At 61.1% G+C, this 55,444-nt stretch carries 56 protein-coding genes and 2 tRNA genes (2 of these 58 running past the window's edge); 22 read left to right on the top strand and 36 right to left on the bottom strand.

The window, feature by feature from the left end; genetic code table 11:
• The 3 genes from HX830_RS09040 to tsaA all read left to right on the top strand — a co-directional run.
• On the top strand, positions 1–349 hold the 3' portion of the coding sequence (locus HX830_RS09040; protein WP_177100217.1) for a COG3650 family protein. It extends 323 nt beyond the left edge of the window; the window shows 349 of its 672 coding nt (coding positions 324–672); its start codon lies off the left edge, out of view; the stop codon is at positions 347–349.
• Positions 350–457: 108 nt separating this feature from the next.
• Positions 458–2,071 (top strand): NAD(P)/FAD-dependent oxidoreductase, encoded by a 1,614-nt coding sequence (locus HX830_RS09035; protein ID WP_177099841.1) that lies wholly within the window; start codon positions 458–460, stop codon positions 2,069–2,071.
• An 11-nt stretch (positions 2,072–2,082) separates the two neighbouring features.
• Entirely contained in the window at positions 2,083–2,778 is a 696-nt protein-coding gene (gene tsaA, locus HX830_RS09030; RefSeq protein WP_152737888.1) for a tRNA (N6-threonylcarbamoyladenosine(37)-N6)-methyltransferase TrmO, read from the top strand.
• 178 nt (positions 2,779–2,956) lie between these two features.
• Here tsaA and fpr read toward each other — a convergent pair whose 3' ends face one another.
• Entirely contained in the window at positions 2,957–3,736 is a 780-nt protein-coding gene (fpr, locus tag HX830_RS09025) for a ferredoxin-NADP reductase (RefSeq protein WP_047526369.1), read from the bottom strand.
• A 122-nt stretch (positions 3,737–3,858) separates the two neighbouring features.
• Here fpr and HX830_RS09020 point away from each other — a divergent pair, with 122 nt between their 5' ends.
• Complete coding sequence (locus HX830_RS09020) at positions 3,859–4,785, top strand: LysR family transcriptional regulator (protein WP_152737885.1); 927 nt, start codon at positions 3,859–3,861, stop codon at positions 4,783–4,785.
• Positions 4,786–4,797: 12 nt separating this feature from the next.
• Here HX830_RS09020 and HX830_RS09015 read toward each other — a convergent pair whose 3' ends face one another.
• From HX830_RS09015 to HX830_RS09005, 3 genes are all read right to left on the bottom strand, one after another.
• Positions 4,798–5,163, bottom strand: a complete 366-nt coding sequence (locus HX830_RS09015) for a diacylglycerol kinase (protein WP_103499721.1) — start codon at positions 5,161–5,163, stop codon at positions 4,798–4,800.
• Positions 5,164–5,237: 74 nt separating this feature from the next.
• Positions 5,238–5,888, bottom strand: coding sequence for a response regulator transcription factor ErdR (erdR, locus tag HX830_RS09010; RefSeq protein ID WP_100938685.1), 651 nt, complete (start codon positions 5,886–5,888; stop codon positions 5,238–5,240).
• Between the two features lie 54 nt (positions 5,889–5,942).
• Complete coding sequence (locus tag HX830_RS09005; protein ID WP_152737883.1) at positions 5,943–6,653, bottom strand: tRNA-uridine aminocarboxypropyltransferase; 711 nt, start codon at positions 6,651–6,653, stop codon at positions 5,943–5,945.
• Between the two features lie 228 nt (positions 6,654–6,881).
• Between HX830_RS09005 and HX830_RS09000 the strand changes: the two genes are divergently transcribed.
• On the top strand, positions 6,882–7,310 hold the full coding sequence (locus HX830_RS09000; protein WP_103499723.1) for a PA3611 family quorum-sensing-regulated virulence factor: 429 nt from the start codon (positions 6,882–6,884) through the stop codon (positions 7,308–7,310).
• 241 nt (positions 7,311–7,551) lie between these two features.
• The gene (locus HX830_RS08995; RefSeq protein ID WP_103499724.1) at positions 7,552–8,667 is read left to right on the top strand and encodes a TIGR00730 family Rossman fold protein; all 1,116 of its coding nucleotides are present in this window, start codon (positions 7,552–7,554) and stop codon (positions 8,665–8,667) included.
• A 13-nt stretch (positions 8,668–8,680) separates the two neighbouring features.
• On the opposite strand, the gene recX is transcribed toward HX830_RS08995, so the two are convergent.
• The 21 genes from recX to HX830_RS08885 form a co-directional block, all read right to left on the bottom strand.
• A complete protein-coding gene (gene recX, locus HX830_RS08990; RefSeq protein WP_177099839.1) occupies positions 8,681–9,148 on the bottom strand; it encodes a recombination regulator RecX in 468 nt (155 codons plus the stop codon).
• 8 nt (positions 9,149–9,156) lie between these two features.
• Positions 9,157–10,221 carry a recombinase RecA gene (gene recA, locus HX830_RS08985; protein WP_103499726.1) on the bottom strand — a complete coding sequence of 355 codons (1,065 nt, stop codon included), beginning with the start codon at positions 10,219–10,221 and terminating at the stop codon, positions 9,157–9,159.
• Positions 10,222–10,304: 83 nt separating this feature from the next.
• On the bottom strand, positions 10,305–10,805 hold the full coding sequence (locus HX830_RS08980; RefSeq protein WP_177099837.1) for a CinA family protein: 501 nt from the start codon (positions 10,803–10,805) through the stop codon (positions 10,305–10,307).
• A 222-nt stretch (positions 10,806–11,027) separates the two neighbouring features.
• Positions 11,028–11,564 (bottom strand): lysis system i-spanin subunit Rz, encoded by a 537-nt coding sequence (locus HX830_RS08975; protein WP_177099835.1) that lies wholly within the window; start codon positions 11,562–11,564, stop codon positions 11,028–11,030.
• The gene (locus HX830_RS08970) at positions 11,546–12,175 is read right to left on the bottom strand and encodes a glycoside hydrolase family 19 protein (protein ID WP_177099833.1); all 630 of its coding nucleotides are present in this window, start codon (positions 12,173–12,175) and stop codon (positions 11,546–11,548) included. Before HX830_RS08970 ends, HX830_RS08975 begins: the two co-directional genes overlap by 19 nt.
• Before the next feature lie 59 nt (positions 12,176–12,234).
• Complete coding sequence (locus HX830_RS08965; protein WP_152737868.1) at positions 12,235–12,744, bottom strand: tail fiber assembly protein; 510 nt, start codon at positions 12,742–12,744, stop codon at positions 12,235–12,237.
• Positions 12,745–12,752: 8 nt separating this feature from the next.
• Positions 12,753–13,925, bottom strand: a complete 1,173-nt coding sequence (locus tag HX830_RS08960) for a tail fiber protein (RefSeq protein ID WP_218171235.1) — start codon at positions 13,923–13,925, stop codon at positions 12,753–12,755.
• 11 nt (positions 13,926–13,936) lie between these two features.
• On the bottom strand, positions 13,937–14,536 hold the full coding sequence (locus HX830_RS08950) for a YmfQ family protein (RefSeq protein ID WP_177099832.1): 600 nt from the start codon (positions 14,534–14,536) through the stop codon (positions 13,937–13,939).
• Complete coding sequence (locus HX830_RS08945; RefSeq protein WP_177099830.1) at positions 14,524–15,564, bottom strand: baseplate J/gp47 family protein; 1,041 nt, start codon at positions 15,562–15,564, stop codon at positions 14,524–14,526. The genes HX830_RS08950 and HX830_RS08945 overlap by 13 nt, the downstream gene beginning before the upstream one ends.
• Complete coding sequence (locus HX830_RS08940; RefSeq protein ID WP_177092904.1) at positions 15,554–15,952, bottom strand: phage GP46 family protein; 399 nt, start codon at positions 15,950–15,952, stop codon at positions 15,554–15,556. The genes HX830_RS08945 and HX830_RS08940 overlap by 11 nt, the downstream gene beginning before the upstream one ends.
• Complete coding sequence (locus HX830_RS08935; protein ID WP_177099828.1) at positions 15,952–16,461, bottom strand: phage baseplate assembly protein V; 510 nt, start codon at positions 16,459–16,461, stop codon at positions 15,952–15,954. Before HX830_RS08935 ends, HX830_RS08940 begins: the two co-directional genes overlap by 1 nt.
• A 166-nt stretch (positions 16,462–16,627) precedes the next feature.
• The gene (locus tag HX830_RS08930; protein WP_177099826.1) at positions 16,628–17,674 is read right to left on the bottom strand and encodes a phage baseplate assembly protein; all 1,047 of its coding nucleotides are present in this window, start codon (positions 17,672–17,674) and stop codon (positions 16,628–16,630) included.
• Between the two features lie 3 nt (positions 17,675–17,677).
• Positions 17,678–18,964 carry a DNA circularization protein gene (locus HX830_RS08925; RefSeq protein ID WP_177099824.1) on the bottom strand — a complete coding sequence of 429 codons (1,287 nt, stop codon included), beginning with the start codon at positions 18,962–18,964 and terminating at the stop codon, positions 17,678–17,680.
• Complete coding sequence (locus HX830_RS08920) at positions 18,954–20,711, bottom strand: phage tail protein (protein ID WP_177099822.1); 1,758 nt, start codon at positions 20,709–20,711, stop codon at positions 18,954–18,956. The genes HX830_RS08925 and HX830_RS08920 overlap by 11 nt, the downstream gene beginning before the upstream one ends.
• 130 nt (positions 20,712–20,841) lie before the next feature.
• Positions 20,842–21,138: a phage tail assembly protein gene (locus tag HX830_RS08915; protein ID WP_177099820.1), complete on the bottom strand. Its 297-nt coding sequence runs from the start codon at positions 21,136–21,138 to the stop codon at positions 20,842–20,844.
• Positions 21,135–21,482 (bottom strand): phage tail tube protein, encoded by a 348-nt coding sequence (locus tag HX830_RS08910; RefSeq protein WP_100938665.1) that lies wholly within the window; start codon positions 21,480–21,482, stop codon positions 21,135–21,137. The genes HX830_RS08915 and HX830_RS08910 overlap by 4 nt, the downstream gene beginning before the upstream one ends.
• Positions 21,483–21,548: 66 nt before the next feature.
• Entirely contained in the window at positions 21,549–23,045 is a 1,497-nt protein-coding gene (locus HX830_RS08905; protein ID WP_177099818.1) for a phage tail sheath subtilisin-like domain-containing protein, read from the bottom strand.
• Positions 23,045–23,227 carry a DUF2635 domain-containing protein gene (locus HX830_RS08900; protein ID WP_103498942.1) on the bottom strand — a complete coding sequence of 61 codons (183 nt, stop codon included), beginning with the start codon at positions 23,225–23,227 and terminating at the stop codon, positions 23,045–23,047. Before HX830_RS08900 ends, HX830_RS08905 begins: the two co-directional genes overlap by 1 nt.
• Positions 23,224–23,808 carry a phage tail terminator protein gene (locus tag HX830_RS08895; protein ID WP_177099816.1) on the bottom strand — a complete coding sequence of 195 codons (585 nt, stop codon included), beginning with the start codon at positions 23,806–23,808 and terminating at the stop codon, positions 23,224–23,226. The genes HX830_RS08900 and HX830_RS08895 overlap by 4 nt, the downstream gene beginning before the upstream one ends.
• 170 nt (positions 23,809–23,978) lie before the next feature.
• Entirely contained in the window at positions 23,979–24,326 is a 348-nt protein-coding gene (locus HX830_RS08890; protein WP_177099814.1) for a phage holin family protein, read from the bottom strand.
• A 603-nt stretch (positions 24,327–24,929) separates the two neighbouring features.
• Positions 24,930–25,673, bottom strand: coding sequence for a LexA family transcriptional regulator (locus HX830_RS08885; RefSeq protein ID WP_177099812.1), 744 nt, complete (start codon positions 25,671–25,673; stop codon positions 24,930–24,932).
• A gap of 215 nt (positions 25,674–25,888) precedes the next feature.
• Between HX830_RS08885 and HX830_RS08880 the strand changes: the two genes are divergently transcribed.
• The 3 genes from HX830_RS08880 to fdxA all read left to right on the top strand — a co-directional run bounded on the left by HX830_RS08880 (position 25,889) and on the right by fdxA (position 29,896).
• Positions 25,889–26,623 carry a carbonic anhydrase gene (locus tag HX830_RS08880; protein WP_152740257.1) on the top strand — a complete coding sequence of 245 codons (735 nt, stop codon included), beginning with the start codon at positions 25,889–25,891 and terminating at the stop codon, positions 26,621–26,623.
• Positions 26,624–26,850: 227 nt separating this feature from the next.
• Positions 26,851–29,430, top strand: coding sequence for a DNA mismatch repair protein MutS (gene mutS, locus HX830_RS08875; protein ID WP_177099810.1), 2,580 nt, complete (start codon positions 26,851–26,853; stop codon positions 29,428–29,430).
• A 142-nt stretch (positions 29,431–29,572) separates the two neighbouring features.
• Entirely contained in the window at positions 29,573–29,896 is a 324-nt protein-coding gene (gene fdxA / locus HX830_RS08870) for a ferredoxin FdxA (protein WP_103498948.1), read from the top strand.
• Between the two features lie 517 nt (positions 29,897–30,413).
• On the opposite strand, the gene HX830_RS08865 is transcribed toward fdxA, so the two are convergent.
• The 8 genes from HX830_RS08865 to HX830_RS08830 form a co-directional block, all read right to left on the bottom strand.
• Entirely contained in the window at positions 30,414–30,638 is a 225-nt protein-coding gene (locus HX830_RS08865) for a hypothetical protein (RefSeq protein ID WP_152740254.1), read from the bottom strand.
• 176 nt (positions 30,639–30,814) lie between these two features.
• Positions 30,815–32,095 carry a sensor histidine kinase gene (locus HX830_RS08860; protein ID WP_152740253.1) on the bottom strand — a complete coding sequence of 427 codons (1,281 nt, stop codon included), beginning with the start codon at positions 32,093–32,095 and terminating at the stop codon, positions 30,815–30,817.
• On the bottom strand, positions 32,085–32,768 hold the full coding sequence (gene colR / locus HX830_RS08855) for a two-component system response regulator ColR (RefSeq protein WP_103498950.1): 684 nt from the start codon (positions 32,766–32,768) through the stop codon (positions 32,085–32,087). Before colR ends, HX830_RS08860 begins: the two co-directional genes overlap by 11 nt.
• A gap of 167 nt (positions 32,769–32,935) precedes the next feature.
• Positions 32,936–34,582, bottom strand: a complete 1,647-nt coding sequence (groL, locus tag HX830_RS08850; RefSeq protein WP_177099808.1) for a chaperonin GroEL — start codon at positions 34,580–34,582, stop codon at positions 32,936–32,938.
• Positions 34,583–34,631: 49 nt separating this feature from the next.
• Positions 34,632–34,925 (bottom strand): co-chaperone GroES, encoded by a 294-nt coding sequence (locus tag HX830_RS08845; protein ID WP_152740251.1) that lies wholly within the window; start codon positions 34,923–34,925, stop codon positions 34,632–34,634.
• Positions 34,926–35,175: 250 nt separating this feature from the next.
• Positions 35,176–35,649 (bottom strand): FxsA family protein, encoded by a 474-nt coding sequence (locus HX830_RS08840; RefSeq protein ID WP_103498953.1) that lies wholly within the window; start codon positions 35,647–35,649, stop codon positions 35,176–35,178.
• A gap of 65 nt (positions 35,650–35,714) precedes the next feature.
• On the bottom strand, positions 35,715–36,446 hold the full coding sequence (locus HX830_RS08835) for a HugZ family pyridoxamine 5'-phosphate oxidase (protein WP_103498954.1): 732 nt from the start codon (positions 36,444–36,446) through the stop codon (positions 35,715–35,717).
• A gap of 112 nt (positions 36,447–36,558) precedes the next feature.
• A complete protein-coding gene (locus HX830_RS08830; protein ID WP_177099806.1) occupies positions 36,559–37,566 on the bottom strand; it encodes a DUF481 domain-containing protein in 1,008 nt (335 codons plus the stop codon).
• A gap of 165 nt (positions 37,567–37,731) precedes the next feature.
• On the opposite strand from HX830_RS08830, the gene HX830_RS08825 reads away from it, so the two are divergent.
• The 4 genes from HX830_RS08825 to HX830_RS08810 all read left to right on the top strand — a co-directional run bounded on the left by HX830_RS08825 (position 37,732) and on the right by HX830_RS08810 (position 42,477).
• Positions 37,732–38,085, top strand: coding sequence for an MGMT family protein (locus HX830_RS08825; RefSeq protein ID WP_100938638.1), 354 nt, complete (start codon positions 37,732–37,734; stop codon positions 38,083–38,085).
• 43 nt (positions 38,086–38,128) lie between these two features.
• Positions 38,129–39,673: an AmpG family muropeptide MFS transporter gene (locus HX830_RS08820; protein WP_177099804.1), complete on the top strand. Its 1,545-nt coding sequence runs from the start codon at positions 38,129–38,131 to the stop codon at positions 39,671–39,673.
• A 117-nt stretch (positions 39,674–39,790) separates the two neighbouring features.
• Positions 39,791–41,506, top strand: a complete 1,716-nt coding sequence (locus HX830_RS08815) for a proline--tRNA ligase (RefSeq protein ID WP_103498957.1) — start codon at positions 39,791–39,793, stop codon at positions 41,504–41,506.
• A 17-nt stretch (positions 41,507–41,523) separates the two neighbouring features.
• Positions 41,524–42,477, top strand: a complete 954-nt coding sequence (locus HX830_RS08810) for a hypothetical protein (protein WP_177099802.1) — start codon at positions 41,524–41,526, stop codon at positions 42,475–42,477.
• A gap of 30 nt (positions 42,478–42,507) precedes the next feature.
• On the opposite strand, the gene dinB is transcribed toward HX830_RS08810, so the two are convergent.
• A complete protein-coding gene (dinB, locus tag HX830_RS08805; RefSeq protein WP_152740246.1) occupies positions 42,508–43,569 on the bottom strand; it encodes a DNA polymerase IV in 1,062 nt (353 codons plus the stop codon).
• 294 nt (positions 43,570–43,863) lie between these two features.
• Here dinB and HX830_RS08800 point away from each other — a divergent pair.
• The 4 genes from HX830_RS08800 (at position 43,864) to HX830_RS08785 (ending at position 48,414) form a co-directional block, all read left to right on the top strand.
• Positions 43,864–43,940, top strand: a tRNA-Met gene (locus HX830_RS08800).
• Between the two features lie 196 nt (positions 43,941–44,136).
• Positions 44,137–44,213, top strand: a tRNA-Met gene (locus HX830_RS08795).
• A gap of 278 nt (positions 44,214–44,491) precedes the next feature.
• On the top strand, positions 44,492–47,134 hold the full coding sequence (gene mprF, locus HX830_RS08790) for a bifunctional lysylphosphatidylglycerol flippase/synthetase MprF (protein ID WP_103496424.1): 2,643 nt from the start codon (positions 44,492–44,494) through the stop codon (positions 47,132–47,134).
• The gene (locus HX830_RS08785) at positions 47,134–48,414 is read left to right on the top strand and encodes a virulence factor family protein (protein WP_103496423.1); all 1,281 of its coding nucleotides are present in this window, start codon (positions 47,134–47,136) and stop codon (positions 48,412–48,414) included. Before mprF ends, HX830_RS08785 begins: the two co-directional genes overlap by 1 nt.
• Before the next feature lie 75 nt (positions 48,415–48,489).
• On the opposite strand, the gene HX830_RS08780 is transcribed toward HX830_RS08785, so the two are convergent.
• A complete protein-coding gene (locus HX830_RS08780) occupies positions 48,490–50,391 on the bottom strand; it encodes a potassium transporter Kup (protein ID WP_152740244.1) in 1,902 nt (633 codons plus the stop codon).
• A gap of 302 nt (positions 50,392–50,693) precedes the next feature.
• Between HX830_RS08780 and rimO the strand changes: the two genes are divergently transcribed.
• The 5 genes from rimO (at position 50,694) to HX830_RS08755 (ending at position 54,760) form a co-directional block, all read left to right on the top strand.
• Entirely contained in the window at positions 50,694–52,031 is a 1,338-nt protein-coding gene (gene rimO, locus HX830_RS08775) for a 30S ribosomal protein S12 methylthiotransferase RimO (protein WP_103496420.1), read from the top strand.
• 102 nt (positions 52,032–52,133) lie between these two features.
• Positions 52,134–52,583: a GNAT family N-acetyltransferase gene (locus tag HX830_RS08770; protein ID WP_152740243.1), complete on the top strand. Its 450-nt coding sequence runs from the start codon at positions 52,134–52,136 to the stop codon at positions 52,581–52,583.
• A 75-nt stretch (positions 52,584–52,658) separates the two neighbouring features.
• Positions 52,659–53,369 carry an rRNA pseudouridine synthase gene (locus tag HX830_RS08765; RefSeq protein WP_103496418.1) on the top strand — a complete coding sequence of 237 codons (711 nt, stop codon included), beginning with the start codon at positions 52,659–52,661 and terminating at the stop codon, positions 53,367–53,369.
• A 54-nt stretch (positions 53,370–53,423) separates the two neighbouring features.
• Entirely contained in the window at positions 53,424–53,885 is a 462-nt protein-coding gene (locus tag HX830_RS08760; protein WP_103496417.1) for a DUF1456 family protein, read from the top strand.
• Between the two features lie 104 nt (positions 53,886–53,989).
• Positions 53,990–54,760 carry an SDR family oxidoreductase gene (locus tag HX830_RS08755; RefSeq protein WP_177099800.1) on the top strand — a complete coding sequence of 257 codons (771 nt, stop codon included), beginning with the start codon at positions 53,990–53,992 and terminating at the stop codon, positions 54,758–54,760.
• 133 nt (positions 54,761–54,893) lie between these two features.
• Here HX830_RS08755 and HX830_RS08750 read toward each other — a convergent pair whose 3' ends face one another.
• A protein-coding gene (locus HX830_RS08750) for a PLP-dependent cysteine synthase family protein (protein ID WP_177100213.1) crosses the window boundary here: on the bottom strand, positions 54,894–55,444 show its 3' portion. 547 nt of this gene lie beyond the right edge of the window; the window shows 551 of its 1,098 coding nt (coding positions 548–1,098); its start codon lies beyond the right edge, outside the window; the stop codon is at positions 54,894–54,896.

Genomic DNA, 55,444 nt, shown 5'->3' with positions numbered 1-55,444 from the left:
CCGCCTGGAACGCGGCACCTCCAGTTGCGACGAGCCCAACTTCAAATTCCAGACCGTGATTGCCAGCGGCCACAGCCCGGAATGGAGCCTGAAGGTCGGCGGCAACGGCATGATACTCGAACGCGAAAACCAGCCGCCCCTGGCCCTGCCCTATCTGGAAGAACAACTGGGTGACGGACGCTTCAGCCTGAGCAGCGAAGCCAATGCCCAGCACATCGAGCTGTGGGTCGCGCCGCAGTCCTGCGTCGACAGCAGCACCGGCAGCGTGCGCCACCTGAGCGCCGAACTGCGGGTCAACGGCCAGGTCCAGCGTGGCTGCGGCTATTTCGGCGGCGCCCGTAACGACTGATTCGACGAGCTGCTGTTTTAGCCTCACGGAATCTGGCCGTTGGGGCTTATAATCACCGGTTTGATGTAAAGCCGGCGCGCCCGCGTGGCCCGCACACTGGACCCTGTCATGTTACGAATCACCGAACTCAAGCTGCCGATCGACCATCCCGACGAAGACCTGCGCCCGGCCATCGTCCAGCGCCTGGGCATCGCCAGCGATGACCTGCTCGATTTCACCTTGTTCAAGCGCAGCTACGACGCCCGCAAGAAATCCTCCGAGCTCTGCTTCATCTACACCATCGACCTGTCGGCCCGTGGCGAAGACGCGCTGCTGAAAAAGTTCGCCGAGGACCGCAATGTCAACCCGGCCCCGGACGTCAGCTACAAGGTGGTCGGCCAGGCGCCGGCCGATCTGCAGGAGCGTCCCGTGGTCGTCGGCTTCGGCCCCTGCGGGATCTTCGCCGGGCTACTGCTGGCGCAGATGGGCTTCAAGCCGATCATCCTCGAACGCGGCAAGGAAGTGCGCGAGCGGACCAAGGACACCTGGGGCCTGTGGCGTAAAAGCGTGCTCAACCCCGAGTCCAACGTGCAGTTCGGCGAAGGCGGCGCCGGGACCTTCTCCGACGGCAAGCTCTACAGCCAGATCAAGGACCCGAACCACCACGGCCGCAAGGTCCTGCACGAGTTCGTCAAGGCCGGCGCGCCGGAAGAAATCCTCTACGTCAGCAAACCGCATATCGGCACCTTCCGCCTCACCGGCGTGGTGGAAAACATGCGCCAGCAGATCAAAGCCCTGGGCGGCGAAGTGCGCTTCCAGCAGCGGGTCACCGATGTGCTGATCGACGACGGCCAACTGACCGGCGTGCAGCTCGACAGCGGCGAACAGATCCACTCCCGGCACGTGATCATGGCCCTGGGCCATAGCGCCCGCGACACCTTCCGCATGCTCCACGGTCGTGGCGTGTACATGGAAGCCAAGCCGTTCTCGGTGGGTTTCCGTATCGAACACCCGCAATCGCTGATCGACCGCGCGCGCCTGGGCAAATACGCCGGGCACCCGAAACTCGGTGCGGCCGACTACAAGCTGGTGCACCACGCCAAGAACGGCCGTTCGGTCTACAGCTTCTGCATGTGCCCGGGCGGCACCGTGGTGGCGGCAACCTCCGAGCCGAACCGGGTGGTCACCAACGGCATGAGCCAATACTCGCGCAACGAGCGCAATGCCAACTCCGGGATCGTCGTCGGCATCACCCCGGAAGTCGACTATCCGGGCGGCCCGCTGGCCGGTATCGAGCTGCAGGAGCGCCTGGAGTCCCACGCCTTTATCCTCGGTGGCAGCAACTACGAAGCCCCGGCGCAACTGGTCGGTGACTTTATCGCCGGCAAGCCTTCCACCGCCCTGGGCAGTGTGGAACCGTCCTACAAGCCAGGCGTGGCCCTCGGCGATCTGGCCCTGGCGCTGCCGGACTTCGCCATCGAAGCCATTCGCGAAGCCTTGCCGGCGTTCGAGCGGCAGATCAAGGGCTATTCCCTGCATGACGCGGTGCTGACCGGGATTGAAACCCGTACCTCCTCGCCGCTGCGCATGACCCGTAACGAGTCGATGCAGAGCCTGAACGTCAAGGGCCTGTTCCCGGCGGGTGAAGGCGCCGGTTATGCCGGCGGGATCCTCTCGGCGGGTGTCGACGGTATCCGTATCGCCGAAGCCGTGGCCCGGGACATGCTGGGGATCGGCGCCTGAGGGGCCGGACCATGACCTATAGCGTCTCCCCCATCGGTTTCGTGCGCTCCTGCTTCAAGGAGAAGTTCGCCATCCCGCGCCAGCCACAGCTGGCGCCGGCTGCCCGCGGCGTGCTGGAGCTGGTCGCGCCGTTCGACCAGGGCGAGGCCGTACAGGGGCTGGAGCAGGTCAGTCATGTCTGGCTGCTGTTCCTGTTCCATCAGGCCCTGGAAGACAAGCCACGCTTGAAGGTGCGCCCGCCGCGCCTGGGGGGCAATCAGTCCATGGGGGTCTTCGCCACCCGGGCGACCCACCGGCCGAACGGTATCGGCCAGTCGGTGGTCAAACTGGACCGGGTCGAGGCCCAGCGCCTGTGGATCTCCGGCATAGATCTGCTGGATGGCACGCCGATTCTCGATATCAAGCCGTACGTGCCCTACGCCGACATCATCCCTGGCGCCGTCAATGCCATCGCCAGTGCCGCGCCGGGGCTGATTCCCGTGCTCTGGACGGAGGGTGCACTGCAACAGGCCCATGAGCATGCTCAGCGCCTTGAAGAGCCCTTGGTCGAACTGATCGAGCAATGCCTGGCCCAGGACCCGCGTCCGGCTTATCAGAAGCCAACCCCCGAACGGGAATACGGCGCCCAGTTCTGGGATCTGGATGTACGCTGGCATTACCCGGAAACCGGGACGATACGCGTACTGGAAGTGATCCCCGCCCGCTAGAAACGCCAGAAACACAAAAGCCCGCGCTGCCTTTCCAGGCAACGCGGGCTTTTTGTTTCAACGCCGACGCTTTTTTCTGTAGGAGCAAGCTTGCTCGCGATGAACGATGACGCGGTGTACCTGAAAAACCGCGCTGCCTGCATCGCCAGCAAGCCGGCTCCTACAGATAAACCGAGGTTTATTTTTCGACGAACGCGCGCTCGATCAGGTAATCGCCCGGCTCACGCATGCGCGGCGAGACTTTCAGGCCGAAGCTGTTGAGCACTTCGCTGGTTTCGTCGAGCATGCTCGGGCTGCCGCACAGCATGGCGCGGTCGTCCTGCGGGTTGATCGGTGGCAGACCGATGTCACGGAACAGCTTGCCGCTGCGCATCAGGTCGGTCAGGCGGCCTTCGTTCTCGAACGGCTCGCGGGTCACGGTAGGGTAGTAGATCAGCTTCTCACGCAGGGCTTCGCCGAAGAACTCGTTCTGCGGCAGGTGCTCGGTGATGAACTCGCGGTAGGCCACTTCGTTGACGTAGCGCACACCATGGCACAGGATGACCTTCTCGAAACGCTCGTAGGTTTCCGGGTCCTGGATCACGCTCATAAAGGGCGCGAGGCCAGTACCGGTGCTGAGCAGGTACAGGTGCTTGCCCGGCTTGAGGTCGTCAAGCACCAGCGTACCCGTAGGTTTCTTGCTGATGATGATCTCGTCGCCTTCCTTCAGGTGCTGCAACTGGGAGGTCAACGGACCGTCCGGCACCTTGATGCTGAAGAATTCGAGATGCTCTTCCCAGTTCGGGCTGGCAATGGAATAAGCACGCATCAGTGGTCGGCCGTTTGGCTGCTGCAGGCCGATCATCACGAACTGACCGTTTTCAAAGCGCAGGCCCGGATCGCGGGTGCACTTGAAGCTGAACAGGGTGTCGTTCCAGTGGTGAACACTGAGGACACGCTCGTGATTCATGTTGCTCATTTGGATGGGGCTCCTGGAAATGTGGCCTGCGCCGTCAATTAGCGCGATTGCATAGCATTCTAATGGCGGCGACAATATCTGTTAACTGAATTATCAAGATAAGGGTTATCGGTTATATAGATATGCGATTTACTCTCCGTCAACTTCAGGTCTTCGTCGCCGTCGCCCAGCAGGAAAGCGTGTCCCGGGCAGCCGGGCTGCTGGCCTTGTCGCAATCCGCCGCGAGCACCTCGATCACCGAGCTGGAACGCCAGTCGAGCTGTCAATTGTTCGACCGTGCCGGCAAGCGCCTGAGCCTCAACGCCCTGGGCAAACAGCTGCTGCCCCAGGCCGTGGCACTGCTGGACCAGGCCAAGGAAATCGAGGACCTGCTCAACGGCAAGTCCGGTTTCGGCTCGCTGGCGGTGGGCGCTACCCTGACCATCGGCAACTACCTGGCAACCCTGCTGATCGGCCGCTTCATGCAGATCCACCCGGAAAGCCAGGTCAAGCTGCATGTGCAGAACACTGCCAATATTGTGCAACAGGTCGCGCACTACGAAATTGACCTGGGTCTGATCGAAGGCGATTGCAGCCACCCGGACATCGAGGTGCAAACCTGGGTCGAGGACGAACTGGTGGTGTTTTGCGCACCCCAGCACCCGCTGGCCCAGCGTGGCCAGGCCAGCCTGGAAGAGCTGACCCGTGAGGCCTGGATCCTGCGTGAACAGGGCTCAGGCACGCGCCTGACCTTCGACCAGGCCATGCGTCATCATCGCAGCGCGTTGAATATCCGCCTGGAGCTGGAGCATACCGAAGCGATCAAGCGTGCGGTGGAGTCGGGGCTGGGGATTGGCTGCATTTCGCGTCTGGCCCTGCGCGATGCGTTCCGCCGTGGCAGCCTGGTGCCGGTGGAAACCCCGGACCTGGACCTGGCGCGCCAGTTCTATTTCATCTGGCACAAGCAGAAGTACCAGACCTCGGCCATGCGCGAATTCCTCGAACTGTGCCGTTCCTTCACCGCCGGGGTTCAACGCAGCGATGAGATCGTCCTGCCGACCATTGCCTGACGCTACCGGCGCTTAAAGCAGAATCACCGCCCAGACCAGGGCGATCATGCTCAAGGCCACGAATTGCGCGGCACTGCCCATGTCCTTGGCATTCTTGGACAAGGGGTGACGATCGAGGGAAATGCGGTCAATGGCCGCTTCGACCGCCGAATTGAGCAATTCGACGATCAGCGCCAGCAGGCACACGGCAATCAACACCGCGCGCTCGACCCGACTGACGTGGAACAGGAACGTCAGCGGGATCAACACCACGTTAAGCCAGACTAACTGACGAAAAGCCGCTTCGCCGGTAAAGGCCGCACGTAAGCCATCGAAAGAGTAGCCCACCGCGTTGAGCATGCGTTTAAAACCGGTTTGACCTTTGAAGGGCGACGGCATAGGTAAGCAACTACGTGAAGTGGAGTAGGAAAACTAACTCAACCGACGTCAAACAAAGATGAAAGAACCCACGCCTACTGGCTCGAAATTGACTCAAGTTGTTGCAGCAGCAGTGCGGCCTGGGTCCGGGTGCGCACCCCCAGCTTGCGGAAGATCGCCGTGACGTGGGCCTTGATGGTCGCCTCCGAAACGCTCAGCTCGTAGGCAATCTGTTTATTCAACAAACCTTCACAGACCATGGTCAACACCCGGAACTGCTGGGGTGTCAGACTGGCCAGGCCGGCACTGGCGGCCTTGGCCTCGGCGGACACGCTGACGGCTTCGAATGCCTGGGGCGGCCACCAGACATCGCCATCGAGGACACTGCGCACCGCTTGCTGGATCACTTCCAGGGAACTGGACTTGGGGATAAAGCCGCTGGCGCCGAACTCACGGGAGCGTACCACCACCGAGGCTTCTTCCTGGGCCGAAACCATCACCACCGGAATCTGCGGGTATTGCCCGCGCAGCAGCACCAGGCCGGAGAAGCCGTAGGCGCCCGGCATGTTCAGGTCGAGCAGGACCAGGTCCCAGTCGGCTTTTTCGGTGAGGCGGGTTTCCAGCTCGGCAATGCTGGCCACTTCCACCAGGCGTACATCGGGCCCCAGGCCCAGGGTCAGCGCCTGATGCAAGGCGCTGCGAAAAAGAGGATGGTCGTCGGCAATCAAGATGTCGTACGTGGTCATTTTTCCAATGATCCTGTTTTTATGCGTCAGGCTCGACGCTGTGCGTCCATTAGATTACAGGAAAGTCTTCAGATGCTCGTGGGCTTCGTCTTCAGTGTTGATCGGCAGCTGAAACTTGGCGCCCAGGTAGTGCGCGGTAAACACGTCCAGTAACGCGTCCAGCCCCTGGGCCGCACGGGTGTCCCCGGCCAGTTCCAGGCACAGGGCCGCCACTTCCGCGGTACAGAAATGATCATCGCGTTTGGAACGACGCAATTTGTAGCGGGACAACTGTTCGGATTCCAGGCTCAACACCGGAAAACGCTCCAGATAAGGGCTCTTGCGAAACATCTTGCGCGCCTCGGTCCAGGTCGCATCCAGCAGGATGAACAGCGGGCGCTTGCCGGGTGCCGGCTGTACCTGCGTCACCACCCGTTCCGGCGCCACGAACTCCCCCGGGAATACGATAAACGGCTGCCACTGCGGATCGTCCAACAGGGCCAGCAGTTGCGGATCGACTTCGGTCCGCGACCAACTGAAGGCGCTGGTGTCGGCGATCACATCGGCGATCAGCCAGCCGGTATTGCTCGGTTTCATCGGTTCGACGTCGTGCATCAGCAGGCACATGGCGGAATTCGACGCCACCCTGGGGCGCCAGGCGCACAGGCAATACTGAGGAATCACACGGCAGCCCGGGCAACGCTCGGCGCGTGAGCCGCGCGCGAGGAAGGGTGTTTTGGCACGGGCCAGGCGCTCGGCACGTAAACGGGATACGGCGTGGCTCATCGTGAAGAAAGTCGGCGGGAGGAAGGGCTGAACACGAACAATACGACTCGCAAGGGCAAAAGTGCGCGGAGTTTACCAGAGAGCCCGGCGAGGTTTGAGCGCTCATCCGTCGACATTTCCGTCAGTCGCGCCCTAGTAGGGCCTACAACCGCCCTCTATACTTCGCGACCACTGAACGCACGCCCCGGTAACGGGTCGAAGCACCAGTTACCGAATCAGGAGAGTTGCATGCTGCGCCTTATCGTACCGTCCCTGGCCCTTTTGCTGGCCCTGCCCTTCAGTGCCCAGGCAGCGTCGCTGAAGGATTTCGAACTGAACAAGATGCTCAAGGACGTGGCCGAGCAGAGCAACGAAGGCCTGCCCCGTGAGATCGACGAGAACATCCTTGACGTCGGCTACACCGTTGAAGGCGCCGAACTGATCGACCACCTGAGCGTCCAGGCCGATTACGCGCAAAATATGCGCGATAACGCCAAGGCGGTTTACCTGCAACTGGGGGCCAGCGTGTGCCGTAACGCCAACTACCGCAAATTGATGGCCAAGGGCGCGGTCATGCGTTACGAGTTCACCGAGAACAAGACCAACCGTCCTGTGGCCTCCGCCCGTTTCGTGGAAAGCGACTGCCCGACGGAAACCCCGGTGAAGAAGAAAAAGTAACCCCTGCCATATCGCGCGCCGCCGTTCATCTTCGGCGCGCCGTTTCACCCCCGCGCCTGCGCGCAACGCCACTGACAAGCTGCTAAAGTCCTTTGCAAAGAGGCAATAAGCGGTTGCCAGACATGACTTTACAGGCTCATCATCAAATCGACATGGCACACATGCGACACATGCAGTGACGCGGCCTTGGCGAACTTTTCTTTCGGCCAAGCCAAGGGTTCCGTGCAGAAGGAGACGTTGAATGCCTTACCAACCGAATGACTTGCTGTCCCGTCATTTCCAGAACAATGGGATCGACCTCAGCCGGATCGAAGAGCAACTCGACCAGGTTGCTCCCAACAGTCCGAACCTTGAGCTTTACCGCGACATGATGCTGACCGTCCTGCGCATGGCCCAGGATGACCGCAACCGCTGGAATGCCAAGATAGTCCTGCAGACCCTGCGTGAACTGGAGAACGCCTTTCGCGTACTCGACCAGTTCAAGGGCCGGCGCAAGGTCACCGTGTTCGGCTCGGCGCGAACGCCCACCGAACACCCACTCTATGCCCAGGCCCGCGCCCTGGGGACCGCGCTGGCCCAGTCCAACCTGATGGTCATCACGGGCGGCGGCGGTGGCATCATGGCTGCGGCCCACGAAGGTGCCGGCCTGGAACACAGCCTCGGGTTCAATATCACCCTGCCCTTCGAACAACATGCCAATGCAACCGTTAACGGCACGCACAACCTGCTGTCCTTCCACTTCTTCTTCACCCGCAAACTGTTCTTCGTCAAGGAAGCCGATGCACTGGTGCTCTGCCCCGGCGGCTTTGGCACCCTTGATGAAGCCCTGGAAGTACTGACACTGATCCAGACCGGAAAAAGCCCGCTGGTCCCGGTAATTCTGCTGGATGCCCCTGGGGGCGGCTTCTGGCAAGGCGCGCTGGACTTTATCCGCAATCAGCTGGAGGCCAATCACTACATCCTGCCTGCCGACCTCAAGCTGATGCGCCTGGTCTACAGTGCCGACGAGGCCGTGGAAGAGATCAAGCAGTTCTACAGCAACTTCCACTCCAGCCGCTGGTTGAAGAAGCAGTTCGTGATCCGCATGAATCATCCGCTCAACGACCGCGCGATGGCGCAGATGCAAAAGGACTTTGCCGACCTGTGCCTCAGCGGGTACTTCTATCAGGGCCCCTGCAGCGAACCGGAACACGATGAACCCCAGTTCAGTCACCTGACGCGCTTGTCGTTCGCCTTCACGGCTCGGGACCAGGGGCGCTTGCGGGAGCTGGTGGACTTTATCAACCGGACGGAAAACTGGAGCAAGGCCAAGGCGCCGGCACAGGAGCACGCGCGCGAGCCGATCAAGGCGACGTGATTACCACCCAGCCTCAGTCATCCAGCCCTCGGCCGCTGAACAGGCGGCCGATCATCTCCATGGAATAACCCCGATAACTCAGGAAGCGTCCCTGTTGGGCACGCTCACGGGCGTCGGTGGGCAAATGCCCGGCGAACTTTCGGCGCCAGGTGTCTTCCAGCTGGGCTTGCCAGTCGAAACCGCTTTCACGCAGGGCCAACTCGATGTCGGCACGTTGCAGACCACGCTGGCTCAACTCCTCGCGAATACGCAAAGGGCCGTAGCCGGAACGGGCACGGTAGGACACGAAGCTTTCGAGGTAACGGGATTCGGACAGCAGCCCCTCTTCCGTCAAGCGGTCGAGTTCGGTGTCGATCATTTCAGGGGAGGCGCCGCGCTGACGCAGTTTACGCGTCAGCTCGACTCGACCGTGCTCGCGTCGCGCGAGCAGGTCCATGGCAGTGCGCCGTACGGCGACCGGGGTATCCAGTACGGCAGTCATCGTTTTACTCAGAGATCAGCGTCAGCCAAGTCGTCTTCGGTTGCGACGACAGCGGCCGCACCGGAGTTGGCCTTGGTGTCTACGCCTGGAGTCAGCAGCTTGTCACGCAGTTGCTTCTCGAGGGTCGCGGCGATTTCCGGGTTATCCGCCAGGAACTTGGCCGAGTTGGCCTTGCCCTGACCGATCTTGCTGCCGTTATAGCTGTACCAGGCACCGGACTTCTCGACGAAACCGTGCAGCACGCCCAGGTCGATCATCTCGCCATTGAGGTAGATGCCCTTGCCGTAAAGAATCTGGAACTCGGCCTGACGGAACGGTGAAGCCACCTTGTTCTTCACGACCTTGACGCGGGTTTCGCTGCCGACCACTTCGTCGCCTTCCTTCACCGCGCCGGTACGGCGGATGTCCAGGCGCACCGAGGCGTAGAACTTCAGCGCGTTACCACCGGTGGTGGTTTCCGGGCTGCCGAACATCACGCCGATCTTCATGCGGATCTGGTTGATGAAGATCACCAGGCAGTTGGCGTTCTTGATGTTGCCGGTGATCTTGCGCAGAGCCTGGGACATCAGGCGGGCTTGCAGGCCGACGTGCATGTCGCCCATTTCGCCTTCGATTTCCGCTTTTGGCACCAGGGCGGCCACGGAGTCGACGATGATCACGTCAACGGCGTTGGAGCGCACCAGCATGTCGGTGATTTCCAGGGCCTGCTCGCCAGTGTCCGGCTGGGACACCAGCAGGTCGTCGACATTGACGCCCAGCTTGCCGGCGTACTCAGGGTCCAGGGCGTGTTCGGCGTCGACGAAGGCACACGTTGCACCGGCTTTTTGCGCCTGGGCGATGACGGAAAGCGTCAGGGTGGTCTTACCCGAGGATTCCGGACCGTAGATCTCTACGATACGGCCTTTCGGCAGACCGCCGATGCCCAGCGCGATGTCCAGGCCCAGGGAACCGGTGGAGATCGAAGGAATCGCCTGACGGTCATGATCGCCCATCCGCATGACGGCACCCTTGCCGAATTGACGTTCGATCTGACCCAAGGCCGCAGCCAAGGCTTTCTTCTTGTTGTCGTCCATTAAAGTCCTCACGTAATCAATAAGGCCTGACGGCCAACACCTGTATAAGTAGCCAGTATTATTCCACAGCGTTGGCGGATCGCCTACCCCTGATTTGCGATTTCTGCTTCCGCCCGTCGTAACAGGCCTTCCAGGGCGGCCTGCACCGTCTGTCGACGGACGGCGTCGCGGTCGCCGGGAAAGTGCCGGCGTTCGGCGCTGACGTCGTCACCACAGCCCCAGGCCAGCCAGACGGTACCCACGGGTTTCTCGGCGGAGCCGCCATCCGGCCCGGCCACGCCGCTGACCGCCACGGCGTAGCGCGCGTTGCTGTGGGCCTGGGCCCCCCGGACCATGGCTTCGACCACTTCCCGGCTGACGGCACCGACCTGATCGAACAAGGCCTCCGGCACCTTCAGTTGAAGGCTCTTCTGCCGGTTGGAGTAGGTGACATAGCCGGCCTCGAACCAGGCCGAGCTGCCGGGAATCCGGGTGATCGCCTCGGCGATGCCGCCGCCGGTACAGGACTCGGCGGTGGTGACATCGGTCTTGAGCGTCTGCAAGCACTTGCCGAGTTCAGCGGCAAGCCGGGTGATTTCGTCCATGTTCCTCTCCAGGTGAGGCGGCCCTCCCCCCTGTAGGAGCGAGCTTGCTCGCGATGGTAGCCCAGGCACAGCGGGGTATCAGGTCCCCCGCGTTATCGTTGACGACCATCGCGAGCAAGCTCGCTCCTACAGGGGAGCGAAGCTGGCCAATCAGTATTGGGTCAAAATGAACACCCTACACGAGCGGATCGCGCTTTCAAGACACAACATTGCATCCGGATGTCAGTGAGAGACCGCCCCGGCATACGCCTGACAGGCCTTCAAGGCAATCAGGGCGCGGTCGCCGTCGTCGGTGATGGCGATAATTCGTTGAGCATGCGCCGGGTCAAGTCGGGCTCTTGTGGCTGCATGAACCACGCCGCCGGCGGCGGTGGCGGCTGGCACGTCGCAGCCACTGGCAGGATCGTTGGCGTCGAGGAGGACTGACAGCCGCAGATCAGCAGTGGCAATACGATCACGCAGGCGAGCTTGATCCTGTTGCACATCGTTCAGCTCCTTGGAATGGGTTTGGTCGCTGGCCTGGAGCCGTTGCTCCAGGGCCAGGCGTTTGTCCTGCTCGGCCCGCTGTTGCGCGGCCGCGGCGAGGGAAATCCGGTTGAGCGTGTCGGCCTGCAACCGGGCTAGGTGCTCCAGTTGCTGGCCGTAGCGCCAGTCTTGAATATGCCAGGCGCCAGCCGCCGCAGCGCCGGCCAACAAGGCCAGCAATGCGACGACAACACCCAGGCGCCAGGGCGCCGGGATCAGGTCGAGGAGGCGCATAGCACCGCCCTCGCCCGGGCCCAGATTTGCAGTCGATCCTCGAGGCCGTTCAGGCCGCCGTTGATCTTGCGGGTGATGCTGTTGAACTGATCGGCGTCGGCCAGTGCGTTCAACCCTTGCTGCTCCCAGAACCAGGCCGCCGACTCGGCGGCCCATTGCGGTTGTTCCAGCAGTTCCGGTTGCTGCAACAGACGTTCGTCGCCGAACAGCCCGAGACTGCATTGGCGATAGTTGCTGCGACCGGTGATCTGGATCAGCCCACGACCGCGATAGTTCCAGCCGTCACCGGACGACTCATCGCCGTTATCCATACGCGATGCATAGACGATGTTCGCGATCTGCTCCGGCTGCCGGGCGACCTGCGCGGCCAGGTCCGGAGTAAACCGGTTTGGCCAAGTGGCGAGCAGGGCCTGCGCGCCATAGTTCAGGTTCTCGACCACCGACTGCAGTTGGCCTGACTCGTGACCGGTTTGCGCCAGGAACGCTGCAACGCGCTGCGTGGTGACGATCTGGTAATCATTCATCGCTGTGTTGAGCGCAGGCACAAAAACGCCGGCTTGGTCGCCGGCGTTCGGGAGGATCTGCAGCAATTGCTGCTGGGTAATGGGCATGGCTTTCTCCGAGCACAAAAAAACCGCTCGATGGCGGCGGGTGGTGGCCTGGTTTTTGATCAGGCCGGTGGTGCGGGCCAGTCAATCGATGCTGGGAATCCGGGCTGCTGATCAATTCGGTTGACTGCAATCCGGTACTGTTTCCAAGCGTGCAGGCTCTCAGTGTCAGCGTCTGTAGCTAAACCCAGATCAAATGCATCTTGCAATGGAGCAATTCGAATGGCAGCTACCCCCAGCAACCCATCGCGACGACCTAAGGCCAGTGCGGTTAGCTCGACAGATGTAGGAGGTGGTGGCGTATCGGTTGCATCCACTGGAACGGTTAAACCAAGATCTTCAATCACATATGGATCTTGGCTACCGATGTAATAGACGGTACCGCGATAGTCATCAACAACCTTCCATGCGCCGCCGTCGCGAACAGCTACTTTATTCTTTCCTGTGACGGGTGGCGCATCGGTGTACGCATTAGCGGGAATAAGCCAGCGGCCCTCATCGAGCGGGTCAGAATCAGCTAAACTATCGCCCAAATATTCGCCAGTAACAGGGTGTGAATTATAAATTTTCATTTCTTTCCTCAATATTTAATGCAATACAACAAAGCAAGGTTACGCGGACGAGTTTCAACCCCACCAGTGGCGCTAGTAGTCCCACCATTAATACCGTTGGAGCCACCAACTTGGGCTGCGGCCCCAACCACGCCAAGAATTGTGCGGCTATCTTGTGCATGGGTATGACTCGAAAACGCATCTATTTGAAAGGACCCGAAAGTACGACCCACATCAACTCCACGCCCAGCGTCCCAGCCGCGAACAAATTCGCCACGCAAGTCAGGTAAATTGAATGTGGTTGACCCGTCGCCTCCCCCAAAGACGGTACCAATAGCAGAGAACAGCGCCGCATATGTTGTACGAGATATCGCAGCACCATTTGCTATCAAATAACCCGACGGCGCCGCGGAGGTAGCGGAAGAAATAATGGTCCCAGCGGGAAGAGTACTCAGTGGCAACGGATCAAGAACAACGATGTCGGTTCCGTCATACTCGACATCAGCGAGCTGTCCAGCGGCGAGGACCACTGCGATTTTGTTACCGCTGGAATCGTATTGTTTCAGGGTTTTCGCACCTAACCCAGAAATATTCAGGGTGTCATTGCCAACACCTGCTGCACTGAACTTCACGCGAAATCGCTGATTTGCTACATAAGCGGTGACGGCAGGAGAAGGTGTCAGCGTGAACGATGGCGCATTACCGGCCGTGGTGAAGGCGGTCAGTATCTGCGACTGAGTAGCAACTGCCAATTTTTTCGGTGTCACTATTGTCACATCGTCCACACCAGCGTTGGTAAGAGCTTGTGTGGCAACCTTGGCCCAACCAGGAGCAGCTTCAGTCGCCTGGGCTATATAAGCTACCAGCTTCTGTAGAAGTTTTTTGGGGGTCACAGCAGTTGCATCGTCAGTTCCTGCAATTACCTGAGTCCCAGTGGATAATTTCAATATCCCAGCAGTGATCTCCGTCGCAGACCCTGGGGTATTATTTGTAACAATCGTCAAAATTGCATTAGCCAATTGACCATTATCAACTTCATTAGGAGTTAATCCGGCTTGCTGAATCACACCCAGTATTTCGGTAGTAACCGCGTTCCCCCACTCAGCCGGAATCAACGACCCCGGTGTTCCATTCACCGGGTTTTCATCAACAAACTTGCCATTCACCAGCCCAACGCTGGGGACGCTTTTTGGATAATCCACGTTTCTATCCTCTAGTCATAATTGATATGCACCAGCGTATTCGCCGGTGCACTGCGATGTATCAGGCACTCCAGGGCACTACCCGGGTTGGCGCCAAAACGCTCGCCCCAATAGCTCGCGCCGAAACGCCGGCCCAGAAGCAGTCGGCCACCCGTGTTGAGCGTCCACATGAACTGCGCCTGCCAGGTGCCAAAGCACGCCTTGCCGAACCGCGACCGCCCCATGCGCGGGGCTTGATATTCGGTCACGCTGGCGTTCGGATAGCCCTGGCTGCGGGCGATATCGATGAAGTAACCGACACTCTGCCCCCCCACCGCCAACAACCGCCGACGCACCGCCACACGGCGATCGTCGAACAAGGGAGTGGGCCCCAGGCACGGGTCGGGCAGGTTCATCACCCGTTCCCAACCCGGCACCAGTTCACTGACCGTCACCGGGTCCACTTCGTTGATCAGGTCCACGGCCCGGGCATCAACCCGCGCCAGCTCCTGGGCGATCCCCAGCAGCACCTGCTGGATCTCCGGCACTTGCTCCGGATCCCAGGCCGGCCCCGCCGGCAGCAGGCTGCGCAACTGCTCCTGGTATTGCTCGGCCGTTCTTACTCCAGCCATACGCAACCTCCGAAAGTCAGCAACTGGTTGGTGGCGGCTGGCACATCGGCGGACGGCGAGACCAGCAGGTGATCCTGCTCGCCGCTGGCACTGCTGATCGACTCGGCGATATGGGTCAGCAACAGCGTGTCGCCCAGGCCCGCCTCACGATCATGCAGGTCCTGCAACTCGGCCTCGACGGCTGCGCGGATGGCACTGGTATCCGGGATCAGGCGCAAGGTGTAGGTCACCGGGACCAACACCGGCGCCAGTACATGCAACTCGGCGGTCACCGGGCGCAACGGGTCGATATAGGCCTGGACCAACGCCAGTTGCCCATCGTCCGGCAGCGGCACCGGATCATCGTCGCGCATCACGAACAAGCCGACGGTGCCCGGTCCCAGGTAGCTGCCGCGACACCAGGCCCGGGTAATCCCCGGACACTCCAGTGCCCAGGTTTCGTAGTCGGCCGCCGAACCGCCATTGGGAACAATGCGATAGGAACTGATCACCCGAGCCCGCAACGATTCGATACTTTCCGCTGCCACACCACCGCTCAAGCCAGGCGCCAGCACCGTGAAGGTATTGCCGATCCCTTGCACCGGCTGCACCGGAAACAGGGTCAGGCCGGCATCGCCATTCCCCAGGCTGCCGGCATCCAGCGCCTGGATCTGCGCGGTATTGGTCCCGCCGCTGGTGGTGCCACCCACCGTCACGGTGTAACTGCGTCCATCACTGGTCTGCAGCAAGGTCCCGGCATCGAGCACTGCCCCCGCCGCCGCGGTATAGCTGACGCTGCCGCTGGCCGATTGCGCCGCCTTGCGGGGTTGATGCAAACGCAGCTCGGCAATGCGTTCCAGGGTGGTGTCATCGGCGGTGTCAGGCAGGATCTGATCAGCGATCCAGTCGAGGTAGCCGTAGAGGCCGAAGGCCGCGCCACCCAGGGTGCGGGCCAGGACCTGTGCATCGGACTGGCGCAGCGAATCGCCGGCCAGGTCGCCTTGGGTGCGGCTGATCAACACCGGTAGCGAAGGGGTTTCAAACGGCATAAGTCACCTGCCAACTATGGTTCGGGTTGATATCCAGGCGCTCGCCGCTGGCCAGGGTCAGAACCGTACGCAGGTTCAGTCGCTGGGCGTCGAGCCGTTCGGTTTGAATGTCGATGGCGCTGCAATGGCCGTCGTCGAGCAGCCATTGCAAGGCTTCGCGGGCATAGAACTCGGCGTCGAGTTGGGTCTGTGCAGTGAGCTTGACCCGCCGCAACAGCCACAGCCGCGAGCCGATACGGTCGTCGGTCACCGAGGGAAAACTGTCGCCCCACCAACCGAAACGCTCATCGTCATCGATCGGGTCATCGGTATTGGCGCGACGCCAGCTAAACAGGCTGATCAGCACCGAACGGGTCAGCGCCGTCTTCAGGTCGTTGGACACGAACATCAGGCACCTCCCGTCGGCGCGCCGGTCTGGCCGTTACCCGGCTGGATGCCGCCGTGCAAATGTTTCATCTGGCTGATGCCACCGGCGACCTGGTCGCCCTGGGAGACGATCTTGCCGGTCTGGGTCAGGCTCGGGGTGTCGATGTTCACCGCGGTACCGGCGCGAATGTTCAGGGTGCCGGTTTCGATATCGATGATCCGGCCACGCTTGAAGTGGATCTTGTCGCCCTCATCGGTGTAGAGGGCGATTTCGCCGGGGGCGAGGTTCTGCAGGCGGTAACGGCGGTCGGCGACCACCAGGACGATAGCGTGGGAACGGTCGCCGCCGAGAAAGGTGGCAATGCCTTCGGCGCCGGCCAGCGGGTTGCTGGTGAAGCCGTAGGGTTCGAAGTGCTCCATGTCGTCGTTCACTTCACCGGCGGTCAGGCGCATTTGCAGCGATTGCAGTTTGTTGGCCGAGTTGGCGAGCACGACAGTGCCGCGCGCCAGCAGGCGTGTCAGTAGGCTCATGGGGATTCCTTGGGCAAGCGGTGTGTCAGGAAGGCCGCCTTCGCGGGCAAGCTCCGCTCCCACAGGGTTGATGTCACGCCGCGAACTTTCGGCCAAACACGGACATTGTGGGAGCGGAGCTTGCCCGCGAAGGCGGTGGAACAGCATCCGAATAAGATAGGAATAACTACTTCGTGGCCTTCGCAGGTGCCGGCGTGGCATCGAAGACCTGCGGCGGCGCCACCACCAGGGTGGTGATCGAGCCCTGTGCGGACAACGACCAGGTCACCTTGGAGATAAGCATGTCCTGGTCCACGTCCAGCACCGGATCCTTGACCCGCACGGTCAGGTTGTGTCGCCACAGATCACCGTTGGACTGTCGCCAGCCTTGCACGGTGTAGGTGGTCGTCAGGGCCTTGGCGCGGCGTGTCGCCCGTTCCCAGTCAGCCCGTTGCTGGGCCAGCACTGGAGTGATCTGCGCGCTTTCGCTGATCACCGTGACGCGCTGGCGATCCGGACTGGTCTCGCTGGACACTCCGGAAACTTCGCTCACTGCAGTGCCGCTGTTCTGGTCGCTGCCCTTGTGCTGGCCGATCACCCGGTACTCGGAGAACACCTTGCTGTAGTCCCTCGGCGTATTGGCCGAAAGAATGTTCTTGCCCAACTCCAGTACATCAGTCGCCCGCCCTGCACTGCCGGGCTTGGCGAGTACCAGGTTGCCGGCCGCATCATCGGTGGAGAACACCCGATACAAAGTCAGCAAGCGGTCGATGGACTTGAACACCGTCTCCCCCGGCACGATGCTGTGGGTCTGCAGTTTGGTGGTTTCCGGGATCTCGCTGCGCACGTTGACCTTGTAGGGCTTGGCCAACGCCTCGACGATCTTCAGCACGCTCTGTTCACGCCATTGGCTCGGCTGGTTGATGGCCGCGCAATCCACCAGGTCCTGGGTCAGCGAACTGCCCTCGACGGTCAGGCTGATCTGATTGCCGTCATAGCTGATGGGCGCCTTGAACACGTAACCGGTCAGGATCTGGTCGCAGCCGATCATGACCGAACAACGGGCACCGGCCTTGATCGGCAGGGCCTGGGTCTGTCCCGGCCATTTCCAGGTGATACCGAGCTTGAAGGTACGGAACTGACGTTCGAGATCGGCCGTGATCTCGATGGTCTTCCAGCCCTCATAACTCAGGCCGTCGACCAACAGGACGACAGCGTTGTCGATGTCGTTCATGACTTACTCCTTGGAGACCTGCAACGGTACCGGCGGTATGAAACCGGGGTGCGAAATCCGGTTGCGCTGCACCACCTCACCCACCCGCGTGGCATCACCGAGCTTCTGGTAAGACACGACCAGGGCCGGCTGGGTGCTCTTGGGGGTCAGGTCAACCAGCCGCACCCCGTTGGATGCCACTGCATTGAGATGCTGCGTCAGGGCCTGGCGGACGGTACTGAGTGCCTGGTACTGCACCGCGTCGGCCTTGAGCGCCGCCTGCCAGATCACGTCGTTGAGGCTGTCACGCAGCGCCAGCACATCGTCGACCACCGGCACATCGGCCCGTTGCACCGGCTGCTGGGCTTGCTGGGCCAGCGACGGCGTGCTCGTCAGCTTCACCGCCGGCGTCGCCACCGGGATCATTGAGACAAACTGGGAGATCTGGACCAGCAAGGCATCCTGGATCAGGTTTACCGTGGCCTGTGAGGCCGCGGCGGAGTCCTTGCCAATGGTCAGTTTTGAGGCGTCGAGGGACTTGGCGTCCTTGACCTGTTTCGACAGGTCGGCCAGCATTCCGTGATAACCCTGGACGGCAAAGTCTTTCAAGCCCCGAACTTCGCCCACAACGCTTTTGACTTCGCCCACCAATCCGTTGAATTCCCCCAGCACGCTTTTAACCGCGGCACTCACTTGCTGGGGGAACTCCTTGACCGTGCGAACCAGGGCATAGATGTTCGCGTACGTCTCGATCAGCGGTTGCAACTCCTGCTCGATCACGTGATACGCCAGAGTAATCCCCTTGCGCAGGTTTTCCAGGCCGATCCGCGCCTGGTTGATCTGCGACATCGCCCCATCGAAACGCGCCACCGAAGCGTCGAGCAATTTGTCCGACGCCACCTGCAATTGCTTCTGGGTGTTGACGACGGCCTTGGGGAACTGCAGCGGTTCATCCGGATAGAACTTCAGGTTGAAGGTCACCAACCCGCCATCCTTGCGGGTCTGGGTCATGTCGCATTCACCGACCTTGACCTGCATCCGCCCCTGCCACGGGTGAACCAGTTCGCCGCTGCCCTCCTCCAGTGCCTTGAGCAGCGCGTCACGCTTCTCAAGGCAATCGGCGCCAACGATAAAGGCGGTCAGTTCATAGATCTTCGACTGCTGGCCGAGACCTTCAAAAAACGACCGGTCGCGCTGCGGGTATTCATGCAACTGGCCTTTCTGGCCGACCGGGTTTTTCGCCTGATCGACCCAGAAGGGCACGCCGCGAAACGACGCCGGCAACAAACGATCACGCCAGCTAGTCGCCATAGGAACCTCCGTAGGAAAGCGAGCGATAGCCGACGCGAGGCGTCAGGTCCAGGCCCGGTTGATTGGTTTGCGCTTGGTCGACGCGCAAGCCCGCTGGCGCGTCCTTGAAGTTCACGGTCAAGCCGCCTTCGAGTTGCGTGCGGTTGTTGGCGGCGGTTTGCTGGACAAGGCCGCTGCCGTTGCCCGTCAGACCGGAGTCGCTGCTGCTCGACGAATCGCCCCAGTTCCAGAAGGAAGAACCGCTGTCATTGGCCGCCTTGGCATTACTGGCCTCTTGTTGCTGCGCCAGGCCATCGACCTTGCCGGTGACCTTGGCGACAAAGTCGCCGAAACCGCCACTGAACAACGCCTTGATCGGCGTGATGAAGGTTTGCAACTTGCTCCACCAGCCAGCGAACCAGGCGACAATCGGATCCCAGTTCTTGATGATCATCCCCAACGGAGACCAGTCGAACATCGTCTGGAAAAAGTCCATGACCGGTGTCGCCAGGCTTTGCAGTACATCCCACAAGTCAGAAAAGACCTTGCCGATGGGCTCCCAGTTGGCGACGATCAGTCCGACAGGAGACCAGTCGAACAAGGTCTGGAAGAAGTCCTTGAGCGACTGCGCCGTGTCTTGCAACGCGGCCCAGATCGTGTCGAAGTAAGCGCTGATAGCGCCCCAGTTATTGATGACCAGCACCAGCGGCGACCAATCGAACAGCATCTTGAGGAAATCCACCGCCGGTGCGCTTGCCACTTTGATCGTGTCCCAGAGCTCACCGAAAAAGGCGCTGATCGCCCCCCAGTTATTAATGATCATCCCCAGCGGCGACCAGTCGAACACGCCCTTGAGAAAGTCCATCACCGGCACGGCCAAGGCCTTGAGCAATCGCCAGATCGAATCGAAGAGCCCCGTTACAGCCCCCCAGTTGTCGATGACCAGGCCCAGCGGCGTCCAGGAAAACAGCCCCTTGAAAAAGTCGAACACCGAAGTAGCTGCCGTCGTGATCGACTGCCAAAGGCCGGCGAAAAACACGCTGATCGTCTCCCAGCCCGCGCTGATCATCGGCATCGGCGACCAATCGAGCAGCGCCTGCAATCCCGACATGAAGCTGGCCGCCATGCCTTTGATATCGCCCCAAAGTCCGATGAAAAAGCCTGAAATCGGTTTCCAGTAAGCAACGATCAGCGCCGCGGCAAGGGCAAAGCCCACCACGACCAAACCGATCGGCGAAGCGAGCACACCCACCACCGCTGCCACCCCGGCCACCGCACCTTGCAGGACGGTGAACGCCACCGCCCCCGCCGCCAGGCCCTGGACCAGATTCGGATTGGCCGCCACGAACTCGGCGACGCGGCTCACCAGCGGTACCAACGCCGTCACTACGGAATTCACCACAGGCAACAAGCCCTGGCCGAACTTCAGGGAAACCTTGTCGACCGCCTCACTCAAGCTCGCCAGATTTTTTGCCGTGGGCCCTGAATCAGATCCCTCGGCGCCCTTGCGGGCCTCGGCCAGCTTGTTTTCCGCCTCGATCGCTGACTTGACGCCCTCGACAAAAGGGGCGGCCAAGCCTTCGCCCTTGAACAGCTCCGAGAGATCCAACTCGCCCAGGCCGCTGTCCTCCAGGCTCTTTTTGAAACTTTCGACTTTCTTGCTGACCCCTGACAGGTCGTCGTCCATTTTCTGGACGCCATTCACGACAAGGGCCATGTTCACAACTGTCTGGGTATTCGCCGTGAGCGTGTTATTGGTCGTAGCCATCACTGCACCTGCTGCATCGCATTGATCCGTTGCGCGTGCTCCAGGGATTCCCGGAGCACATCCAGTGGCCTGGCCATCATCTGTTCGGGGTCAACCTTCCAGAACCAGGCCAGGTCATAGGCGACCGCAATCAGCTCGCCGATGGCTGCGATGCCGCACTCATGAAAAAACCCGCCACCGCCCAGCTCAAGGTGTTGAGGTCGGACAGGTCCAGCTGGTTGACCGACGACGGCGGGATACCGGCGCAGACCGCGATGTACTTGGCCGCGACATCCATGTCGAGGCTGACGTCTTCGCCCTTGTCGATCTTGTACGGTAGCGCCTTGATCGACCGCACTTCCTGCACCGTCGGACGGCGCAGGGTGAGTTCGCTCAGGGGTTCGCCGTGGGCTTCGATGGGCACCTGCAACTTCACCGGATCAGTCATTGCCAGGTCCCCTTGATGCCTTCGAATTTCAGCGCGATGGTTGCGTCGTCACCCTTGGCGGACGGGGTGTCGCTCAGATAGGCACCGGCCAGGACGTAGACCTTGCCATTGCTGAATTCGCAGGTGACGGTCATGTCGGTGCCGGCGACCAGTTGCTTGAGCGGGAAGTCCGGCGTGTACAACGCGGTCACCGCGAAAGTGGGAGCGACGTCGGTTTCCTTGTAGAAACCCGGCACGACCGTTTCCCGTTTGACGAACATCAGCGGGGCTTCGCAGCCGCCGTTGATAGTCAGTTGAGCGCCGTCCACTTTGACGTAGCAGGTGCCCGCAATCAGTTGACCCATGGTGTATCTCCTTGCAATAAAAAGCCCGCATCGAGCGGGCTGGGGTTACGCAGTGTGGGCAGGCGATCAGGCCGCCGCGTCGTACTGCAGGCGGAACTGGTTGAGCAGCGCGAACACACGCAAGCCGTTGATGTAGTCCGGCGGGAACAACACGTTGACCCGGCTCGGGTCCTGGCTGTCGCGCTCGACGATCAGGTGATCGGCGAACATCTCGGCGTTCTCCACGTGACCTTCCAGTTCGAGCTTGGCGTACTGGGCAATCAGTTCACCGCGAATGGTGCTCGGGGTGAGGATCGGCTGGCCGGCGCCGAAGCGGGTGCCATCGTCCGCCAGCTTGTGGCGACCGTACTTGCTGGTGATCACGCTTTGCAGGCGGCGCACGATAAAGGCCGACTGGTGCATGGTCTCGCTGTCCAGGTAGGAGTTGTCCGCCTGGCCGTAAGCGTTTTTCTGGTAGGTGGTGATCGCCCGCTGGATACGCACGTAACCGCCTTCGTAGTACGCGGTGGCCAGACCGTAGCTGAGCAGCGACTGACGTTCGGTCAGGGTGAAACGCTCACTGGCCGCGGCCGGGTCGATACCCGCCAGGCTGCCGCTCTGGGTCGGACGGCTGGCATCGGCGGAGATGAACACCGAAGTCCGCGCGGCCAAGGCCGCGGCCTGGACCCAGAACGGTTGTGGCACACCCGGCTCCATGGCCAGGATGGTCATGTGCTGATCGTTACGGGTCTGACCGGCAGCCACCAGGGTGCCGACAGTACCGCGCTTGGCGGTGTAGACATGACCGAACAGTTGCTTGGACCAGGACCAGCGACCGACGCTGTCATTCATCGCGGCTTGCCAGGCATTCAGGCTCGCCACATCGGACCACGGCTGGCAGATGAATTCGAACGGTTCGTCACCGAGAGCCGCGAGTGCCGCAACCTGGTCCGGCACACCGGTGCCACCGGCCATTGGCGCGGAGACGATGGTCAAGCCGGCTGGGGTCTGCTCGCCATTGCTCTTGCCCAGGCGATTGAACTGCAGGCTGATGTCGTTGCCGCTGTCACCGGTCCATTTGCAAGTCAGGGTCACGGTGCCGTCGACGGCCACGGCGCTGACCGGCAGATCGGTCGCGGCATTGACTTGCAGCGCCAGGGTGGTGGCTGCCTGGGCGGCGGTCGCGCCGTTGACCACGGCGGCCTGGACCCGCACACCACCGACATACAGGTTGAGCACGCCGCTTTCGGTGGCGGCGCCGGTCAGTTTCAGATCAGCCTTGGCGATGCTGCCCACGGTGTTTTGCAGCGGCAGGCACCAGATCTCGCCGACCGGATCGGTCTTGCGCCAGGTGTCGTACATCGAGGCGAGCATAGAGCCCTGGCCACCAATACTTTTCGCCAGGGCGACGCTGGAGACCAGCACCAGGCTGCCGATTTCGGTGCTGGTGGCGTTGTCGTTGACCTGGGCGACGATCAGGCCGCGCAGGGTCGACGACGCGCTATTGGCCGCCGAGTTGTCCATTTCGGCGTAGAACAGCGGAACACGCAGGTCCGCGGGGATGTTGCTGAATCCGATAGCCATTATTGGGCATCCTGTGGTTGTGCCGCTTGCACGGCGTTGAGGGTGATATCGCCATCAGCCAGACGACGGCGCCACCAGGCGCTGTCGGCCACTTCACGGCCTTCGAGCGGTAGCAGGTCGCCGGCTTCCAGATCCGGTACGGCGCGGCCCGGGGCCGGCACTACGGTGATGCGTTGGGTCATTGCGTTACGTCTCCAGAGAAAGTCAGCTCCAGGCGCCCGTCGGGGCCTGGGCGGTGCAGATTGGGGTCGGCGGGATCGATGGCATCGACCTTCACCGTGACCCCGGTAAAAGACGGCAAGCCGTCCAGTTCACGCTCGTGCCAGGTTTCCGCAGGGTCCGTGGAGCGATTGCGCCCCAGTTGGAACTCGGCGAAGAAATGCAGGCTGTAGAGCAGGCGGGTGGCGTTGATCGAGATCAGCCCGCCGCCGTCGTACTCGATGGGGTTGTAATAGGTGTCGGGTTTGAAGCCGACCAGGGCCCGCCAAAGTTCGGCGCGCAGGCTGTGGAGTTGGTCGAAGGCTTGGGCGCCGTTGCTGGCGTCGAGCACCAGGGTCAGTTCCAGGCGATCGGTCAGGGTTTGGCGGGCGACGTTTTGTGAGGCGTCCTTGTTCGCCAGGTCGGTCATCAGCGTGACAAAGGCCGCCGGGGTTTGCAGCGTGGTGTTGCTTTGCAACAGATCGAGATCAAGGCCGGTGGAAATGTGATTGGCAAGACTGGGGCATTGAGCACGCAGTTGCGTGAGAATCGGGGTGATATTCATGGGGGTTCACCGGGTAATAAAAACCCGTCGATTGACGGGTTCGACAGACAATCATTCGCCTCCAGAAAGCCCGCGTCCTTGCGGGCTGGGCCCTGCTCTCGGGCCCGGTGGTTCCAATCCGTTGGTGATTCCGAGGGAGTCATGAGCGCTTTATTCGGATCGCTATCCGGCTATTGTTCCGGCTTGGTCTCCGGCGGAGGTGTTTCGTCAATCCCCAAGCGCCTGGCCGCCCAGCGTTCATAAATGCCGATGGCGGCGTCCGCGCCGGCCATGGCGGTCAGGCAGCCAAAGGCGCCGGCGGTCCAGATCGACACACCGGCTGCATACAGCAGCATGATGGTCGACACGCCACAGATCATGCAGGCCCCGGAGCGCAATACCAGGCGCCGCAGCAGCACCCAGCCGCGGGCACCGTCCTTGTCGGCGCGCCACATTTCGCCGGAAACCCCGCCGACCACGGCCAGCAGGATGACCAGCCAGATAGGCATGTCCACCAACGCTTGTTGCTCGCTCGTCATGTCACGCCTCCTGCAATAAAAAAGGGCCATTCATTGGCCGGTGATGGTTTGGGCTTGTCGTTCAAGGTGAAGGGTTCTCTTCAGAGCCCGCGTTCGGTGGGCATTCCAAAAAGCCCGGTCGCCCAGGCTTTTCAGTAATGCGGTCCTGATGCCCGGTCCTGGAACCGCTCGCGTTTTCGGCGATGAAGGCTCCTGGCCGGACACCTGATCTTTCGGCGCTACTGGCGCGGTACGGATCGATTCAAATTGTTCTTCCGACCGCGACCCTGTCCGCCGGATAACTGCTTACGGTGCTTTACGCTGCACACCCGGGTCAGTTGCCAACCCTCTGAACCGTTGAGGCCGGTTCATCGCTGCCTGTTCTTTGAAGCGGTGTCACTAAAGAGCGGTGGGTTGCCCCTGGCATCTCTGCCTGTCACCGACCTTTCTGGCCGGCTTGAGGCAAAGAATATGCATGTATGCATATACAGTCAATGCACAAATGCATTTATTTATGCATTTCTCTTGCAAAAATGCATGGAACCCATGCAGATCAAGGGCTGGGGCTTTTGGCGGACGAAAAAAAACCCACATGGCTGTGGGTTTTTTCTCAATCAGAAGTGCTTAGCGGGCGTACATGCCCCACCAGAAGACGTGACCAAGGATGGTGATCTGCTCTTCCTGGATCTCCTGGAAGCTGTAGTCCTCATCCGGATGCTCGTCGCGGTTGAAGCTACGCAGGCGGATCCCGGTCGGCAGGCGATAAAGCTGCTTCACCCGCAGTTGTCCGTTGTGGTTGATGGCGTAAAGGTCACCGTCGACGATATCGCCTATGGCGCTCTTGCCGGCGTTGACCCCGACCGTGGCACCGTCGCGCAGCACCGGCAACATGCTGTTGCCGCGCACGGTCACGCATTTGGCCTGGTCGAACTGCACGCCATTGTGGCGCAGGCTGCGCTTACCGAAACGCAGGCTGGCCTTCTCGCTTTCTTCTATGACGAATCTTCCTGATCCAGCAGCCAATTCAACCTCGCGAAGAAAGGGGACGGACACTTCGTCTTCATCGACGGGCGTGTCGTCGTCCCACAGGCTTATATCCTTGAGTTCGGAGTGCGGCGTGCCCTGCTCCTGATCCCGGGCAACGGCAACCGGTGCGCGTCCGCGCAGTTGGTCGGTGCTGATGCCGAAGTACTCGGCGATCTTCGAGATGTGCTTGTCCGAAGGGTCGACGATCTTCCCGCTGAGGATGCGCGACAGAGTGGATTGGGGCACGCCGGTACGACGGTGAAGCTCCGTGGGGGAGATCCCGTGTCGGTCGAGCAATGCTCGTAGGACGGTAGAAACGTTGCGTATTTGCATAATGCGCATATTGCTTGCGCTTTTCGGGAATGGCAAATGCTGATTTGCATATTTTATGCATAGACAGTCGCACAGGCGCAGCCAAGGGCGATGGGAGCTCTATTTCCGCCCAATAGCGATCAGCTCTATCGCAAATCCGTATTAAAAACTGTCATTTCTGACAGTAGTTACTTATTTTTCCGAATCTTAAGCTCGGGTCTCGACATTGCTCGAGACCCACCATCATGAACACCTCCAAAGTGGCCGTATCCGTGATACTTGCCATCCTGTCGTTGAACAGCCACGCCGCCTCCTGGGGTTACGAGGGGAATGTCGGCCCCACCCACTGGGGTCAGGTGGATCCGGACTACATCAGTTGCAGCACCAGCAAGGAACAGTCACCGGTCAATATTGAAACCCACCATGCGAAAAGTTCGAAACTCCCTGGCCTGTCGTTCCAGTACATCCCTCAAGCCGCAGAAATCACCAACAACGGGCATACGATTCAAATCAATGTCGCCCCCGGCAGCCTGCTGCGCTTTGACAATGAAGACTTCGAACTCAGGCAGTTTCACTTCCATACCCCGAGTGAAGAGGAAATAGACGGCAAGTCCTTTCCGATGGACGCGCACTTTGTCCACAACTCTGAAGACGGACAGATTGTCGTCGTGGCGGTCCTGTTCAAGGAGGGAAGAAAAAACCAGAACCTGGAAGCTGTTTTCAACACGCTGCCGGATGTGGGCAAAATCACGGAAGTTGTGGCCTTCAATCCCGCCAGCGTCCTCCCCTCTCAAGGCAGCTATTACAAATACCAAGGCTCGTTGACCACACCGCCTTGCAGCACAGGTGTTACCTGGCTGGTCCTGAAGACACCGGTCGAGCTGTCTCATGAACAGATCGCCGCCTTTCAGAAGCTGTACCGGATGAATGCACGGCCTGTCCAACCGTTGAACTCGAGGGTTATCGAGTCCAGCGATTGAATGTCGACGACACCTGCACAAGCCCGCGGGCCGCGTGGATAACAGCGACGTAGCCGGTCCGCCATCGAAACAGGAAAAAAGTCTGACTCCTCCCTGTCCGGATAGGCTGCAAAAGGCCATACCAGCGGACATCCAACCTGCCGTGTTAACCTTGCCCCCATCGAAAAAGTCCCGCGCCAGGCGCTCGACTTCGCACTCCACTCAAAACGAATCCGCCTAAGTATCCGATGAGTAAAAATAGCCCCGATCTGTCCTCCCACACCCCGATGATGCAGCAATACTGGCGCCTGAAGAACCAGCATCCCGACCAGCTGATGTTCTACCGCATGGGCGACTTCTACGAGATCTTCTATGAAGACGCGAAGAAGGCCGCCAAGCTGCTCGATATCACCCTCACCGCCCGTGGGCAATCAGCCGGGCAGGCGATTCCGATGTGTGGGATTCCTTACCATTCCCTCGAAGGTTATCTCGTCAAGCTGGTGAAGCTCGGCGAATCAGTGGTGATCTGCGAACAGATCGGCGATCCGGCCACCAGCAAGGGGCCGGTCGAACGGCAGGTGGTGCGGATCATCACCCCTGGCACCGTCAGTGACGAAGCCCTGCTCGATGAGCGCCGCGACAACCTGATTGCCGCGGTACTGGGTGATGAACGTCTGTTCGGCCTGGCCGTGCTGGATATCACCAGCGGCAACTTCACCGTCCTCGAAATCAAGGGCTGGGAAAACCTGCTGTCGGAGCTGGAGCGGATCAACCCGGTCGAGCTGATGATCCCGGATGACTGGCCACAGGGCCTGCCTGCGGAAAAGCGTCGTGGGACACGTCGTCGTGCGCCGTGGGACTTCGAACGGGACTCCGCGCTCAAAAGTCTCTGCCAACAATTTTCCGTACAGGATCTGAAAGGCTTCGGCTGCGAAACCCTGACCCTGGCCATCGGCGCCGCCGGCTGCCTGCTCAGTTACGCCAAGGAAACCCAGCGCACCGCCCTGCCGCACTTGCGCAGCCTGCGCCATGAACGCCTGGACGACACCGTGGTGCTCGACGGCGCCAGCCGCCGTAACCTGGAACTGGACACCAACCTTGCCGGTGGCCGCGAAAACACCCTGCAATCGGTGGTCGACCGTTGCCAGACCACCATGGGCAGCCGCCTGCTGACCCGTTGGTTGAACCGCCCGCTGCGCGACCTGCGTGTCTTGCAGGCACGCCAGAGCTCCATCACCTGCCTGCTGGAAAGCTACCGCTTCGAAAAGCTGCAACCGCAGCTCAAGGAGATCGGTGACATCGAGCGGATCCTTGCGCGGATCGGCCTGCGCAACGCCAGGCCTCGCGACCTGGCGCGCCTGCGCGATGCCCTCGGCGCCCTGCCGCAGTTGCAGGATGCGATGCTCGAACTGGACGCCCCGCACCTCAAGCAACTGGCCGTCACCACCAAGACCTACCCGGAGCTGGCGATCCTGCTGGAACGCGCCATCATCGATAATCCGCCGGCGATCATCCGCGACGGCGGCGTCCTGAAAACCGGCTACGACACCGAACTGGACGAACTGTTGTCGCTGAGCGAAAACGCCGGGCAGTTCCTGATCGACCTGGAAGCCCGGGAAAAAGCCCGCACGGGCCTGGCCAACCTCAAGGTCGGCTATAACCGGGTCCACGGCTATTTCATCGAGTTGCCGAGCAAGCAGGCCGAGTCGGCACCGGCAGACTACATCCGGCGCCAGACCCTCAAGGGCGCCGAGCGCTTTATCACCCCGGAACTCAAGGAATTCGAGGACAAGGCCTTGTCGGCCAAGAGCCGCGCCCTGGCCCGGGAGAAGATGCTCTACGAAGCCTTGCTCGAAACCTTGATTGGCGAACTGCCGCCGCTGCAGGACACCGCCGCGGCCCTGGCCGAGCTGGATGTGCTGAGCAACCTCGCCGAACGCGCACTGAACCTGGACCTGAATTGCCCGCGCTTTGTCGACGAACCATGCATGCGCATCAGCCAGGGACGCCACCCGGTGGTCGAGCAGGTGCTGACCACACCGTTCGTCGCCAATGACCTGGCGCTCGATGACAATACCCGCATGCTGGTGATCACCGGTCCTAACATGGGCGGTAAATCCACCTACATGCGCCAGACCGCGCTGATCGTGCTGCTGGCCCATATCGGCAGCTTCGTGCCGGCAGCCAGCTGCGAGTTGTCCCTGGTGGACCGGATCTTCACCCGGATCGGTTCCAGTGACGACCTGGCCGGAGGACGCTCGACCTTCATGGTGGAAATGAGCGAAACCGCCAACATCCTGCACAACGCCACCGAGCGCAGCCTGGTGCTGATGGACGAAGTCGGGCGCGGTACCAGCACCTTCGACGGCCTGTCCCTGGCCTGGGCAGCGGCGGAACGCCTCGCGCAACTGCGGGCCTACACCCTGTTCGCCACCCACTACTTCGAACTGACCGTGCTGCCGGAAAACGAGCCATTGGTGGCCAACGTGCATCTCAATGCCACCGAGCACAATGAACGCATCGTCTTCCTCCACCACGTACTGCCCGGCCCGGCCAGCCAAAGCTACGGCCTGGCGGTGGCACAGCTGGCCGGCGTGCCGAGCGATGTGATCACCCGTGCCCGCGAGCACCTGAGTCGCCTGGAGACCACCAGCCTGCCCCACGAGCAGCCGGTCGCCAAACCAGGAAAACCAGCCGCTCCGATGCAAAGCGATATGTTCGCCAGCCTGCCCCATCCGGTGCTGGATGAACTGGCCAAGCTCAACCTCGACGACCTGACGCCACGGCGTGCATTGGAAATGCTCTATACAATGAAGACACGGATCTAACGCAGCGGACTACAAGCTGCTAGAATCTCGCGCGGTTTGGGATGCTGCGAACTATTAGCCTGGTTCGCAGACTATCGCTCCCAGACCTGGCGAGCCCATTCTGATAGGGTTTCGCTGCCGCCGCCTGAGGAGAGAACTAGAAATGACCTTCGTCGTCACCGACAACTGCATCAAGTGCAAGTACACCGACTGCGTAGAAGTCTGTCCGGTGGACTGCTTTTACGAAGGCCCGAACTTCCTGGTCATTCACCCGGATGAGTGCATCGACTGCGCGCTTTGCGAGCCGGAATGCCCTGCTGTGGCTATTTTCTCCGAGGATGAAGTCCCGGAGGACATGAAAGAGTTCATTCAGTTGAACCTCGATCTGGCCGATATCTGGCCCAACATCACTGAGAAGAAAGAATCACTGCCGGACGCTGAAGAGTGGGATGGCAAAAAAGGCAAGATCAAGCACCTCGAACGCTGATTGCACCGCGCTCGACGAAAAGGCCCCTTGCGGGCCTTTTTTTGTGCCTTCACTTTTCTACAGGCAAAAAAAAGGGGCGGTGTGACCCGCCCACATTTTTTCCCTAGTCCCTTTTTTCCCTTTCATCGTCCTGATGAATCGCATCCCGCGATGTTCCTTCCAGCAATCTGTCCTTGATCGCCGTGTCTATCCGTCGACACAGGGGCGATATTAAAGACTTTCTGAGTCGCTGCAACAGGATCCAAAGTGCCATCTCTTCAGGATTGGATCCATTAAAAACACTTAAAAACCATATATTTCAATTAGTTAAGAAAAACACTCAGTAATCGAGACGGCAAATTATCCTCGATCGCTTACGCAAGATGTAAGCAATGGCTTACACGCCCAGGCAGGTAAAACAGAACTTCTGGATCCAATCCTGGCCCGCAGCGTCCAAAAGCGGGTGCTGAATGAAGCAAACGGCGCACATAAAAAAGGCCTCGATCAATGCGAGGCCTGGGAGACAGACAGGACGACTTCAACTCTGCGGCTTGAGCCCTTGGGAAAGGCCGAACATGAACAACAGCAGATCGTGGTCGGGTTTGGCATCGGCCGCCTTGGCAACACGGGGCATAGGACAATGTCCGGTACCGGCCGCGGCAGTCAGCACCTCAGGACCGGGCTGCTCCCAGACCACCAGGGCCAGGGAAGTCACAGCCAGCGCACTGACCAGAAACAAACCTCGAGCGACTTCTAACTTCATTACCATAAGCCTTTGATGGTATTGCTGAACATCTATCCTCAAAATAGCTCAGTTTTCCCTGTGCCGTGGCACTCAACGACGAGTGGTGTCGTAGCTTTTTGAGATCATCCGCCGCGTCTTAGCGTATTTCCGGGCGCCAAAGACGGGCCTTTCCCAGGTGAACATTTCGTTTCCGGTCATGTATCAGGCCCGCCCAGGTCAACATGAAAGCGGCAGCCATTGGGTGTCATGGTGGTCAGGCTGACATGCCAACCCTGGTTTTCGCAGATCCGCTGGACCAGAGACAAGCCCAGCCCAAGGCCTTCACCGCGTTTTTCGTTACCGCGTACGAAGGGCTGGAACATGGCTTCGCGCTTCTCTTCCGGAATCCCCACGCCGCTGTCTTCCACCACGAACCCGGCCGGCTCCAGGCTCAGGCGGATAAAGCCCTGGTCGGTGTAGTGCAAGGCATTGCGCAGCAGGTTACCCATTACGGCGTGGAGGAAGGTGGCGTTATAGCGGGTATCCGGAGGATTGCCGGGATCGACGATCAGCCTCAGGCCCTTCTCTTCAATCGGTGCACGCCACAATCCGATCAAGTCGTCCGCCACCCGACTCAGGGAGACCTGCGGCGACATGCTGGCGTCCTCACGCTGGGCCCGGGCGAGCATCAGGAAGGTCTGCACCAGCTCGCGCATTTCCTCGCAGGCCCGGGCAATGCGCTCGACCTGATTGCGTCCGCGCTGGTCAATGGCCGGGTTTTCCAGCAACAGCTCACAGGAGGTCGCCAATACCATCAGCGGCGTACGCAGTTCATGACTGACATCGCTGGTGAACAGGCGCTCGCGAGTCAGGGCGTCGCGCAGCCGGCCGAGGGTGGCGTCGAACGCCACCGCCAGTTCACCCACTTCGTCAGCGGCGTAATCCGGCGCCAGGGACGGTGCCAGCCCGAGTAACTGATCACGATGACGCACCTGGCGGGCCAGGCGTACCACTGGCGCCATCACCCGCCGGGCGAGAATCCAGCCGAGAAACACGGCCAGGGCCAGGGCCAGGACAAATCCCACCAGCACCACGGCAAACAATACCCGCTCACGCTCTTCGAAGTCACTCTGGTCCTGCAACAACACGTAACGCCGACCGTCGACCACCTCGACCATGGCGTGGTAGGACAGTTGGTCGCGAAACACCTCGTGGAACCCGGCGTCCAGATGACGCAGATCCCTGGGCAAGGCGAAATCCCCCGGACCGCCGCTGAAATAGAACAGTTGATCGGGCTCGGGTCGATGGCTCCAGTCATTGACACTGTCCATCAGCAACAGACGCTGGAGGTCGCCTCCCAGGCCCGCGGAAATCAGCCTTTCCTCAACCAGGTGAACCGTCGCCACGATGCCTATGGCAAAGGTCCCCGCCACCAGGGCGCTCATCAGCGCAAAGGCGATGATGATGCGTTGGGCAAGGCTCTGTTTAAACTCCATCGCGGCCTTCGGCCAGGCGATAGCCGACGCCATGTACGGTATGCAGCAAAGGCTTTTCGAAAGGCTTGTCGATCACCTGGCGCAATTGGTGGACGTGACTGCGCAAGCTGTCGCTGTCCGGGCAATCGTCGCCCCACAGGGCTTCCTCGAGGACTTCGCGACGCAGTACATGGGGGCTTTTCTGCATCAGCACCGCCAGCAGCTTCAAGCCCACCGGGTTGAGCTTGAGCAGACGCCCTTCGCGGGTCACTTCCAGGGTATCGAGGTCGTAGCTCAGCTCACCGACCTGCAAGGCCCGGCGTCCGCCGCCCTGGGCCCGGCGCAGGACTGCTTCGATCCGCGCAGCCAGTTCCGACAGGGCGAACGGCTTGAGCAGGTAGTCGTCGGCACCGGACTTGAAACCTTGCAGACGATCATCCAGTTGATCGCGGGCGGTGAGCATGATCACCGGGGTGTCGCGCCGGGCATCTTCACGCAGGCGCTTGCACAGGGTGAAACCATCGATACCCGGCAACATGATATCCAGCACGATCAGGTCGTAATGTTCGGTGGCAGCCAGGTGCAGGCCCGACAAGCCGTCCTGCGCACAGTCCACCGTATAACCTTTAAGCCCCAGGTAATCAGCCAGGTTGGCGAGGATATCGCGGTTGTCTTCAACCAGTAGAATTCGCATGGATACTCTCTCTGTCGCGGTAACGGCCGTGTCTTGGCCCGCGCAGCTTAAGGGCAAGCCAGTGGCAGCGACAAGCTGCGCGATAAAAGCAGCCGCCGCACTGTGTCTTGCCGGAAAAAAAGAAACCCCGCACAAGGCGGGGTTTCTTTGTAGCAGGTGGGGCCGACTTACATCATGCCGCCCATACCGCCCATGCCGCCCATGTCTGGCATACCGCCGCCAGCACCGCCGTCTTTCTTCGGTGCTTCAGCCACTGCCGCTTCGGTGGTCAGGATCAGACCGCCGATCGAGGAAGCTGCCTGCAGCGCCGAACGAGTCACCTTGGTTGGATCCAGGATGCCCATTTCAATCATGTTGCCGTATTCGCCAGTCGCGGCGTTGTAACCGAAGTTACCTTGGCCGTTCTTGACTTCGTTGACCACGACGCTTGGCTCGTCACCGCTGTTGGCGGCGATCTGACGCAGCGGCGCTTCAACAGCGCGACGCAGAACAGCGATACCGACGTCCTGATCGGCGTTGTCGCCTTTCAGTTCGCTGATGGCTTGCAGGGCACGGATCAGGGCCACGCCACCGCCAGGGACCACGCCTTCTTCAACGGCTGCACGGGTAGCGTGCAGGGCGTCTTCAACGCGGGCTTTCTTCTCTTTCATTTCAACTTCGGAACCAGCACCGACCTTGATCACTGCAACGCCACCGGACAGCTTGGCCAGACGCTCTTGCAGTTTTTCACGGTCGTAGTCGGAGGAAGTATCGGCAACCTGGGCACGGATCTGAGCGATACGGGCTTCGATGTCGCCTTGAACGCCAGCACCGTCGACGATGATGGTGTTTTCCTTGGACAGGGTCACGCGCTTGGCGCTGCCCAGGTGGTCCAGGGTGGTGCTTTCCAGGCTCAGGCCGATCTCTTCGGAGATCACGGTACCGCCAGTCAGGACAGCGATATCCTGCAGCATCGCCTTGCGACGATCACCGAAGCCCGGGGCCTTGACGGCAGCGACCTTGACGATACCGCGCATGTTGTTCACAACCAGGGTCGCCAGGGCTTCGCCTTCAACGTCTTCGGCCACGATCAGCAGTGGACGGCCGGCTTTGGCAACGGCTTCCAGTACTGGCAGCATTTCGCGGATGTTGGAGATTTTTTTGTCGACCAGCAGGATCAGCGGGCCGTCCAGCTCGGCGACCATGGTTTCCGGCTTGTTGACGAAGTACGGGGACAGGTAGCCACGGTCGAACTGCATGCCTTCTACAACCGACAGTTCGTTTTCCAGGCCCGAGCCTTCTTCAACGGTGATCACGCCTTCTTTACCGACTTTTTCCATGGCTTCGGCAATGATGTCGCCGATGGAGCTGTCGGAGTTGGCGGAGATGGTGCCGACCTGAGCGATGGCCTTGGTGTCGGCGCAAGGCTTGGACAGGGCTTTGAGCTCTTTGACGATGGCGATGGTCGCCTTGTCGATACCGCGCTTGAGGTCCATCGGGTTCATGCCGGCAGCGACAGCCTTCAGGCCTTCGTTGACGATCGACTGAGCCAGTACGGTGGCGGTGGTGGTGCCGTCGCCAGCGTCATCGTTGGCACGGGAAGCAACGTCCTTGACCAGTTGCGCGCCCATGTTTTCGAAACGGTCTTCCAGCTCGATTTCCTTGGCAACGGAAACGCCGTCCTTGGTGATGGTCGGAGCGCCGAAGCTCTTCTCGATGATCACGTTACGGCCTTTCGGGCCCAGGGTCGCTTTTACCGCGTCAGCCAGGACGTTGACGCCTTTGAGCATTTTTTTGCGGGCGGAGTCGCCAAACAGAACTTCTTTAGCAGCCATGATCGTAATTCCTTGAATACTTTGTCGTAACGGGAAAAATGAGCGGGAATCAGCCTTCGATAACAGCGAGAATCTCGTTCTCGGCCATTACCAGCAGGTCTTCGCCGTCTACTTTCACAGTGTTGCTGCCGGAGTAAGGGCCGAATACCACCTTGTCACCCACTTTCACGGCCAGCGCACGGACTTCACCGTTGTCCAGCACGCGGCCGGTACCTACAGCGAGAATTTCACCGTGGTTGGCTTTCTCGGCAGCCGAACCTGGCAGCACGATACCGCCGGCGGTTTTTTTCTCTTCTTCGCTGCGACGGATGACGACGCGGTCATGCAGAGGACGAAGCTTCATTGTCGATCTCTCCTAATTATGGTTTTCAAGGGTCGATGTCGATACCGACCGGTTTAGCAAATCCGGCGTTGCCGGTTGCGGCTCGCCAAGCGAACCGCGAAAGACTGTCTGGCGATTTTCGCCAAAACCTTGCGGTGACCGTTACATAAGGTCACCAAAGGTAATTTCAAGGGCGAGGTGACGTTTTTTTTACCTTATGGTGCCGAAAACCAACACGGCACCCGAAGGTGCCGTGTCGTTGTGCTGACGATCAGGAATCGCGGTGTTCGAACTCGCCTTCGATGACCTGGGGCTGCCGGCTGGCGGCCGGCGCCGATCCCGACGGACCACGGGGCTGCAGATCGTCGGCAAAGGCCCGCTGACGCAATGCCTGCTCTTCGACGCGCCGACGCATGCGGTCGGCCAACAGGCGGCGGGTCATGGGCAACAACAGGACCAGGCCGATAATATCGCTGATAAACCCCGGCAGCAGCAGCAGGCCACCGCCCAGGGCCAGCATCAGGCCCTCGAGCATGGTCTGGGCCGGCAACTCGCCGCGGTTGAGACTTTCCCGCGCCCGCAACGCCGTGGCGATCCCTGCAACCCGCAGGACCAGCACACCCAGCATCGAGCCGAGAATGATCAGCGCCAGGGCCGGGAAAAACCCGATCGCGGTACTGACCTGGAAAAACACATACAGCTCTAGCACCGGAAACAGCAGAAAGAGCAATAAAAAAGCGCGCATCAAATGGTTCCTCTACGGAAGAATGCCTTCCACTTAACCTGAGATGACGTCGACAGGTTGTGAATTCAAGCTGAAGCGGCTTCCTTTTTTGGCCAATGCTCGGCGTGAGCCAGGGAAACCAAGGCTTCGCGAACTTGTGTCGGCGTGTTGCAAGGTGTTTCGAAGGGCAGCCAGTACAGCGCCTGGCCAATGCGCAGGTGCATGCCTTCGGTGTCGATACCCGCCAGTTGCGCAGGCACTGTATCCGGCAGGCCGGCCAGGGCGACGTAGTGGGCGATGGCCTTGGCGTGGTCGCTGTTCATGTGTTCGACCATGCTGATCTCGGTCTTGCCGGCGAAGGGGTTCGCCAAGGTGACCTGATCCAGCCAGTGAATCGCGCCGAAACCACCGATATAGCGGTGCCGCACCGGGTTGAGGACCCAGAAGTCGAAATCGTGGGCCTGATGGTAGTTCCGCGAATCCGGGAAGTAGCGATAGTAACGCTCGGCCGCTGCCTCAATCGCCTCGGGATCGCTGAGCTTTTCGGCCTCGGCCAGGTAGGTCAGGCGACCGACCGCCTGCACGTCTTCGGCATCGCGCTCGCCCACCAGCAGGGAACACTTGGGGTCCTTCTGCAGGTTATGGGTATGCTGGGCGATCCGGCTGATCAGGATCAACGCCCGCCCCTGGTCGTCAAGGCAGTAAGGCACCACGGAGCCAAACGGGAAACCGGGCATGGCCTTGGAGTGCGTGGACAACACCCCCCGGTACTCCTTGAGCAGCAGCTCACGGGCGTTCTTGGCAACTTCAGTACTCACCTTTATGACTCCTCGTCAGAAACCGTCGGCAAGCCCTTGGACTTGCGAATGAAAATCAGTGACAAAATAAACATTATCTGTGACGGAGGCCAGGGTCGGGGAAGCGGTGCGATTACCAGACGACGCCGAAGCCAGCCGTGTAGCGGGTCTTGTTCAGGCTGCTTTCCGCATCGCCCTGGACCACGTTGCGCTCGGCCTTGAGGTTCAGCGAGGCCCACTCGGTCACTTTGTAGCGCAGGCCCATCTGGGCGTCGAGGGAATACTCCGAAGGCCCGCTCAACGGCTTGCCCACTTCGCCGTTGGTGAAGAACTGCACCGTCTTGCCCACCAGGTTACGGCTGTAGTCCCATTTCATCCCCAGCGAATAAAAGTTCTTCTTGTCGCCGTTACTGTACTCGTAGTCGGTATTGTTGAGCAGCGAACCGAGGGAAAACGCCCCCAGCTCATTGTCCCAGAACTGGTAGCCAGGACCGGTACCGACGATACGTTGGCGCGACAGTTCTTCCACGAAGTCACGCTTGTAGGTCAGGCGCCCCTGCCAGAACCACTTTTCGGTGATAAAGCGGTCCAGGGCATACTCGACGTTCCAGTTGTTGGCGGTCACGATATTGTTCTGGAACTCGCGGTTGTACTCACCCTGGGCATTATGCCGCCAGGCGCCATGGCGGGCAGTGGTCTTGAAGCCGATGTCGTAGTCGTCGGTGTCCTGATCCGCCCGTTTGTAGTCCAGGGCCAGGTCGACATTGCCCTTCCACACCAGGTCCTCGATCACCGGCTTGGGCTTGACGATCTGCTTGATACTCGCGAGGTCGACGGTTTTCGGCGCCTCGCCGTTGACCAGCGTCACCTTGCCGTCCGCCGCCGCTTTCAGGGACTTGGCCTTCTCCCCTGAGTAGGCATCCTGCTTGACCAGCAGCTCCTGGTCGCTTTCCAGGGTCTTGACCTGCTTCCAGTCCACCGGGATCGCTCCGGCGTAATCGGTCTGGATCAACAGCTTGCCGCCGTCGAACAGGCTGATCTTGCCCGTCAGGCGATCACCGTTCTTCAACCAGACGGTATCGGCCAGCAACGGCGTCGAGGCACTGAGAACAGCAAGGCACAGCAGGGTTCTGGATAACATAAGCAGAGAGAGGACTCGGGTTTGCGGAAAAAAACCGGCATTATCCCGCGGGGCAATGCCTTGACCAAGGAGTGACCGACTGGACAACACCCTAGTTCAATAATCACCCATGACTCACAGAAATAACCTACACAAGCAGCCAGCCCCCCGAACAGGACTGCCTCAATGACCGACGACAGCAGCGGCGGCGAAAGCCCTGCACAGATGCGCCGCACCGCCCTTTACCTGACCCTGGCGCAAGTGCCCGAAGGCCGGGTCGTGACCTATGGCCAACTGGCCGAGCTGGCGGGTCTGGGGCGTGCCGCCCGTTTTGTCGGACGGACCTTGAGCCAGTTGCCCGCCGATACGAGCCTGCCCTGGCATCGGGTGCTGGGTGCCGGCGGTCGGATCAGCCTGCCCGCCGGCAGCCCCTCCGGCGACGAACAACGCGCCCGGCTGCGGACTGAAGGCCTGACGGTCCTGAACAATCGTGTCGATATCAAGCGCCATGGCTGGCGCCCGATAGAGCACAGCGGTTAGAGTGCGCGCTTTGTTTCCGTTAACCTGAGGCAGATTCCAGCCCATGCCCCGTAAAACCTGGCGCGCCGCGCTCGCCGCTTATGCCAGCCCCTCGACACTCGTGCTCCTGCTGCTCGGTTTCGCCGCCGGTCTGCCTTATATGTTGGTGTTTTCCACGCTTTCCGTCTGGCTGCGTGAAGCCGGCGTGGCCCGTGAAACCATCGGTTATGCCAGCCTGATCGGCCTCGCCTACGCCTTCAAATGGGTGTGGTCGCCGCTGCTCGACCAATGGCGCCTGCCGTTGCTCGGAAAACTCGGGCGCCGCCGTTCCTGGTTGGTGCTGGCGCAGATCCTGATCGTCCTCGGGTTGATCGGCATGGGTTTCTGCGATCCTCAGAAACACCTGTCCTGGCTGATCGCCATTGCTGTTGTCGTGGCCTTCGCCTCCGCGACCCAGGACATCGCGGTGGACGCCTATCGCCTGGAAATCGCCAACGACAGCCAGCAGGCCGCCCTGGCTGCCAGCTATATGTCGGGGTATCGGGTTGCCGCCCTGCTGGCCACCGCCGGCGCGCTGTTTATCGCCGAAGGTTTCGGTTCCACCGGCTTCAGCTACAAGCATTCGGCCTGGACCGGCACCTACGTGCTGTTCGGCCTGCTGATGATTCCGGCGCTGCTCACCACCTTCTTCATGCGCGAACCGCCAGTGCCGCTAAGGACCCAGCTCTCCGCCGGGCGCTACAGCTTCGTGCACCAGCTGTCCTCGGTCTTCGTGCTGATCGTCCTGCTGGTCTCGGTACCGGCGATGTTCACCCAGCTCTACAACACCGATTTCGCCAGCGTGCTGTTCCAGGGCCGGAGCATGCTTGACCTGCTGCTGGAAGACCGTGCCTTCCTGCGCGCTATCCTCTATACCATCCTCACCACCCTCTGCCTGTCGAGCATGGGCCGTCGCGGCCTGGCGCCGGTGCTGACGCCGGTCAACGACTTTATCGTCCGTTATCGCTGGCAGGCCCTGCTATTGCTGGGGCTGATCGCCACCTATCGGATGTCGGACACGGTGATGGGCGTGATGGCCAACGTGTTCTATATCGACCAGGGCTTTACCAAGGACCAGATCGCCGGGGTCAGCAAGATCTTCGGCCTGATCATGACCCTGATCGGGGCCGGCATGGGTGGCCTGCTGATCGTGCGCTTCGGCATCCTGCCGATCCTGTTCATCGGCGGCGCGGCCTCGGCGGCGACCAACCTGCTGTTCATGCTGCTGGCCGATATGGGCCCGAACCTGAAGATGCTGATCGTCACCATCTCCCTGGACAACTTCAGTTCGGGCCTGGCGACCTCGGCCTTCGTCGCCTACCTGTCGAGCCTGACCAACCTGAAGTTCTCCGCCACCCAGTACGCCCTGCTCAGTTCGATCATGCTCCTGCTGCCGCGCCTGATCGGCGGTTATTCCGGGGTGATGGTGGAAAAGTTCGGCTACCACAAGTTCTTCATCATTACCGCCGTGATGGGTATTCCGACCCTGATCCTGATCGCCCTGCACTGGTATCAGTCCAGCCGTGGCGAAGGCGCGATACCCACCGCCGTCGGCGAAGAAACCCCGTAAATACAGGCCCGCACCGCTCTCCCCCGGAGCGGTGCGGCGACACGCCTGTACGTCGCCGGATCACACCCGTACAATGCTCAGTCATTTTCAGTCATCAGCAAGCGACAACGGCCAACCATGCGCACCAGTCAATATTTGCTCGCCACACAGAAAGAAACACCTTCCGACGCGGTCGTGATCAGCCATCAGCTGATGCTGCGCGCCGGGATGATCCGCAAACTCGCTTCCGGCCTGTACACCTGGCTGCCCATGGGCCTGCGTGTCATGCGCAAGGTCGAAGCCATCGTGCGCGAGGAAATGAACGCGGCCGGCGCCCTGGAAGTGCTGATGCCCGGCATCCAGCCGGCTGAACTGTGGCAGGAATCCGGTCGTTGGGAACAATATGGCCCTGAGCTGCTGCGCCTGAAAGATCGCCACGACCGCGACTTCTGTGCCGGCCCTACCCACGAAGAAGTGATCACCGATCTGTGCCGCAACGAGCTGAGCAGCTACAAGCAACTGCCGATCAACCTGTACCAGATCCAGACCAAATTCCGTGACGAAATCCGCCCACGCTTCGGCCTGATGCGCGGTCGCGAATTCATCATGAAGGACGCCTACTCCTTCCACGTCGACCAGGCCTCGCTGCAGATCACCTACGACCGCATGCACCAGGCGTACTGCAATGTCTTTACCCGCCTGGGCCTGAAGTTCCGCCCGGTGGAAGCGGACAACGGCTCCATCGGCGGCGCCGGCTCCCATGAGTTCCACGTACTGGCCGAGTCCGGCGAAGACGATATCGTCTTCAGCAACGGCTCCGAGTACGCGGCGAATATCGAGAAGGCCGAAGCCGTGCCTCGCGAAACCTCGCGCGCGGCGCCGACCGAAGCCCTGCGCCTGGTCGACACCCCTGATGCAAAAACCATTGCGCAGTTGGTCGAAGGCTACAACCTGGCGATCGAAAAGACCGTCAAGACCCTGATCGTCCACGCCGAAGAAGAAGGCAAGCTGATTGCCCTGATCATCCGCGGCGATCACGAGCTGAACGAAATCAAGGCCGCCAACCAGCCAGGCGTTGCCAGCCCGCTGGTCATGGCTTCCGATGCCGAACTGCGTGACGCCATCGGTGCCGGTGCCGGCTCCCTCGGCCCGTTGAACCTGCCGCTGCCGATCATCATCGACCGTTCGGTCGAGCTGATGAGCGACTTCGGTATCGGCGCCAACATCGACGACAAGCACTACTTCGGCGTCAACTGGGAACGCGACCTGCCCGTACCGACCGTGGCCGACCTGCGCAACGTCGTGGCCGGCGATCCGAGCCCGGACGGCAAGGGCACCCTGGAGATCAAGCGCGGCATCGAAGTCGGCCACATCTTCCAGCTGGGCACCAAGTACAGCGAAGCGATGAAGTGCCAGGTCCTGGGCGAAAACGGCAAGCCGGTGACCCTGACCATGGGTTGCTACGGTATTGGCGTGTCCCGCGTGGTCGCTGCCGCCATCGAGCAGAACAACGACGCCAACGGCATCATCTGGAGCGACTCCCTGGCGCCGTTCCAGATCGCCCTGGTACCGCTGCGCTATGAAACCGAACAGGTTCGCGAAGCCACCGACAAGCTCTACGCCGAATTGACGGCCGCCGGCTTCGAAGTGCTGCTGGACGACCGCGACAAGAAAACCAGCCCGGGCATCAAGTTCGCCGACATGGAACTGATCGGCATTCCCCATCGGATCGTGGTCAGCGACCGCGGCCTGGCCGAAGGCAACCTGGAATACAAGAGCCGCACCGAGGCCGAGGCGCACGCGCTGCCGGTCGCCGACGTGCTGTCCTTCCTTCAGGCCCGTATCCGTCGCTGAGTCCAGATAGAGCGCCCATGTTCAATCGAAGTACCTTAGCCCTCGGGGGCGCCGCCTTGTGCGGCGCCCTGCTGGTCAGCGGCTGCGCCAACCAGATGTCACAACGCAGCGAGCATGAAGAGCGTGTCGAGCGCAAACTGCTCGCTCACAGCCTGCAGATCGATGTCGGTGACCCCAAGGTTCTCGAGCTGCCGCAACGTCGCGTGCGGATTCACGAGCAGAAGACCTTCGAAGTCACCGAGTTCGATGTTACCCGTCGTTATGATCGCTACACGCCTTATCAAGGCTGGCGCAAGGTCTATGAAATGCCGCTCGGGGTCCTGGCCCTGATCGGTGGCGCCGGCGCCAATGTGGCCAATATCTTTGCCCTCGGCCATATACCGGACAGCATGACCCATGGCTGGCTCAAGGACGGCATCGACGGCCTCAATCCGTTCATGAACGTCGAGTCCGGCGGCCGTGCCCAGCAGAACCTGGCCGGGGTCGAGGAAATCCAGCGCGACAAGCGTACGGAATACTCGAGCCTGCCGTGGTCCGAACGCCCGGTGGAAGTAGTCGCCGGCAAACAGACCGCCGAGCTGACCACCGACCGCAATGGCGTGCTGCGCCTCAACCTGCTGGACAGCCCGTTTGCCGAGCAGGACCTGTATCGCATCGGCAACCTGCAGATCCGCGTGGAAGATGCCCAGGGTGAAATTCACTCGGACTCCAGCCTGTCCATCAGCAGCAAGCTGCGCGGCAAGCTGCTGGAGGCCCACGACCTGATCTACAACGACCTGGAGGGTGACGACGTCAACCAATGGGTGCATCGGGTCAAGCGCCTGTCGGAGTTGGGGCTGGAGGACGAAGCCAGCGAACTGGAGCAGAGCCTGATCGAACTGACCCGCAACGATCCCGAGTTGCAGCGTGAGTTTCTCAAGACCCTGACCAAAAAAGCCGGGCGGCTGGTGGCGGATCCCGCGGCCGACTGAAGCGTTCGAGCGGGCTGAAGACTAATCGCTTCAGCCGCTGAACAACTCCAGCTGTTCATGCCCACCGCGCAAATCCTGCAAACGCACACCAATCCCCAACAACCGCACCGGCCGGTCGCCTCGGGCAAAAGCCTGGCTCAGCAACTGCCGATAACCCTCCAGATCCCGCCCTGCCCCGGCCTGCTCCAGGGTCGTCTGGGTAAAGTCGTGGAACTTCACTTTGACGAACGGCTTGCCCGGCCGATAGCTGCTGTCGAGTCGGGCAATGCGCCCGGCGAGGGTTTCCATCAGTTCGGGGAGTTTTTCCAGGCAACTGGCAAGGTCCGGCAAGTCAACATCGTAGGTGTTTTCGACACTCACCGACTGCCGCCGGCTATCGTTGTGCACCAGCCGCTCATCGATGCCCCGGGCCAATCCCCACAGGCGCTCGCCAAAACTGCCGAACTCGCGGACCAGGGCCAACTTGCCCCATTCGCGCAATTGCAGGCAATCGGTAATTCCCAATCGCCCGAGCTTGTCCGCCGTGACCTTGCCGACCCCGTGCAGCTTGTTGACCGGCAAGCCGGCAACGAAGTCCTCCACCTGATCCGGTGTGATCACAAACAATCCGTTGGGCTTTTTCCAGTCGCTGGCGATCTTGGCCAGAAACTTGTTCGGCGCCACTCCGGCGGAGACGGTGATATGCAATTGCTTGGAGACCCGGCGCCGGATGTCCTGGGCAATGCGTGTCGCGCTGCCGGCAAAGTGCGGGCTGTCGGACACGTCGAGGTAGGCTTCATCCAGGGACAAGGGCTCGATCAGATCGGTGTAGTCGCGAAAGATCGCCTGGATATCCTTCGACGCTTCCTTATAGGCATCCATGCGCGGCTTGACGATGACCAGGTCCGGACACAGGCTCAAGGCATGCCGCGACGACATCGCCGAACGCACGCCAAAGGCTCGCGCCTCGTAATTGCAGGTGGCAATCACCCCCCGCCGATCCGCTGAACCGCCCACCGCCATGGGCTTGCCGGCCAGGCTCGGGTTATCACGCATCTCGATGGCGGCGTAGAAGCAATCACAGTCGACGTGGATGATTTTGCGTTGCGTCATGAAAACACAGGTTCATTCAGGGAGCGGAAACACTACAGGCCAGCAGTATCTCACCGACACCTGTATATAGCACCAGTAGTTTGATTCTTCCTCTTTACTTGTAGGAAACAACCCCTATGAATTTATTTTTTTAATCGAAAAGCACTCGTCGATAGAGCTGGAAGCCTTGCCCAGCATGGCCCCAAGCCCCGATGAAGAGCCCACCTCAAGCGCTAAGCGGTTGAACAATAAAGGGGTTTTCCTCAATTAGGGTTTGACAGCCCAGCGTTTCTCTGTAGAATGCCGACACACAGACGCGGGATGGAGCAGTCTGGTAGCTCGTCGGGCTCATAACCCGAAGGTCGTCGGTTCAAATCCGGCTCCCGCAACCAAACATCAAAAAAGGCTACTCGAAAGAGTGGCCTTTTTTGTGCGTGGGTGTTTTCACCTGGCAGCCTGAAAAAACCTTGATTGTCTGATACTTAGCGAAAGCAGCCGGTCAAATCGAGGTTTTGCACATTATTTTGACCAAACGGACCATTAACGGTTGACACCCCGCCGTTCGGCTGTAGAATGCCGCCACACAGACGCGGGATGGAGCAGTCTGGTAGCTCGTCGGGCTCATAACCCGAAGGTCGTCGGTTCAAATCCGGCTCCCGCAACCAAATATCAGAAAAGGCTGCTCGAAAGAGTGGCCTTTTTTGTATCCGCCAAAAAAACTTTCATCCAATCAAGGCAGGACGGATCGAACCCTCGACGGATAACGCAGTCAATGGGTGCACAGGCTAAGCTGAATCCGCAACAAACTTCCTCTACAACAGCCCGGGGCGTGGGTCGCCGTACAACGGCCAGACACGTTAATATTTGCAATTATTTTGTCCATAGGGATTGGTAACTTGGCTGGATACCCCCATCCTGTCGCGCACAATCCTAGAGGTGATTGATGCGCGCCAACTCGTCCGAACCACACGATACTGTTACAGCAACACACCCGATCTCCGCCAACCGTCTCCGTTGGCTGGATCTGTTGAGCAAGTACCGGCAGTCCGTCGGCCTGGCCATCACTCTGTTCCTGTTCGCTATCGCCCTGATCGCCTGTCGCCACCTGTTGATCGAACTCGACCTGGACGCCCTGCACGATTCGATTCTCAGCGTGCCCAAGCCAGCATTGGCCGGCGCCCTGGCGGCGACCGCCATCGGCTTCATTATCCTGCTGGGCTATGAGTGGTCCGCCAGCCGTTACGCTGATGTACAACTGCCGAAGCGCACTCTGGCACTCGGCGGTTTCACCGCCTTCGCCATCGGCAACGCCATTGGTTTGTCGCTGCTGTCCGGCGGTTCGGTGCGCTATCGACTCTATGCCCGTTTCGGCCTGGGGGCCGCCGAAGTCGCGCGGATGACCCTGTTCGCCAGTCTCTCGCTGGGTTGCGCGCTGCCCCCCCTGGCCGCCCTGGCAACCCTGAGCAACCTGCCCGCGGCGTCCGAAGCCCTGCACTTGCCGATCTATCTCCTCGGCGGCATCGCCGTGGTCGTGCTGGCCTTGACCGCCCTGCTGGCGGTCGGCATCTATCGCCGGCGCCTGCCGGAACAACCGATCAAGGACAACCTGCTGGTCAAGGTCGGACGTCGCACCCTGCGCCTGCCGAGTGCCCGACTGACCCTGCTGCAACTGGTGATTACCGCCCTGGACGTGGCCGCCGCCGCGACCGTGCTCTATCTGCTGTTGCCCGTAGCCCCACCGTTCGGCGCCTTCCTGCTGGTGTACCTGCTGGCCCTGGCCGCCGGTGTGCTCAGCCATGTGCCCGGCGGCGTGGGCGTGTTCGAAGCGATCCTGCTGGCCGCCTTTGCCAATGAACTGGGCGCCGCACCACTGGCCGCCGCGCTGCTGCTCTATCGCCTGATCTATGTGCTGTTGCCCTTGCTGCTGGCCTGCCTGGCCCTGCTGAGTACCGAAGCCCAGCGGCTGATGAGTACCCGCCAGAGCATGCGGGTGGCATCGGGTTTCGCGGCACCGATCCTCGCCGTACTGGTGTTCCTGTCCGGTGTGGTCCTGCTGTTCTCCGGCGCGACCCCGGAAATCGACACACGCCTGGAAGGCATCGACTTCCTGGTACCGGACCGCCTGATCGACGCCTCGCACTTCGGCGCCAGCCTGGTGGGCGTGTTGTGCCTGCTGCTGGCCCAGGGCCTGCGTCGACGCCTGTCCGCCGCCTGGATGCTGACCATGACCTTGCTGCTGGTGGGCGCCCTGCTCTCGCTGCTCAAGGGTTTCGACTGGGAAGAAGCCAGCATGCTGACGGCCACCGCCTGCCTGCTGGGGATTTTCCGCCGCTCCTTCTATCGACCCAGCCGCCTCACCGAACTGCCGTTCTCGCCACTCTATTTAGTGGCCAGTCTCTGCGTACTCGGTGCCTCGGTCTGGCTGCTGCTGTTCGCCTACCAGGACGTGCCCTACAGCCACGAGCTGTGGTGGCAGTTCGCGCTGGATGGTGATGCCCCCCGTGGCCTGCGTTCACTGCTGGGGGCCGCCGTGGTCCTGGTCGCCGTTTCGCTGACCTGGTTGCTGCGTACCGCGCGCCCAGTGATCCACCAGCCCACGCCCGATGAAATGGAGCGGGCGGTCAAGGTGCTGATGGCCTCGGACCAGCCTGATGGCGGCCTGGCCCTGACCGGCGACAAGGCGTTCCTGTTCCACCCCACCGACACCGCTTTCCTGATGTACGCCCGTCGTGGCCGCAGCCTGGTGGCGCTGTATGACCCGATCGGCCCGGCGCGCCAGCGTGCCGAACTGATCTGGCAATTCCGCGACCTGTGCGACACCCATCATGCCCGTCCGGTGTTCTATCAGGTGCGTGCGGAAAACCTGCCGTACTACATGGACATCGGCCTGACCGCCATCAAGCTCGGCGAAGAAGCCCGGGTCGACCTGCACCGCTTTGACCTCGAGTCCAAGGGCAAGGAGATGAAGGACCTGCGCTACACCTGGAACCGTGGTAGCCGCGACGGCCTGTCGCTGGAGATCTACGAACCGGGGCAGGCGCCGCTGGATGAGCTCAAGGTCATCTCCGACGCCTGGCTCACCGGCAAGAACGTGCGCGAGAAAGGTTTCTCCCTGGGCCGTTTCAGCCCCGAGTACATCAACCACTTCCGCGTTGCGATCATCCATTTCGAGGGGCGCCCGGTGGCGTTCGCCAATCTGCTCGAGACCCACAGCCATGAACTGGCCAGTCTCGACCTGATGCGTTCGCACCCCGACGCCCCCAAGCTGACCATGGAGTTCTTGATGGTTGGCCTGATTCAGCATTATAAGGCTCACGGATACGCGCGTTTCAGCCTGGGGATGGTCCCGCTGTCAGGCCTGCAACCACGGCGTGGCGCACCACTGACCCAGCGTCTGGGCTCGATGGTGTTCCAACGCGGCGAGCAGCTCTACAACTTCCAGGGCCTGCGTCGTTTCAAGGACAAGTTCCAGCCTGATTGGGAACCCCGTTACATGGCCGTGCCGGCAGGACTTGATCCGCTGGTCGCATTGGCCGATACCGCCGCCCTGATTGCAGGCGGCTTGACTGGATTGGTGAAACGCTGATGATTCAACGCTCCTGGCGGTTGTTACTGGTAATCGTGCTGCTCCTGGCCGCGCTTGCGGGAGGCGGCTACTGGTTCTGGAACCGCCCTCCACCGGAACCTACTCTCGAACACTTGAGCCAGGCCGACGGTTCGACCCTGACCCGCCTGACCCCTGGCACGACACCCAAGGCCCAGGTAGTCGTGGCGACCCTCGCCGAAGACGCCCTGAGCGACACGCAGTTGTCCGCACTGAGTCGCAGTGGCGCGGCGCTGATCGTCCAGGTGATCCTGCCCAAGGACAACTGCACACTGCAGCAGAAGGTCCTGGACAGTGCCTTGCAGCAACTGAAAGGCCCGGCGACCCTGGTCAGCGGTATCGGTCCGGGCGCGTCCCTGGCCTGGAACTGGCTGGCGTCCCAGACCAGCGACAAGGCCCAGGCGATCTCGGTGGGCTTCGTCCTCGATCAACCGGATTGCACGACCCCGGTACCGAAGACCGCGGCCCACGGCCACTGGCTGGTGGCCTGGAACGACGGCCCGGATGATCCGAGCGCGGCGTTCGTGCGCGACCAGGCGAATGCCGAAACCAGCATCAGCGACTACGACATCAAGCTGCCCCAGGTGTTGAACAACGAACTGCGCAAGATGCTGGTGGGTACGGACAACGGCGGCCTGGCCATTCCGGTGGTGGAAGTCCCGGCGGACAAGACCAGCGACACCGTGACCCTGTTCCTCTCCGGCGACGGCGGCTGGCGCGACCTGGACCGCGACGCGGCGGGTTATATGTCGAAGATGGGCTACCCGGTGGTGGGCATCGATACCCTGCGCTACTACTGGCAGCACAAGAGCCCGGAACAGACGGCCGCCGACCTGACCGAACTGATGCAGCACTACCGGCAGAAATGGGGTGCCAAGCGTTTCGTCCTGGCCGGCTACTCCTTTGGTGCCGACGTACTGCCGGCGATCTATAACCGCCTGCCGGAAAACGAGCAGCAGCGGGTCGACGCGATCATCCTGCTGGCGTTCGCCCGCAGCGGCAGTTTCGAGATCCACGTTGACGGCTGGTTGGGCAAGGCCGGCATGGAACTCGATACTGGCCCGGACATGGCCAAGCTGCCGGCAGCCAAGGTGCTGTGTATCTATGGCCAGGACGAAGTGAAGGAAAGTGGCTGCACCACCACCACCGCGGTGGGAGAGGCCGTCAAGCTGCCAGGGGGTCATCACTTCGACGAGAACTACCCGGCGCTGGCCAAGCGGTTGGTGGATGCTATCCAGAAGCGTCAGGTCAAAAGCGAATGATGCGAGCCCTGTAGGCGCCCAAAGAAAAAGCCCCCGCTGCCGCAAGGCAACGGGGGCTTTTTCATACCCGTGGAATCAGATCTCGACCTGGGTCCCCAGTTCGATCACCCGGTTCACCGGCAACTTGAAGAAACGCAGGTTACCGTTGGCATTCTTCAGCATGAAGGCAAACAGACTCTCCCTCCAGCGCGCCATCCCGACGATCTTCGAAGCGATCACCGTCTCACGGCTGAGGAAGTAGGTGGTGCGCATCGGACTGAAATCCAGCTCGTCCAGATGACACAGCTTCAGCGCCTCAGGTACATCCGGCTCATCGATAAAACCGAAGTGCAGGATGACCCGGAAGAACCCCTCGCCATAGGCATCGACCTCGAACCGTCGCTGCGTCGGCACCCGCGGAATGTCCTCGTACACCACCGTCAGCAACACCACCTGCTCATGCAGCACCTGGTTATGCAGCAAGTTGTGCAACAACGCATGGGGCACCGCATCCGGCCGTGCGGTCAGGAACACCGCCGTACCCTGCACCCGATGAGGCGGCTGCACGCGAATACTGCCAATAAAGATCGGCAACGGCAGGCCCCCTTCGTCGAGGCGGTCCATCAGCAGCTCCTTGCCGCGTTTCCAGGTGGTCATGAGGATAAACAGCACGATCCCCGCCAATACCGGGAAGGCACCGCCCTGGACGATCTTGGGCACGTTGGCGGCGAAGAACAGCCCGTCCACCAGCAGGAAGCCCACCAGGATCGGCACGGTCAGGATCGGCGACCATTTCCACAGCAACAGCATCACCGCCGCCACCAGGATACTGGTGATCAGCATGGTCCCGGTCACCGCCACGCCATAAGCCGAGGCCAGGGCGTTGGAGGAGCCAAACCCGATCACCAGCAGGATCACGCCGATCATCAGGGTCCAGTTCACCGCACCGATGTAGATCTGCCCCTGCTCGGCACTCGAAGTGTGCTGGATATGCATGCGCGGGATGTAGCCCAACTGGATCGCCTGGCGGGTCAGGGAGAACGCCCCGGAGATCACCGCCTGGGAAGCGATCACCGTCGCCAGGGTCGACAGCACCACCAGCGGCACCAAGGCCCAGGCCGGCGCCAGCAGATAGAAGGGGTTGCGCGCCGCGTCCGGGCTTCCCAGCAGCAAGGCGCCCTGGCCGAAGTAGTTCAGGACCAGCGCCGGCAGCACCAGGGCGAACCAGGCGCGAGCGATTGGCTTGCGACCGAAGTGGCCCATATCGGCATACAAGGCTTCGGCACCGGTCAACGCCAGCACCACCGCCCCCAGAATCGTCACACCCATGCCCGGGTGAATGACAAAGAAGTGCACGCCCCACATCGGGTTCAACGCGCTCAGTACTTCAGGGTGCAGGGAAATACCATAGGCGCCCATGACCCCCAGTACCACGAACCACGCCACCATCACCGGCCCGAACAGCTTGCCGATACTCGCGGTGCCATGCCTCTGGATCAAGAACAACGCCACCAGCACCACCAGCGACAGCGGTACCACCCAATGCTCCAACCCGTCGAAGGCAATTTCCAGACCCTCGACCGCCGAGAGCACCGAGATCGCCGGCGTGATCATGCTGTCGCCATAGAACAGTGCCGCGCCGATCAACCCGAGAACCACCAGCGTCGACTGCAATTTCGGGTATGACGCCGATGCTCGCCGCGCCAACGCGGTCAGGGCCATGATCCCGCCCTCGCCCTGGTTGTCGGCCCGCAGGATAAACAGCACATACTTGATCGAGACCACCCAGACCAGCGACCAGAAGATCAGTGCCAGAATCCCGAAGACACCGTCATGGTCGACCGGCACCCCGTAACCACCAGTGAACACCTCCTTGAGGGTATATAACGGGCTGGTGCCGATGTCGCCGTACACCACCCCTACCGCCGCTACCAGCATACCCAACGGCTTTGCCGTCGAGTGCCCGACCTGCCCCTCACTCACTGCCTGACCACCCATCAACTACTCCTACACCCCGGAATAAGGCTTCTTTCAAGAAGCACTATTTGCTTTTTCACGCAGCATGCGCTGTTTTTCTTACAGTTGCCGACGATTTATAAGTCATCGGATATTTGAAACAAAAAATGACAGCAACTCGCATCGGGCGAAGCATAGCGCAGCACTCGTCGCATTTCCCTGCATAAAGCTGGTCAAGTGCCTCGGCCATCGCTAGAATTGCGCACTTTTTGATCAGAGGCGCATCAGCGCCCACGCGACGCCCTTGTCCCAAGTGGCTCGACACCCTAATACCGAGGTTAGACATGTCCACCCCTACCGCGCCAGCCAACCCCAAGGTCGGCTTCGTATCCCTGGGTTGCCCGAAAGCACTGGTCGACTCCGAGCGCATCCTTACGCAACTGCGCATGGAAGGCTATGACGTGGTGTCCACCTACCAGGACGCCGACGTCGTGGTGGTCAACACCTGCGGCTTTATCGACAGTGCCAAGGCCGAGTCCCTGGAAGTGATCGGCGAAGCCATCAAGGAAAACGGCAAGGTGATCGTCACCGGCTGCATGGGTGTCGAAGAAGGCAATATCCGCAAGGTGCACCCCAGCGTGCTGGCCGTGACCGGCCCGCAGCAGTACGAGCAGGTAGTCAATGCCGTGCACGAAGTCGTGCCGCCGCGCCAGGACCACAACCCGCTGATCGACCTGGTGCCGCCGCAAGGCATCAAGCTGACCCCGCGCCACTACGCCTACCTGAAGATTTCCGAAGGCTGCAACCATAGCTGCAGCTTCTGCATCATCCCGTCGATGCGCGGCAAGCTGGTCAGCCGTCCGGTGGGTGACGTACTCGACGAGGCCCAGCGCCTGGTCAAGTCCGGGGTCAAGGAACTGCTGGTGATCTCCCAGGACACCAGCGCCTACGGCGTCGACGTGAAGTACCGTACCGGCTTCTGGAACGGCGCTCCGGTGAAAACCCGCATGACCGAGTTGTGCGAAGCCCTCGGCAGCCTGGGCGTGTGGGTACGCCTGCACTACGTCTACCCATACCCCCATGTCGACGAACTGATCCCGTTGATGGCCGCCGGCAAGATCCTGCCGTACCTGGACATCCCGTTCCAGCATGCCAGCCCGAAAGTGCTCAAGTCGATGAAACGCCCGGCGTTCGAAGACAAGACCCTGGCGCGGATCAAGAACTGGCGGGAAATCTGTCCGGACCTGATCATCCGCTCGACCTTTATCGTCGGTTTCCCCGGCGAGACCGAGGAAGACTTCCAGTACCTGCTCGACTGGCTGACCGAAGCCCAGCTCGACCGCGTCGGCTGCTTCCAGTACTCGCCGGTCGAAGGCGCACCGGCCAACGACCTTGGCCTGGACGTGGTCCCGGATGACGTCAAGCAGGAGCGCTGGGATCGCTTCATGGCCCATCAACAGGCCATCAGCACCGCCCGCCTGCAACTGCGCATCGGCCGCGATATCGAAGTGCTGATCGACGAAGTCGACGAACAGGGTGCGGTCGGTCGCTGCTTCTTCGACGCCCCGGAAATCGACGGCAACGTGTTTATCGAAGGCGCCGGCGATCTCAAGCCCGGCGACAAGGTCTGGTGCCGGGTCACCGACGCCGACGAATACGACCTCTGGGCTGAAACGATCTAAGCTGTAAATAATCTGAAAAGCCCCGCTCTTTCAACGAGATGCGGGGCTTTTTTACGGCTATAGTCTGGCGTGTGTACAACCGCGATGGAAGGAATCTGCTACATGCCCCAGCTCCCGGTGATCCAAACCCCCAAGCCCGGTGACTACCCGGAACTGGCCCAGCTCTGGGAAGACTCGGTGCGCGCTACCCATGACTTCCTGCCGGACAGTTATCTCCAACTGCTGAAGAACATGCTGCTGACCCACTACCTGGATGCGGTCATGCTGGTCTGTACCCGCGATTCGCGCCAGCGCATCACCGGTTTTGCCGGGGTCGCGGCGGGCAAGGTCGAAATGCTGTTCATCGCCCCGCACGCACGCGGCACGGGCTTGGGCAAGCTGTTGCTGCGCTACGCCATCGAACACCTGAATGCCGATGAACTGGACGTCAACGAACAGAACGCCCAGGCCGTCGGTTTCTACTTCAAGCAGGGCTTCGAGGTGATCGGTCGCTCGGAGAAGGATGGCATGGGCCAGCCCTATCCTTTGCTGCATCTGCGCCTCAAGCGCTGAGTGCGACAAATGTTGCCGGGCTTAACCGGCGCCAGGCAGGTACAATAGCCGCCCCCCTTTTTTACGGCCGCCGTCATGTCTGAACCCACTCGCCTTTCCAAACGCCTGATCGAGCTGGTCGGCTGCTCCCGTCGGGAGGCCGAACTGTTCATCGAAGGCGGCTGGGTCACGGTCGATGGCGAAGTCATCGACGAGCCGCAGTTCAAGGTCCAAGCCCAGAAAGTCGAACTGGACCCCGAAGCCAAGGCCACCGCCCCGGAGCCGGTGACCCTGTTGCTGCACCAACCGGTCGGCCTGGACCCCGAGGCGGCCATGCAACTGCTGCACGCCGAGACGCTCTCCGAGGAACACCGCTATGGCAAGCGTCCGCTCAAGGGGCACTTCCTGCGCCTGACCGCGGGTGCCGACCTGCAAGCCGGCGCCAGCGGCCTGGTGGTGTTCACCCAGGACTGGAAAATCCTCCGCAAGCTCACCGCCGACACGGCCAAGATCGAGCAGGAATATGTGGTGGAAGTCAGCGGCGATATCGTCGAGCACGGTCTCAACCGCCTGAGCCATGGCCTGACCTACAAGGGCCGCGAGTTGCCCGCGGTGAAAGCCAGCTGGCAGAACGAGAACCGCCTGCGTTTCGCGATGAAAAACCCGCAACCCGGGGTGATCGCGCTGTTTTGCCAGGCGGTCGGGCTCAAGGTCGTGTCCATCCGTCGGATCCGTATCGGCGGCGTCTCCATCGGCAAGGTGCCCGTGGGCCAATGGCGCTACCTGTCGACCAAGGAAAAATTCTAATCCCCGCTTCAACGTCGCGCAGATGCGCGGCGTCTACCTCTCAGGATGGTTCACATGATTCACAACGACGTACTGCGTAGCGTGCGCTACATGCTCGACATCAGCGACAACAAGGTCGTCGAGCTCATCAAGCTGACCGGCTTCGAAGTGGCCAAGGCCGATGTCATCACCTACCTGAAAAAGGATGAGGAAGAAGGCTTTGTGCATTGCCCGGACGAGGTCATGGCGCACTTTCTCGATGGCCTGGTGATCTTCAAGCGCGGCAAGGACGAAAGCCGTCCGGCGCTGCCGGTCGAGCTGCCGGTGACCAACAACATCATCCTGAAAAAACTGCGGGTCGCCTTCGAGCTGAAGGAAGACGACATGCACGCCATTCTCAAGGCCGCCGAGTTCCCGGTGTCCAAGCCCGAGCTGAGCGCGCTGTTCCGCAAGTTCGGCCACACCAACTACCGTCCCTGCGGCGACCAGTTGCTGCGCAACTTCCTCAAGGGGCTGACGCTGCGCGTTCGCGGCTGATCCGCTTCGACGTGCATGGCGCATCATTGCGCCGCCCAATAGTGGCTCCGCTTTTGACTCCTGACGGCTAGGGTATCGATACCTTTTCGCACTCAGGATTCGCCATGCACCCTTACTTCTCCCTGCAAGGCCGCACCGCCCTGGTCACCGGCGGTACCCGTGGCATCGGCAAGATGATCGCCAAGGCCTTTGTCGAGGCCGGTGCCCACGTCTACGTCTGTGCCCGGGATGCCGAAGCCTGCCAGCAGACCGCCGATGAACTCGGCGCCCTCGGGCACTGTGAGGCCCTGGCCGCCAACCTGGCGACCGAGGAAGGCGTGCTGGCGCTGGCAACACGCCTGGGTGAGCGGATCGATCGACTGGATATCCTCGTCAACAACGCCGGCACCACCTGGGGTGCGCCGCTGGAAAGCTATCCGGTGAAGGGCTGGGAAAAGGTCATGCAACTGAACGTGACCTCGGTCTTCAACTGCATCCAGCAATTCCTGCCGTTATTGCGCAAGGCCGGTTCGGCGGCGAACCCGGCGCGAATCATCAATATCGGTTCGGTGGCGGGGATCTCCTCGTTCGGCGAACAGGCCTATGCCTATGGCCCGAGCAAGGCCGCCCTACATCAGTTGTCACGGATTCTGGCGCGGGAGCTGGTCAGCCAGCACATCAACGTCAATGTGATCGCGCCGGGACGCTTTCCGAGCAAGATGACCCAGCATATCGGCGCCGACGAGCAGGCGCTGGTCGAGGACACGGCGTTGATTCCCATGAAGCGCTGGGGGCGCGAGGAAGAGATGGCGGCGCTGGCGATCAGTTTGGCGAGCACGGCCGGGGCTTATATGACCGGGAATATCATTCCTCTGGATGGCGGCTTCAGCCTGTAATCACAGGAAATACCGAAGACTAACTTGTGGAACCCCATACCTGTGGGAGCAGAGCTTGCTCGCGAAGGGGCCCTTGTGGCCGCTAAAAGCTTCGCGGCGGTGCGGCGATCCGGCAAGCTCCGCTCCCACAAGTTCAGATCCCGGCCCGCAACACGCTTTCGGGCAGCGCCTCGCCGCGCTCGACACTGGCTGCCACAGCCGCGATCAGCCCATCCAGCTCATACCCCTGGGTCTTCAGCCACTGCGGATCGTAATAGGTGGTGGCGTAACGCTCGCCGCCGTCACAGAGGATCGCCACGATCGACCCGCTCTCTCCCGCCTGGACCATCTGCCGTGCCGCCATCAGCGCACCGACCAGGTTGGTGCCGCTGGAACCGCCGACCCGCCGCCCCAAACGCTGCGCCAGGTAATGCATGGCCGCCAGGGACAAGGCATCCGGCACCTTGACCATGGCATCGATCACCTTGGGCAGGAACGACGCCTCGACCCGTGGACGCCCGATCCCCTCGATCCGCGAACCGCAGTCCAGACGCAGGCCGGCGTCCCCCGTCAGGTAAAAGTCAAAGAACACCGAACGCTCGGCATCGGCGCACAACACCCGGGTGCCATGCTGGCGATAACGCACATAACGCCCCAGGGTCGCCGTGGTGCCGCCGGTACCTGGGCTGGAAATCAGCCAGCTCG

It is taken from the genome of Pseudomonas gingeri (genome assembly GCF_013385425.1).
Lineage (GTDB): Bacteria > Pseudomonadota > Gammaproteobacteria > Pseudomonadales > Pseudomonadaceae > Aquipseudomonas > Aquipseudomonas gingeri_D.
This window is presented reverse-complemented; position numbering and strand designations above follow the sequence as displayed.

Excerpts from the sequence above, each read along its gene's own strand:
- HX830_RS08925 (WP_177099824.1), bottom strand. The coding sequence starts at position 18,964 with ATGGCGACTAGCTGGCGTGATCGTTTGTTGCCGGCGTCGTTTCGCGGC.
- HX830_RS08815 (WP_103498957.1), top strand. The coding sequence starts at position 39,791 with ATGCGCACCAGTCAATATTTGCTCGCCACACAGAAAGAAACACCTTCC.
- HX830_RS08780 (WP_152740244.1), bottom strand. The coding sequence starts at position 50,391 with ATGGGTGGTCAGGCAGTGAGTGAGGGGCAGGTCGGGCACTCGACGGCA.
- HX830_RS08930 (WP_177099826.1), bottom strand. The coding sequence starts at position 17,674 with ATGAACGACATCGACAACGCTGTCGTCCTGTTGGTCGACGGCCTGAGT.
- HX830_RS09035 (WP_177099841.1), top strand. The coding sequence starts at position 458 with ATGTTACGAATCACCGAACTCAAGCTGCCGATCGACCATCCCGACGAA.
- dinB (WP_152740246.1), bottom strand. The coding sequence starts at position 43,569 with ATGACGCAACGCAAAATCATCCACGTCGACTGTGATTGCTTCTACGCC.
- HX830_RS08865 (WP_152740254.1), bottom strand. The coding sequence starts at position 30,638 with ATGAAGTTAGAAGTCGCTCGAGGTTTGTTTCTGGTCAGTGCGCTGGCT.
- rimO (WP_103496420.1), top strand. The coding sequence starts at position 50,694 with ATGTCCACCCCTACCGCGCCAGCCAACCCCAAGGTCGGCTTCGTATCC.
- recX (WP_177099839.1), bottom strand. The coding sequence starts at position 9,148 with ATGACTGCCGTACTGGATACCCCGGTCGCCGTACGGCGCACTGCCATG.
- HX830_RS08880 (WP_152740257.1), top strand. The coding sequence starts at position 25,889 with ATGAACACCTCCAAAGTGGCCGTATCCGTGATACTTGCCATCCTGTCG.
- HX830_RS08975 (WP_177099835.1), bottom strand. The coding sequence starts at position 11,564 with ATGCGCCTCCTCGACCTGATCCCGGCGCCCTGGCGCCTGGGTGTTGTC.
- fpr (WP_047526369.1), bottom strand. The coding sequence starts at position 3,736 with ATGAGCAACATGAATCACGAGCGTGTCCTCAGTGTTCACCACTGGAAC.
- HX830_RS08840 (WP_103498953.1), bottom strand. The coding sequence starts at position 35,649 with ATGCGCGCTTTTTTATTGCTCTTTCTGCTGTTTCCGGTGCTAGAGCTG.
- HX830_RS09005 (WP_152737883.1), bottom strand. The coding sequence starts at position 6,653 with ATGAGCCACGCCGTATCCCGTTTACGTGCCGAGCGCCTGGCCCGTGCC.
- HX830_RS08940 (WP_177092904.1), bottom strand. The coding sequence starts at position 15,952 with ATGTTCGTGTCCAACGACCTGAAGACGGCGCTGACCCGTTCGGTGCTG.
- tsaA (WP_152737888.1), top strand. The coding sequence starts at position 2,083 with ATGACCTATAGCGTCTCCCCCATCGGTTTCGTGCGCTCCTGCTTCAAG.
- HX830_RS08785 (WP_103496423.1), top strand. The coding sequence starts at position 47,134 with ATGATTCAACGCTCCTGGCGGTTGTTACTGGTAATCGTGCTGCTCCTG.
- HX830_RS08830 (WP_177099806.1), bottom strand. The coding sequence starts at position 37,566 with ATGTTATCCAGAACCCTGCTGTGCCTTGCTGTTCTCAGTGCCTCGACG.
- HX830_RS08825 (WP_100938638.1), top strand. The coding sequence starts at position 37,732 with ATGACCGACGACAGCAGCGGCGGCGAAAGCCCTGCACAGATGCGCCGC.
- HX830_RS08755 (WP_177099800.1), top strand. The coding sequence starts at position 53,990 with ATGCACCCTTACTTCTCCCTGCAAGGCCGCACCGCCCTGGTCACCGGC.
- HX830_RS08950 (WP_177099832.1), bottom strand. The coding sequence starts at position 14,536 with ATGGCTGGAGTAAGAACGGCCGAGCAATACCAGGAGCAGTTGCGCAGC.
- HX830_RS08895 (WP_177099816.1), bottom strand. The coding sequence starts at position 23,808 with ATGAATATCACCCCGATTCTCACGCAACTGCGTGCTCAATGCCCCAGT.
- fdxA (WP_103498948.1), top strand. The coding sequence starts at position 29,573 with ATGACCTTCGTCGTCACCGACAACTGCATCAAGTGCAAGTACACCGAC.
- HX830_RS09015 (WP_103499721.1), bottom strand. The coding sequence starts at position 5,163 with ATGCCGTCGCCCTTCAAAGGTCAAACCGGTTTTAAACGCATGCTCAAC.
- mprF (WP_103496424.1), top strand. The coding sequence starts at position 44,492 with ATGCGCGCCAACTCGTCCGAACCACACGATACTGTTACAGCAACACAC.
- HX830_RS08820 (WP_177099804.1), top strand. The coding sequence starts at position 38,129 with ATGCCCCGTAAAACCTGGCGCGCCGCGCTCGCCGCTTATGCCAGCCCC.
- colR (WP_103498950.1), bottom strand. The coding sequence starts at position 32,768 with ATGCGAATTCTACTGGTTGAAGACAACCGCGATATCCTCGCCAACCTG.
- HX830_RS08945 (WP_177099830.1), bottom strand. The coding sequence starts at position 15,564 with ATGCCGTTTGAAACCCCTTCGCTACCGGTGTTGATCAGCCGCACCCAA.
- mutS (WP_177099810.1), top strand. The coding sequence starts at position 26,851 with ATGAGTAAAAATAGCCCCGATCTGTCCTCCCACACCCCGATGATGCAG.
- HX830_RS08980 (WP_177099837.1), bottom strand. The coding sequence starts at position 10,805 with ATGGACGAAATCACCCGGCTTGCCGCTGAACTCGGCAAGTGCTTGCAG.
- HX830_RS08765 (WP_103496418.1), top strand. The coding sequence starts at position 52,659 with ATGTCTGAACCCACTCGCCTTTCCAAACGCCTGATCGAGCTGGTCGGC.
- HX830_RS08915 (WP_177099820.1), bottom strand. The coding sequence starts at position 21,138 with ATGACTGATCCGGTGAAGTTGCAGGTGCCCATCGAAGCCCACGGCGAA.
- HX830_RS08760 (WP_103496417.1), top strand. The coding sequence starts at position 53,424 with ATGATTCACAACGACGTACTGCGTAGCGTGCGCTACATGCTCGACATC.
- HX830_RS08910 (WP_100938665.1), bottom strand. The coding sequence starts at position 21,482 with ATGGGTCAACTGATTGCGGGCACCTGCTACGTCAAAGTGGACGGCGCT.
- HX830_RS08920 (WP_177099822.1), bottom strand. The coding sequence starts at position 20,711 with ATGGCTACGACCAATAACACGCTCACGGCGAATACCCAGACAGTTGTG.
- erdR (WP_100938685.1), bottom strand. The coding sequence starts at position 5,888 with ATGACCACGTACGACATCTTGATTGCCGACGACCATCCTCTTTTTCGC.
- HX830_RS08890 (WP_177099814.1), bottom strand. The coding sequence starts at position 24,326 with ATGACGAGCGAGCAACAAGCGTTGGTGGACATGCCTATCTGGCTGGTC.
- HX830_RS08995 (WP_103499724.1), top strand. The coding sequence starts at position 7,552 with ATGCCTTACCAACCGAATGACTTGCTGTCCCGTCATTTCCAGAACAAT.
- HX830_RS08770 (WP_152740243.1), top strand. The coding sequence starts at position 52,134 with ATGCCCCAGCTCCCGGTGATCCAAACCCCCAAGCCCGGTGACTACCCG.
- HX830_RS09020 (WP_152737885.1), top strand. The coding sequence starts at position 3,859 with ATGCGATTTACTCTCCGTCAACTTCAGGTCTTCGTCGCCGTCGCCCAG.
- HX830_RS08905 (WP_177099818.1), bottom strand. The coding sequence starts at position 23,045 with ATGGCTATCGGATTCAGCAACATCCCCGCGGACCTGCGTGTTCCGCTG.
- HX830_RS08965 (WP_152737868.1), bottom strand. The coding sequence starts at position 12,744 with ATGAAAATTTATAATTCACACCCTGTTACTGGCGAATATTTGGGCGAT.
- HX830_RS08970 (WP_177099833.1), bottom strand. The coding sequence starts at position 12,175 with ATGCCCATTACCCAGCAGCAATTGCTGCAGATCCTCCCGAACGCCGGC.
- HX830_RS08900 (WP_103498942.1), bottom strand. The coding sequence starts at position 23,227 with ATGACCCAACGCATCACCGTAGTGCCGGCCCCGGGCCGCGCCGTACCG.
- HX830_RS09000 (WP_103499723.1), top strand. The coding sequence starts at position 6,882 with ATGCTGCGCCTTATCGTACCGTCCCTGGCCCTTTTGCTGGCCCTGCCC.
- HX830_RS08860 (WP_152740253.1), bottom strand. The coding sequence starts at position 32,095 with ATGGAGTTTAAACAGAGCCTTGCCCAACGCATCATCATCGCCTTTGCG.
- HX830_RS08935 (WP_177099828.1), bottom strand. The coding sequence starts at position 16,461 with ATGAGCCTACTGACACGCCTGCTGGCGCGCGGCACTGTCGTGCTCGCC.
- groL (WP_177099808.1), bottom strand. The coding sequence starts at position 34,582 with ATGGCTGCTAAAGAAGTTCTGTTTGGCGACTCCGCCCGCAAAAAAATG.
- HX830_RS08845 (WP_152740251.1), bottom strand. The coding sequence starts at position 34,925 with ATGAAGCTTCGTCCTCTGCATGACCGCGTCGTCATCCGTCGCAGCGAA.
- HX830_RS08885 (WP_177099812.1), bottom strand. The coding sequence starts at position 25,673 with ATGCGCATTATGCAAATACGCAACGTTTCTACCGTCCTACGAGCATTG.
- recA (WP_103499726.1), bottom strand. The coding sequence starts at position 10,221 with ATGGACGACAACAAGAAGAAAGCCTTGGCTGCGGCCTTGGGTCAGATC.
- HX830_RS08810 (WP_177099802.1), top strand. The coding sequence starts at position 41,524 with ATGTTCAATCGAAGTACCTTAGCCCTCGGGGGCGCCGCCTTGTGCGGC.